Annotated in this window: 58 protein-coding genes, 2 tRNA genes, 1 rRNA gene and 5 pseudogenes (2 of these 66 only partly in view); all 66 read left to right on the forward strand. The window is 39.1% G+C overall.

Translation table 11 applies throughout. The annotated features are described in order from the left end of the window. Positions 1–1,174: the 3' portion of an acetate/propionate family kinase gene (locus HHK02_RS02705; protein WP_003671880.1), read on the forward strand. The gene continues 23 nt to the left of window position 1, outside the view; 1,174 of the gene's 1,197 nt are visible here — the last part of the coding sequence; the start codon falls outside the window, past its left edge; its stop codon occupies positions 1,172–1,174. After that, entirely contained in the window at positions 1,175–1,783 is a 609-nt protein-coding gene (locus tag HHK02_RS02710) for a metallophosphoesterase (RefSeq protein ID WP_003671879.1), read from the forward strand. Further along, positions 1,784–2,320: a YutD family protein gene (locus HHK02_RS02715; RefSeq protein ID WP_003671878.1), complete on the forward strand. Its 537-nt coding sequence runs from the start codon at positions 1,784–1,786 to the stop codon at positions 2,318–2,320. Then, positions 2,321–3,091: a TIGR01457 family HAD-type hydrolase gene (locus HHK02_RS02720; RefSeq protein ID WP_098047166.1), complete on the forward strand. Its 771-nt coding sequence runs from the start codon at positions 2,321–2,323 to the stop codon at positions 3,089–3,091. Further along, positions 3,092–3,745: a TIGR01906 family membrane protein gene (locus HHK02_RS02725; RefSeq protein ID WP_168240230.1), complete on the forward strand. Its 654-nt coding sequence runs from the start codon at positions 3,092–3,094 to the stop codon at positions 3,743–3,745. Beyond that, a complete protein-coding gene (locus HHK02_RS02730; RefSeq protein WP_016496977.1) occupies positions 3,746–4,393 on the forward strand; it encodes a VTT domain-containing protein in 648 nt (215 codons plus the stop codon). Between the two features lie 718 nt (positions 4,394–5,111). Continuing rightward, positions 5,112–6,687 (forward strand): 16S ribosomal RNA (locus HHK02_RS02735). After that, positions 6,687–7,655, forward strand: a pseudogene (locus HHK02_RS02740) (ISLre2-like element ISLre2 family transposase); the annotation flags it as partial. The gene HHK02_RS02735 and the pseudogene HHK02_RS02740, both read left to right, overlap by 1 nt. A 43-nt stretch (positions 7,656–7,698) precedes the next feature. Further along, a pseudogene (locus tag HHK02_RS02745) lies at positions 7,699–8,664 on the forward strand (ISLre2-like element ISLre2 family transposase); the annotation flags it as partial. A gap of 298 nt (positions 8,665–8,962) precedes the next feature. Next, on the forward strand, positions 8,963–9,094 hold the full coding sequence (locus HHK02_RS12855; protein ID WP_003666430.1) for a hypothetical protein: 132 nt from the start codon (positions 8,963–8,965) through the stop codon (positions 9,092–9,094). Further along, positions 9,095–10,315: pseudogene (locus HHK02_RS02750) on the forward strand (MFS transporter). After that, the gene (clpP, locus tag HHK02_RS02755; RefSeq protein ID WP_003666435.1) at positions 10,316–10,909 is read left to right on the forward strand and encodes an ATP-dependent Clp endopeptidase proteolytic subunit ClpP; all 594 of its coding nucleotides are present in this window, start codon (positions 10,316–10,318) and stop codon (positions 10,907–10,909) included. 72 nt (positions 10,910–10,981) lie between these two features. Next, complete coding sequence (gene gap / locus HHK02_RS02760; protein ID WP_003666436.1) at positions 10,982–11,989, forward strand: type I glyceraldehyde-3-phosphate dehydrogenase; 1,008 nt, start codon at positions 10,982–10,984, stop codon at positions 11,987–11,989. After that, positions 11,990–13,195 carry a phosphoglycerate kinase gene (locus HHK02_RS02765; protein WP_181462734.1) on the forward strand — a complete coding sequence of 402 codons (1,206 nt, stop codon included), beginning with the start codon at positions 11,990–11,992 and terminating at the stop codon, positions 13,193–13,195. It begins immediately after the preceding gene. Continuing rightward, positions 13,196–13,945: a triose-phosphate isomerase gene (gene tpiA / locus HHK02_RS02770; protein ID WP_003670435.1), complete on the forward strand. Its 750-nt coding sequence runs from the start codon at positions 13,196–13,198 to the stop codon at positions 13,943–13,945. After that, complete coding sequence (gene eno, locus HHK02_RS02775; protein ID WP_003666443.1) at positions 13,946–15,268, forward strand: phosphopyruvate hydratase; 1,323 nt, start codon at positions 13,946–13,948, stop codon at positions 15,266–15,268. Further along, on the forward strand, positions 15,269–16,651 hold the full coding sequence (locus HHK02_RS02780; RefSeq protein WP_035159750.1) for an amino acid permease: 1,383 nt from the start codon (positions 15,269–15,271) through the stop codon (positions 16,649–16,651). Next, complete coding sequence (locus HHK02_RS02785) at positions 16,652–18,202, forward strand: ClC family H(+)/Cl(-) exchange transporter (RefSeq protein WP_181462735.1); 1,551 nt, start codon at positions 16,652–16,654, stop codon at positions 18,200–18,202. Further along, on the forward strand, positions 18,203–18,442 hold the full coding sequence (gene secG, locus HHK02_RS02790; RefSeq protein ID WP_003667480.1) for a preprotein translocase subunit SecG: 240 nt from the start codon (positions 18,203–18,205) through the stop codon (positions 18,440–18,442). It abuts the gene before it with no gap. Continuing rightward, entirely contained in the window at positions 18,443–19,219 is a 777-nt protein-coding gene (locus tag HHK02_RS02795; RefSeq protein ID WP_181462736.1) for an alpha/beta hydrolase, read from the forward strand. It abuts the gene before it with no gap. Beyond that, on the forward strand, positions 19,220–21,625 hold the full coding sequence (rnr, locus tag HHK02_RS02800) for a ribonuclease R (protein WP_181462737.1): 2,406 nt from the start codon (positions 19,220–19,222) through the stop codon (positions 21,623–21,625). After that, entirely contained in the window at positions 21,626–22,099 is a 474-nt protein-coding gene (smpB, locus tag HHK02_RS02805; protein ID WP_003666449.1) for an SsrA-binding protein SmpB, read from the forward strand. It begins immediately after the preceding gene. Beyond that, positions 22,100–22,684 carry an LURP-one-related/scramblase family protein gene (locus tag HHK02_RS02810; RefSeq protein ID WP_003667483.1) on the forward strand — a complete coding sequence of 195 codons (585 nt, stop codon included), beginning with the start codon at positions 22,100–22,102 and terminating at the stop codon, positions 22,682–22,684. Next, the gene (locus HHK02_RS02815; protein ID WP_003676241.1) at positions 22,685–23,374 is read left to right on the forward strand and encodes a uracil-DNA glycosylase; all 690 of its coding nucleotides are present in this window, start codon (positions 22,685–22,687) and stop codon (positions 23,372–23,374) included. After that, the gene (pta, locus tag HHK02_RS02820; RefSeq protein WP_003666452.1) at positions 23,375–24,349 is read left to right on the forward strand and encodes a phosphate acetyltransferase; all 975 of its coding nucleotides are present in this window, start codon (positions 23,375–23,377) and stop codon (positions 24,347–24,349) included. It begins immediately after the preceding gene. Continuing rightward, a complete protein-coding gene (gene tsaE / locus HHK02_RS02825; protein ID WP_003667485.1) occupies positions 24,350–24,808 on the forward strand; it encodes a tRNA (adenosine(37)-N6)-threonylcarbamoyltransferase complex ATPase subunit type 1 TsaE in 459 nt (152 codons plus the stop codon). Beyond that, positions 24,809–25,318: a GNAT family N-acetyltransferase gene (locus HHK02_RS02830; protein ID WP_181462738.1), complete on the forward strand. Its 510-nt coding sequence runs from the start codon at positions 24,809–24,811 to the stop codon at positions 25,316–25,318. Further along, a complete protein-coding gene (locus tag HHK02_RS02835; RefSeq protein WP_181462739.1) occupies positions 25,319–25,741 on the forward strand; it encodes a PAS domain-containing protein in 423 nt (140 codons plus the stop codon). Then, positions 25,742–26,278, forward strand: coding sequence for a 3'-5' exonuclease (locus HHK02_RS02840; protein ID WP_003666457.1), 537 nt, complete (start codon positions 25,742–25,744; stop codon positions 26,276–26,278). Further along, positions 26,279–27,175, forward strand: a complete 897-nt coding sequence (gene murB / locus HHK02_RS02845; protein ID WP_019253910.1) for a UDP-N-acetylmuramate dehydrogenase — start codon at positions 26,279–26,281, stop codon at positions 27,173–27,175. It begins immediately after the preceding gene. After that, the gene (gene rbsK / locus HHK02_RS02850) at positions 27,176–28,099 is read left to right on the forward strand and encodes a ribokinase (protein WP_107690254.1); all 924 of its coding nucleotides are present in this window, start codon (positions 27,176–27,178) and stop codon (positions 28,097–28,099) included. It begins immediately after the preceding gene. Next, entirely contained in the window at positions 28,100–28,495 is a 396-nt protein-coding gene (gene rbsD / locus HHK02_RS02855) for a D-ribose pyranase (RefSeq protein ID WP_098046458.1), read from the forward strand. Then, positions 28,496–29,851, forward strand: a complete 1,356-nt coding sequence (gene fucP, locus HHK02_RS02860; RefSeq protein WP_078009116.1) for an L-fucose:H+ symporter permease — start codon at positions 28,496–28,498, stop codon at positions 29,849–29,851. Continuing rightward, positions 29,852–30,703, forward strand: coding sequence for a diadenylate cyclase CdaA (gene cdaA / locus HHK02_RS02865; protein WP_003666462.1), 852 nt, complete (start codon positions 29,852–29,854; stop codon positions 30,701–30,703). It begins immediately after the preceding gene. Further along, positions 30,704–31,603: a CdaR family protein gene (locus tag HHK02_RS02870; RefSeq protein ID WP_152738143.1), complete on the forward strand. Its 900-nt coding sequence runs from the start codon at positions 30,704–30,706 to the stop codon at positions 31,601–31,603. Continuing rightward, on the forward strand, positions 31,604–32,959 hold the full coding sequence (gene glmM / locus HHK02_RS02875) for a phosphoglucosamine mutase (protein WP_181462740.1): 1,356 nt from the start codon (positions 31,604–31,606) through the stop codon (positions 32,957–32,959). Continuing rightward, positions 32,960–34,780, forward strand: coding sequence for a glutamine--fructose-6-phosphate transaminase (isomerizing) (gene glmS, locus HHK02_RS02880; RefSeq protein ID WP_181462741.1), 1,821 nt, complete (start codon positions 32,960–32,962; stop codon positions 34,778–34,780). It abuts the gene before it with no gap. After that, positions 34,781–35,092 carry a hypothetical protein gene (locus tag HHK02_RS02885; RefSeq protein ID WP_003666468.1) on the forward strand — a complete coding sequence of 104 codons (312 nt, stop codon included), beginning with the start codon at positions 34,781–34,783 and terminating at the stop codon, positions 35,090–35,092. Beyond that, positions 35,093–36,958, forward strand: a complete 1,866-nt coding sequence (locus HHK02_RS02890) for an acyltransferase family protein (protein ID WP_181462742.1) — start codon at positions 35,093–35,095, stop codon at positions 36,956–36,958. Next, positions 36,959–37,414: a MarR family winged helix-turn-helix transcriptional regulator gene (locus HHK02_RS02895; RefSeq protein WP_035155139.1), complete on the forward strand. Its 456-nt coding sequence runs from the start codon at positions 36,959–36,961 to the stop codon at positions 37,412–37,414. It abuts the gene before it with no gap. Further along, entirely contained in the window at positions 37,415–38,221 is an 807-nt protein-coding gene (locus tag HHK02_RS02900) for a Cof-type HAD-IIB family hydrolase (protein WP_107690250.1), read from the forward strand. Next, positions 38,222–38,824 carry an aggregation-promoting factor gene (apf, locus tag HHK02_RS02905; RefSeq protein WP_085650021.1) on the forward strand — a complete coding sequence of 201 codons (603 nt, stop codon included), beginning with the start codon at positions 38,222–38,224 and terminating at the stop codon, positions 38,822–38,824. After that, positions 38,825–39,544, forward strand: a complete 720-nt coding sequence (locus HHK02_RS02910) for a response regulator transcription factor (RefSeq protein ID WP_003670412.1) — start codon at positions 38,825–38,827, stop codon at positions 39,542–39,544. It begins immediately after the preceding gene. Continuing rightward, complete coding sequence (locus tag HHK02_RS02915; protein WP_098046462.1) at positions 39,545–41,032, forward strand: sensor histidine kinase; 1,488 nt, start codon at positions 39,545–39,547, stop codon at positions 41,030–41,032. Beyond that, a complete protein-coding gene (locus tag HHK02_RS02920; RefSeq protein ID WP_013923962.1) occupies positions 41,033–41,893 on the forward strand; it encodes a GRP family sugar transporter in 861 nt (286 codons plus the stop codon). It begins immediately after the preceding gene. Next, positions 41,894–42,508, forward strand: coding sequence for a sugar O-acetyltransferase (locus HHK02_RS02925; RefSeq protein ID WP_181462743.1), 615 nt, complete (start codon positions 41,894–41,896; stop codon positions 42,506–42,508). Further along, a complete protein-coding gene (locus HHK02_RS02930; protein ID WP_098046464.1) occupies positions 42,509–43,867 on the forward strand; it encodes a glucose-6-phosphate isomerase in 1,359 nt (452 codons plus the stop codon). Further along, positions 43,868–44,074, forward strand: coding sequence for a hypothetical protein (locus HHK02_RS02935; protein ID WP_035151787.1), 207 nt, complete (start codon positions 43,868–43,870; stop codon positions 44,072–44,074). Beyond that, complete coding sequence (locus HHK02_RS02940; RefSeq protein ID WP_225433552.1) at positions 44,075–44,239, forward strand: hypothetical protein; 165 nt, start codon at positions 44,075–44,077, stop codon at positions 44,237–44,239. Next, positions 44,240–44,407, forward strand: a complete 168-nt coding sequence (locus HHK02_RS02945) for a hypothetical protein (protein WP_181462923.1) — start codon at positions 44,240–44,242, stop codon at positions 44,405–44,407. After that, positions 44,408–44,605, forward strand: a pseudogene (locus HHK02_RS02950) (FGGY family carbohydrate kinase); the annotation flags it as partial. A 9-nt stretch (positions 44,606–44,614) separates the two neighbouring features. Further along, positions 44,615–45,454, forward strand: a complete 840-nt coding sequence (locus tag HHK02_RS02955) for a DNA-binding domain-containing protein (RefSeq protein ID WP_181462745.1) — start codon at positions 44,615–44,617, stop codon at positions 45,452–45,454. Next, a complete protein-coding gene (gene argF / locus HHK02_RS02960) occupies positions 45,455–46,462 on the forward strand; it encodes an ornithine carbamoyltransferase (RefSeq protein WP_003670402.1) in 1,008 nt (335 codons plus the stop codon). It begins immediately after the preceding gene. After that, positions 46,463–47,395 (forward strand): carbamate kinase, encoded by a 933-nt coding sequence (arcC, locus tag HHK02_RS02965; RefSeq protein ID WP_181462746.1) that lies wholly within the window; start codon positions 46,463–46,465, stop codon positions 47,393–47,395. Continuing rightward, positions 47,396–48,310, forward strand: a complete 915-nt coding sequence (locus HHK02_RS02970; protein ID WP_181462747.1) for a DMT family transporter — start codon at positions 47,396–47,398, stop codon at positions 48,308–48,310. After that, positions 48,311–48,892 (forward strand): matrixin family metalloprotease, encoded by a 582-nt coding sequence (locus tag HHK02_RS02975; protein ID WP_181462748.1) that lies wholly within the window; start codon positions 48,311–48,313, stop codon positions 48,890–48,892. Continuing rightward, on the forward strand, positions 48,893–49,261 hold the full coding sequence (locus HHK02_RS02980; RefSeq protein WP_152703952.1) for a cupredoxin domain-containing protein: 369 nt from the start codon (positions 48,893–48,895) through the stop codon (positions 49,259–49,261). Next, a complete protein-coding gene (locus tag HHK02_RS02985; protein WP_181462749.1) occupies positions 49,262–49,549 on the forward strand; it encodes a cupredoxin domain-containing protein in 288 nt (95 codons plus the stop codon). Then, positions 49,550–51,487, forward strand: coding sequence for a copper-translocating P-type ATPase (locus tag HHK02_RS02990; protein WP_181462750.1), 1,938 nt, complete (start codon positions 49,550–49,552; stop codon positions 51,485–51,487). It abuts the gene before it with no gap. Beyond that, positions 51,488–51,964 carry a DUF7679 family protein gene (locus tag HHK02_RS02995; RefSeq protein WP_003670394.1) on the forward strand — a complete coding sequence of 159 codons (477 nt, stop codon included), beginning with the start codon at positions 51,488–51,490 and terminating at the stop codon, positions 51,962–51,964. It begins immediately after the preceding gene. Beyond that, positions 51,965–52,037, forward strand: a tRNA-Gln gene (locus HHK02_RS03000). Continuing rightward, the gene (locus tag HHK02_RS03005; protein WP_003670393.1) at positions 52,038–52,367 is read left to right on the forward strand and encodes a hypothetical protein; all 330 of its coding nucleotides are present in this window, start codon (positions 52,038–52,040) and stop codon (positions 52,365–52,367) included. After that, a pseudogene (locus tag HHK02_RS03010) lies at positions 52,368–53,909 on the forward strand (cation:proton antiporter). Continuing rightward, positions 53,910–53,982, forward strand: a tRNA-Glu gene (locus tag HHK02_RS03015). Next, entirely contained in the window at positions 53,983–54,849 is an 867-nt protein-coding gene (locus HHK02_RS03020) for a hypothetical protein (RefSeq protein ID WP_181462751.1), read from the forward strand. Next, positions 54,850–57,671: the 5' portion of a mucin-binding protein gene (locus tag HHK02_RS03025; RefSeq protein WP_231124897.1), read on the forward strand. The gene runs 211 nt beyond the window's last position; the window shows 2,822 of its 3,033 coding nt (coding positions 1–2,822); the start codon lies at positions 54,850–54,852; its stop codon lies beyond the right edge, outside the window.

A 57,671-nucleotide genomic window follows, 5' to 3' on the forward strand; every position in this document is an offset into this window, starting at 1 on the left:
CGCTGGTAGTTCAACACTTAAATTCAAATTATTTGATATGCCAAGTGAAGAGGTAGTAGCTGAAGGTACGATTGAACGTATTGGTGAAAAGATGGGCCATGCTAAGATTAAGTATGGTAATGGTCAAAAGCATGAAGAAGATAAGCCATTTGTTGATCATGCTGCCGCAGTTAATTATTTGTTAGATAAGTTAATTGAATTAAAGATTGTGGCAAGCTATGATGAAATCACAGCAGTAGGTCACCGAATTGTTGCCGGTGGAGAATTCTTTAAGGATTCAACAATTATTGATGATGATGTTATTAGCAAGATTGATGAATTGTCAGAATATGCTCCACTCCATGAGCCGGCAGAATTGGTTGGTATTAAAGCTTTCCGTAAAGTATTACCTAATGCATTTGCGGTTGCTGTTTTTGATACATCATTCCATGTTGATATGCCAGAAATGAATGCATTGTACAGTGTGCCTTATGATTGGTATGAGAAGTATGGTGCGCGTAAGTATGGTGCTCACGGTACCAGTCACCGTTACGTATCTGCACGTGCTGCGGAAATGTTAGGCAAGCCAGTTGAAGAACTTAAATTAATCACCATGCATATTGGAGCAGGTGCATCAATCACTGCCGTAAAGAATGGTAAGTCATTCGATACGTCAATGGGCTTTACGCCTGTTGCTGGAATAACAATGGCAACTCGGTCAGGGGATGTTGATCCATCCTTAATTGCTTTTATGCAGGGTAAACTAAACTTATCCTCAGATGAGATGATTGATATTTTGAACCATAAGTCTGGTTTACTTGGTATTTCTGGTATCTCCCCAGATATGCGTGATATTCTTGCAGCTGCTGAAAAGGGTGACGACCGAGCACAACTTGCATTAGATATTTATGTTAACCGCATTGTCCGTTACATTGGAGCATATATTGCTGAAATGGGTGGCGCAGATGCCATTGTCTTCACTGCCGGTGTTGGTGAAAACAGTGTTCCAGTACGAAAGATGATCACAGATAAGCTTGACTACTTTGGCATTAAGATTGATCAAGAAAAGAACGACTGCCATGGTGTTGAACGTGATCTTTCTGCTGATGATGCAAAGATTAAGACATTATTAATTCCAACTAACGAAGAATTAATGATTGTTCGTGATATTGAACGTTTAAAGAAAAATAACTAAATGAAGTTTTGCACGTCAGATACTCATTTTTTTCATGATAGTCTCCTTGGTACAAATAAATTTGCACCAAGGCCATTCAATAATGTCAATGAGATGAACCAAACGATTATTAATAATTGGAACGATAAGGTTGGTGAAAATGATATTGTTTATCATTTAGGAGACATTGCTCTGTACTTTACTAAACCTCAACGAAATGCCTATCAAGCAATCCTTGAGGTGTTATTACAATTACATGGACACTTAATACTGATAAAAGGCAATCATGATAATCGGGCCCTTTTTAAATATCTAGAAAGTAATAATTATGAGTTTAATGGACTTCCTAAATTTCAGTTTCATGATGTGGGAGTACTATTAAAATATAATCACCGTCAGTATTATTTAACTCATTATCCTCTTATGTTAGGAATAGCACCGCAAATTATTAACCTTCATGGCCATATTCACCACTATTCTGTTCCCATTAAAGAAAATATAAATGTAGGCGTGGATGCTCCTGAATTAGACTATCTTGAAAATAAGCCTAAATTTGGAGCTCCGCTGAATTTTCATGAAATAGAAGAAATCGTAGCGCAAAAAGCTATGAAGTATCCAGGACAAAAATAAATGAATAGAGCTAAGATTCAAGATTATATTGATCAGCGTGAAGAGCAACGATCTTTAATCTATCATATTGAAAAAAAAGACCAGACACATTTTACCGTTAATGGACATCCTTACGAATTAGTAAAGGACTACCGTGACGGTTTTAATTCAGAAAAATTCGCAGAACGATTTAGCAGTGTTCTGAGTAAATATGACTATATCGTTGGGGATTGGGGATATGACCAATTACGCTTAAAAGGTTTTTATAATGATGATAATCCCTTATTTGAACCAGAATTGGGTGCTGATACGATTGAGGATTATTTATTTGAGTATTGTAATTTTGGCTGTGCGTATTTTATCCTTCACAATGATGATGTTTGTATTCCACGGCACAGTTACCGTCAGCGTCGAAAGAAAACTACGCCAGTCATTCATGAACGGCGACGGCAGGTTAAACAACCGAACGTGCGTCAACGACATAATCAGCGTGCAGAACGTGTAAAAAACGGTCATCGGCAAAAATTTGTGATTCATCAACGAAAAAAGAGGAGCTAAATGAAAGATTATCAAGGATATTTTATTGATTTAGATGGGACGACTTATAAGGGCAAAAAGCAAATTCCAGCAGCCGGAAGATTTATCAAACGACTACAAGATGCCAAGAAAGAGGTCTTGTTTGTAACAAATAATAGTACCAGAACGCCAGATTTTGTCGCTGAAAACCTCCGTGAAAATCATAATATTAATGTTACGGCGGAAAATATATACACAACAGCAATCGCAACTGCTGACTATTTACGGTCAATGGCGCCGATAAAAAGTAAAATTTATGTTATTGGTGAGTCAGGATTAAAGTTGGCTTTAGAAAAGCGAGGGTTTATCTTGACTGATGATCAACCTGAATATGTTGTTGTAGGATTAGATACGAATGTTACTTATGAGAAGCTTGAAAAGGCAGTCTTGTTAATTCGAAATGGCGCTAAATTTATTGGGACCAATGCTGATAGTAATTTGCCTAATGAACGAGGGATGGTTCCTGGAGCAGGTTCGATTGTAAAGCTAGTAGAATATGCAACTCAAGTGAAACCTGTGATGATTGGTAAACCAGAAGCAATAATTATGAAAATGGCACTTGAAAGAGTTAAATTGCCTAAAGAAAGGGTAATTATGGTCGGCGATAACTATCATACTGATATTGAAGCAGCAATTAATGTTGGAATGGATAGTTTATTAGTTTATACTGGTTTATCGCGTCCAGAAGAAGTTATAAAAGAAAAAATCCAGCCAACATATAAGGTGAATAATCTTGATGAATGGGAAATTTGAATGAATGGGAAATTTGAATTTATTCAGTGGGGAAGAGCAATCTTATTGACACTACTTAGTTTAGTTGTTGCAATTAGTATTGCTCTTTTTATCGTTATTAATATCTCACCTTTTTTTATAACAATTCCTAAGCACCTCCTAGGATTATCTGCCTCTGAATTAATAGCTGATTATGGAAGTGTCATTAAATATATCCAGCTTCCGGCCCAGCGAGTCCTCGAACTAAGATATTTACCAATTGCCCCTTCTGCAGTTCACCATTTTGAAGACGTAAAACATTTGATTTTATTGAATGAAGCTGTGATGGTGGTTTCGCTCCCGTTGTTAGTGTTTGGATTGAAAAAACAAAAACGGCAAAATCAGCTCTGGCGCCTGATTTTACCGTTTCAGATGTTATTTATTTTATTGCTCTTTAGTGGGTTTATGGGGATAACAAATTTCGATGTCCTTTTTATTAAATTTCATTATCTTTTCTTTAGCAATATGGATTGGCTATTTGATCCACGAACAACGCCAATCATATTGTTGATGCCTGAAAATTTTTTTACAGTACTATTTGGATTATGGTTAGGATTTATATTGATAATCTTACTTTTGATCTGGGGATGGATAAAGCTTATGTTAAGCATCTTCTTTAACAAAACGCGAACGTAATTGGCAACTCTTATTGATTTTATATTACACATTGATGTTCATCTAATTCAGATTGTTAATCAATTCGGCGATGCAACTTATTTAATTTTATTCGCTATTATATTTATTGAAACTGGTGCAGTCATAATGCCATTTCTACCTGGAGATTCCCTTCTCTTTGCTGCAAGTGCACTAGCTGCTGACCCACGTTATCATCTTAATATTTGGATTTTTATTTTTATTTTCTTATGCGCCTGTTTGGGTGGAGACTCCCTTAACTTTTTAATTGGTCATAAGATTGGGAAGAGCCTTTCTAACCACTCACTTTTTGGTAAATTAATTGATAAAGATAGTCTAGAACGTGCCGAAGTCTTCTTTGAAAAGCATGGCGCGCCGGCTATTATTCTCGCCCGTTTTATTCCGATCATTAGAACATTTGCTCCATTTGCGGCAGCAGGTTCTGGTTTCCCCTACAAGCAATTTATTCGTTATAGTGTAATTGGCTGTGTTATCTGGGTAGCACTTTGTTGTGGATGTGGTTACTTCTTCGGTAATCTTCCGTTTGTTCAAGAACACTTCTCTGTCATCATTCTTGCAATTATTGTGGTTACGTTAATCCCAGCCGTTGTCGGAGCATTACGTTCGCGTTTTGTTAAAGAAGATGCTTAAAAAATCCATGTATAGTAATTACCGTTGTCAAAGCAGTTAAGTGCTGTTGAGATGTTTAACAAAAAAATTAAAAATAATTGTTGACATCAACTTGATGACATGATATATTAATGAAGTTGCTGATTGAGCTATCAATCAAAAGAAATTCAAAATTAATTAAATTTTCTTCTTGACAAACTGATCTGATATATGTTATAATAAACGTGTTGATTGGCTGCTTGATTAGCCAACGGGTAGACCTTTGAAAACTGAACAAAGTTTCGACGAATCAAATGTGTAGGGTCTTCAATCACGATGTGATTTGAAGTAAAACATTTGCGAAGTCAATTCGCTTAATAACAAAGATAATTGAGAGCTATTCAAGTTCTTGTATGTTTTATATGAGAGTTTGATCCTGGCTCAGGATGAACGCCGGCGGTGTGCCTAATACATGCAAGTCGTACGCACTGGCCCAACTGATTGATGGTGCTTGCACCGGATTGACGATGGATCACCAGTGAGTGGCGGACGGGTGAGTAACACGTAGGTAACCTGCCCCGGAGCGGGGGATAACATTTGGAAACAGATGCTAATACCGCATAACAACAAAAGTCGCATGGCTTTTGTTTGAAAGATGGCTTTGGCTATCACTCTGGGATGGACCTGCGGTGCATTAGCTAGTTGGTAAGGTAACGGCTTACCAAGGCGATGATGCATAGCCGAGTTGAGAGACTGATCGGCCTATGAGAGTTTGATCCTGGCTCAGGATGAACGCCGGCGGTGTGCCTAATACATGCAAGTCGTACGCACTGGCCCAACTGATTGATGGTGCTTGCACCGGATTGACGATGGATCACCAGTGAGTGGCGGACGGGTGAGTAACACGTAGGTAACCTGCCCCGGAGCGGGGGATAACATTTGGAAACAGATGCTAATACCGCATAACAACAAAAGTCGCATGGCTTTTGTTTGAAAGATGGCTTTGGCTATCACTCTGGGATGGACCTGCGGTGCATTAGCTAGTTGGTAAGGTAACGGCTTACCAAGGCGATGATGCATAGCCGAGTTGAGAGACTGATCGGCCACAATGGAACTGAGACACGGTCCATACTCCTACGGGAGGCAGCAGTAGGGAATCTTCCACAATGGGCGCAAGCCTGATGGAGCAACACCGCGTGAGTGAAGAAGGGTTTCGGCTCGTAAAGCTCTGTTGTTGGAGAAGAACGTGCGTGAGAGTAACTGTTCATGCAGTGACGGTATCCAACCAGAAAGTCACGGCTAACTACGTGCCAGCAGCCGCGGTAATACGTAGGTGGCAAGCGTTATCCGGATTTATTGGGCGTAAAGCGAGCGCAGGCGGTTGCTTAGGTCTGATGTGAAAGCCTTCGGCTTAACCGAAGAAGTGCATCGGAAACCGGGCGACTTGAGTGCAGAAGAGGACAGTGGAACTCCATGTGTAGCGGTGGAATGCGTAGATATATGGAAGAACACCAGTGGCGAAGGCGGCTGTCTGGTCTGCAACTGACGCTGAGGCTCGAAAGCATGGGTAGCGAACAGGATTAGATACCCTGGTAGTCCATGCCGTAAACGATGAGTGCTAGGTGTTGGAGGGTTTCCGCCCTTCAGTGCCGGAGCTAACGCATTAAGCACTCCGCCTGGGGAGTACGACCGCAAGGTTGAAACTCAAAGGAATTGACGGGGGCCCGCACAAGCGGTGGAGCATGTGGTTTAATTCGAAGCTACGCGAAGAACCTTACCAGGTCTTGACATCTTGCGCTAACCTTAGAGATAAGGCGTTCCCTTCGGGGACGCAATGACAGGTGGTGCATGGTCGTCGTCAGCTCGTGTCGTGAGATGTTGGGTTAAGTCCCGCAACGAGCGCAACCCTTGTTACTAGTTGCCAGCATTAAGTTGGGCACTCTAGTGAGACTGCCGGTGACAAACCGGAGGAAGGTGGGGACGACGTCAGATCATCATGCCCCTTATGACCTGGGCTACACACGTGCTACAATGGACGGTACAACGAGTCGCAAGCTCGCGAGAGTAAGCTAATCTCTTAAAGCCGTTCTCAGTTCGGACTGTAGGCTGCAACTCGCCTACACGAAGTCGGAATCGCTAGTAATCGCGGATCAGCATGCCGCGGTGAATACGTTCCCGGGCCTTGTACACACCGCCCGTCACACCATGGGAGTTTGTAACGCCCAAAGTCGGTGGCCTAACCTTTATGGAGGGAGCCGCCTAAGGCGGGACAGATGACTGGGGTGAAGTCGTAACAAGGTAGCCGTAGGAGAACCTGCGGCTGGATCACCTCCTTTTAATGCACGCCGTGCATGAGTTAGGAAATCAGGTAGCTAAACAAACTCAAGCAAAAGAACACCAAGCTACTCCTCGCCATATGCCTAAAAATTTAACTATTGAGGGTGATGCCTTTATGATTAAAGGCAAAAAAGAAGTAGGTCAGCTGACTCTTGTGCACCATTATCGGGTTTATGAGCGAGTAGCTAATCAAATCATTAATCGGCATGACTTTCTCAGTGTTGGGCACCAGGGACGGCTTGAAGCACGACTAAGTGATTATTTAGACCGCCATTATAAGCTTGCCGGTCAAACGATCTTTTTGGCCAGTGACGCTGGCCCAGGTTACGAACCAGCTAAGCTATTAAGTCTAGTTCCTCAAGGTGCACACGGTGAATACTTTCTCGACCGCTATCATTGTTTACAGAAAATTGAACATACTTTAGGCCGGCACAACGAATTAGCCATGCGAGCAATTAAAGCCGTTCGTCATCATGATCAAGCAGAGCTAACGATAATTTTAGATACTTATGAATCACAAAACTTAACAGAAAAACAAGCAGACGACCTAATGCGTTTAAGAAAGTATCTACAGCGAAATTGGCGGTATATCCTCTCGCCACAAATGCGTGGATTTAAGGATATTCATTTAATCGGTTCAGTCGAAAGTTCTCACCGGGCTTTTACTTACCGAATGAAGAAACAGGGCAAGTCATGGACTGAGCAGGGGGCTAAAGCCATGATTGGTTTAATTGAAGCCCGAATGAATGGTCAACTGCAAGCTAGTTTAAATACGATCCTAGAACAATTAACAGTTCTTCCTCGAGTGGCTCAAACCAGCCTATTACAGGAAATGCATATTCGAACTGGAGAGTTTCTAAGAAAAGCACCGACAAAGCCGTCAATTGGAGCAGTACAAGGAATAATTCCGATTAACACGGCCACAAGTAGACCAATGGGACAACTTTTTAAGGCACTAACCCACTAAAACTGTATATTTAAAGGCTACCTATGAAAACTTGACAGATACGATGCACGCCGTGCATGAGTTAGGAAATCAGGTAGCTAAACAAACTCAAGCAAAAGAACACCAAGCTACTCCTCGCCATATGCCTAAAAATTTAACTATTGAGGGTGATGCCTTTATGATTAAAGGCAAAAAAGAAGTAGGTCAGCTGACTCTTGTGCACCATTATCGGGTTTATGAGCGAGTAGCTAATCAAATCATTAATCGGCATGACTTTCTCAGTGTTGGGCACCAGGGACGGCTTGAAGCACGACTAAGTGATTATTTAGACCGCCATTATAAGCTTGCCGGTCAAACGATCTTTTTGGCCAGTGACGCTGGCCCAGGTTACGAACCAGCTAAGCTATTAAGTCTAGTTCCTCAAGGTGCACACGGTGAATACTTTCTCGACCGCTATCATTGTTTACAGAAAATTGAACATACTTTAGGCCGGCACAACGAATTAGCCATGCGAGCAATTAAAGCCGTTCGTCATCATGATCAAGCAGAGCTAACGATAATTTTAGATACTTATGAATCACAAAACTTAACAGAAAAACAAGCAGACGACCTAATGCGTTTAAGAAAGTATCTACAGCGAAATTGGCGGTATATCCTCTCGCCACAAATGCGTGGATTTAAGGATATTCATTTAATCGGTTCAGTCGAAAGTTCTCACCGGGCTTTTACTTACCGAATGAAGAAACAGGGCAAGTCATGGACTGAGCAGGGGGCTAAAGCCATGATTGGTTTAATTGAAGCCCGAATGAATGGTCAACTGCAAGCTAGTTTAAATACGATCCTAGAACAATTAACAGTTCTTCCTCGAGTGGCTCAAACCAGCCTATTACAGGAAATGCATATTCGAACTGGAGAGTTTCTAAGAAAAGCACCGACAAAGCCGTCAATTGGAGCAGTACAAGGAATAATTCCGATTAACACGGCCACAAGTAGACCAATGGGACAACTTTTTAAGGCACTAACCCACTAAGCATTCTTTTTATGAGTAGTCAATAAACTAGTAGACATGGTATCATTTAAGTGCGTCATTTGACGGACATCCTTTCATATAGGTTTGGTTCACTTAATATGATACCTGATGTCACGCCGAATGGCGTTTTTTATTTACCACCAACTGGGTGGCTAACTTCATTCTATAATCCACCAATTTATTTATGTCAGTAAATAAATTAAACGTTTTTAACGTTACCGCTAACTGGAACGAATTAGATCAAGAATGCGCAGCAGCTGAATTAGCACTAATTAGCGAAAGTATAAATAAGAAATAAATGCGTAAAGCACACCCATACGGCGTACAAGGCCGTCGCCCAATCGCTTCAAAGTACAAGCGAGCATTAAAAGAAAAGAAGATCGAAGCTATTCGTAAGTGGGCTAAGGAAAAGCCAGCTGAAGAAAAGTAAATGCTTGAGTTTTTAAAACCAGCTCCAGTGGCGAAGAAAAAGGTTCCTGCTGATAAGGTTGAAAGTTCGTATCATTGGCATCAGTTAGGAGTATTGCTTGCAATTTGTATCGGTTACATTGGCTATTATATTATTCGTTTAATTTTCATAACCGAACAAAATGAAATTATGAAGCAGTATGGTTTTACCACGGCTGATATCGGAATGGTACTTTCGTGTTTTGGGATTGGTTATGGGATTTCAAAATTATTTATGGGAGCATTAAGTGATAAAAGCAATACTAACCGTTATTTAGCAACTGGATTGGTTATTTCTGCACTGCTTAACTTTGACTTAGGCTCTACCCGTAGCCTATATATGATGATGTTTCTAATGTTAATTATGTCGATTGCTCAAGGGATGAGGGCAGCTGCATGCCAGCGTTCTGTTCAATTATGGTGAATGTTTTCAGGTTCCATTTCTACTGCCTTTTATACATCTTCAGTGGTTTCGCTGATTATTGCGGCCTTTGTATTATTAGTGGGTGCTGATCGGCCGGTGAGTGTTGGGCTGCCAAGTATTTCTGAATATACCGGAGATGAAGTTGTTTTAGAAAACGGAACTGAGTCTGATTCTGAAGAGACGAGTCTGACTTTACCGCAAATTTTTGTTAAATATATTTTGACGAATAAAGTTGTGTGGGCCATTACTCTAACATCAATGTCCTTGTATTTGGTTCGTTACGGGATAATGAGCTGGATTCCAAGCTATCTTGTAGAATCAAAAGGCTTTACGACTAACTTTGCAAAGTGGTTAGTGGGTATTTTTGAACTTGCGGCGGTTCCAGGAGTAATTATTATGGGAGCAATTTCCGATGCATTAAAGGGACGTCGAGCTATTGTTTGTATTTTATGTGTAATTGGTTTATTTATTTGTTTGACAACGTATTTCTTTAGTACCAGTCACATTTTGATCGTAAGTGTTCTTTTTATTATGGGAACTTTAATTTGCGCCCCATTAACATTAGTTGGATTAATGGTTAATGAAGCAGTTCCTAAATTTGCAGTAGGTTCATCAACTGGATTTATGGGCTATTTTTGGTGATTGGTAGCTAAATATGGCTGGCTTGCAAGTAATATGGTTTTATATACTGCTTCAGCGTTAGTATTTATCTTATTAGTTTATATTTTTATTGCTGAGCGTCGAGCTGAAAAGATAGTCGATGCTGATAAAAAAGATTAAATGAATTTAGTACCTACTGTCATTGAGCAATCATCTCGTGGTGAACGTGCTTATGACATCTACTCACGGCTTCTGAAGGACCGTATCATTATGCTCTCTGGTCCAATTGAAGACGAAATGGCAAATTCAATTGTTGCGCAACTTTTATTCCTTGATGCGCAAGATTCAACTAAAGATATTTATTTATACATTAATTCACCTGGTGGAGTTGTTACCTCAGGAATGGCAATTTATGACACCATGAACTTTATTAAGGCTGATGTTCAAACTATTGTAATCGGAATGGCTGCTTCGATGGCCAGTGTATTAGTATCATCTGGTGCTAAGGGTAAGCGTTTTGGATTACCACACTCACAAGTTTTGATTCATCAACCATCTGGTGGAGCTCAAGGTCAACAGACTGAAATCGAAATTGCTGCTACTGAAATTTTGAAGACACGGAAGATGCTTAACGGAATCCTTGCTAAGAATTCTGGTCAACCTATCGAGAAGATCCAGGCTGATACTGAACGTGATCATTACTTGACAGCACAAGAAGCAGTAGATTACGGCTTACTTGATGGTGTAATGGAAAATAATTCAAAATTAAAGTAAGCGCCCTTAGTGTAATGGATCGCACGTGAGATTCCGGTTCTCGAGATCCGAGTTCGACTCTCGGGGGGCGCAATGACTGTAAAAATTGGTATTAACGGTTTTGGCCGTATTGGTCGTTTAGCATTTCGTCGGATTCACGAACTTAACACAAATGATATTGAAGTTGTTGCAATCAACGATTTGACTACTCCTTCTATGTTGGCTTACTTACTTAAGTATGACTCAACTCATGGTAAGTTCCCAGGTGAAGTTACATCTACTGATACTGGTATTGTTGTTGATGGTAAGGAATACCCTGTATACGCTGAACGCGATGCTCGTAACATTCCTTGGGTAAAGAACGATGGTGTTGACTTTGTTCTTGAATGTACTGGTTTCTACACTTCTGCTGAAAAGTCACAAGCACACATTGACGCTGGTGCAAAGCGTGTATTGATTTCAGCACCTGCTGGTAACATCCCAACTGTTGTTCCTGGTGTTAACCTTGATACTTTGACTAAGGATGACATTATCGTATCAGCTGGTTCATGTACTACTAGCTGCTTGGCACCAATGGCTAAGGTCTTAAATGACGAATTTGGTGTTAAGGTTGGTACTATGACTACTATCCACGCATTTACTTCTACTCAAGCTATCCTTGATGGTCCTCGTGGTAAGAAGATGCGTAACAACCGTACTGCAAGTGTAAACACTATTCCTCACTCAAGTGGTGCTGCTAAGGCTATTGGTTTAGTTATTCCTGAATTAAACGGTAAGCTTTCAGGTCACGCACAACGTGTTGGTGTTGTTGATGGTTCATTAACTGAACTTGTTTCAATTTTGGACAAGAAGGTTACTGTTGACCAAATCAACGATGCTATGAAGAAGGCTACTAACCCAGCATTCGGTTACACTGAAGATGAAATTGTTTCAACTGATATTATCGGTTCAACATACGGTTCAGTATTCGATCCTTCCCAAACTGAAATTATGGAAGGTGACGATGGTTCACAATTAGTTAAGACTGTTGCTTGGTACGACAACGAATACGGTTTCACTAGCAACATGATCCGGACTTTACTTCACTTTGCTACTCTTTAAATGGCTAAATTAACTGTTGAAGACCTTCCTTTAGAAGGCAAGAAAGTATTAATGCGTGTTGACTTTAATGTTCCAATTAAAGACGGCGTTGTTGGTGACGACAATCGAATTGTTGCAGCTTTACCAACAATTAAATATGTTATTGACCATGGTGGTCGAGCAATCTTATTCTCACACCTTGGCCGAATTAAAAAAGAAGAAGATAAGCCTGGACTTTCACTTCGCCCAGTTGCAGAACGTCTTTCTAACTTACTAAACAAGCCAGTAACATTTGTTCCAGTTACTGAAGGTAAGCAATTAGAAGATGCTATCGACAACATGAAGAATGGTGATGTTTTACTTGTCCAAAACACCCGTTACGAAGACGTTAAGGATGGCGAATATGTAAAGCGTGAATCTGGTAATGATCCTGAATTAGGTAAGTACTGGGCTTCTCTTGGTGATGTATTTGTAAATGATGCTTTTGGTACAGCTCACCGTAAGCACGCTTCTAATGTTGGTATTGCTACTAACATGCCAGGCAAAGCAGCAGCTGGTTACTTGATGGAAAAGGAAATCAAGTTCTTAGGTGATGCAGTAGATAATCCTGAACGTCCATTTGTTGCCATTCTTGGTGGTGCAAAGGTTTCTGATAAGATTGGTGTTATTGATAACCTTCTTGACAAGGCAGACAAGATTATTATCGGTGGTGGAATGGCTTATACCTTCTACGCTGCTAAGGGAATCAAGGTTGGTAACTCACTTGTTGAAAAAGACAAGATTGACGTTGCTAAGCAAATCTTAGACAAAGCTGGCAATAAGCTTGTATTGCCAATTGATAATGTAGTAGCTGATAAGTTCAACAATGATGCTGATACAAAGGTTGTTGAAGGTGATATTGACGACGGTTGGATGGCTCTTGATATTGGTCCTAAGTCTGTTGAAGAGTTCAAGAACGTATTAAAAGATGCCAAGACTGTTGTTTGGAATGGACCAATGGGTGTATTTGAAATGCCAAACTTTGCTAAGGGTACGCTTGAAATTGGTAAATTCCTTGGTACATTAACAGAAGCTACAACAATTGTTGGTGGAGGAGACTCAACTGCTGCAGTTAAGGAATTGGGTGTTGCTGATAAGCTTACTCACATTTCAACTGGTGGTGGTGCATCATTAACTTACCTTGAAGGTAAAGAATTGCCTGGAATTGCCGCAATTTCTGACAAATAAATGAGAGTACCGATTATTGCTGGCAATTGGAAAATGCATAAGGATGTACAAGAAGCTGTCTCTTTTATCGAAAAAATAAAAAATCAGCTTCCACCTGCCGACCAACTTGAAACAGCAATTGCTGCTCCTACTCTTTGTTTGGTACCAATGGTTAAAGCGGCTAAAGAATCTCCATTAAAAATAATGGCAGAAAACTGCTATTATAAGAATGAAGGAGCCTATACTGGTGAAACAAGTCCATATGCTTTATACCAAGCAGGAATCCATCATGTAATTTTAGGCCATTCTGAACGCCGAACTTACTTTAATGAAACTGATGAATTAATTAATAAAAAAGTGAAGGCAGCATTAGTAAACGGGTTATGTCCGATTGTTTGTTGTGATGATACTATGCGTCGACGAGTTGCTGGAAAGAAAGTTCATTGGGTGGTGAGCCGAATTCTCGCTGATCTTCATGGATTGACCAATGACGAAATTTGTCATGTTACGGTTGCTTATGAACCTAGTTGGGCGATTGGAACAGGCGAGAGTGCTGATCCAGAACAAGCGGCGGAAGGTTGTTACCTTATTCGCCAGACGATTAGTGATATGTATGGCGATGAAGTTGCAAATAATGTTCGAATTCTCTATGGAGGAAGTGTGACAACATCTAATATCAATGCACTAATGGCAAAAAATGATATTGATGGTGTTTTAGTCGGAGCGGCGAGCCTAAATCCAGAAACATTTTTACAATTAGTTCACCATTAGATGTCACTCATTACAGATATTTATGCACGTGAAGTCCTTGATTCACGTGGTAACCCAACAGTTGAAGCAGAAGTTTACACAGAAGCCGGTGGTGTAGGCCGCGGTATCGTTCCTTCAGGTGCTTCAACTGGTGAACACGAAGCTGTTGAATTACGTGACGGCGACAAGAACCGTTTTGGCGGCAAGGGTGTTTTAAAGGCTGTTTCAAACGTAAACAACATTATTGCTAAGGAAATCGTAGGGATGGAAGTTACTGACCAAATCGCTATCGATAAGGCAATGATTAAGTTAGACGGTACTCCAAACAAGGGTAAGTTAGGTGCTAACGCTATTTTAGCTGTTTCATTAGCTGCTGCTCGGGCTGCTGCTGACGAATTACAAGTACCTCTTTACAACTACCTTGGTGGTTTCAACGCTCATGTATTGCCAACACCAATGATGAACGTTATTAACGGTGGTGCTCACTCAGATAACAAGGTTGACTTCCAAGAATTCATGATTATGCCAGTTGGTGCACCAACTGTACGTGAAGCTATTCGTTGGGGTTCAGAAACTTTCCACGCTTTGAAGAAGGAATTGGAAGCTGCTGGTAAAGTAACCTCTGTTGGTGACGAAGGTGGATTTGCTCCTGACTTTGCTAACAACGAAGAACCATTCGAATACTTAATCAAGGCTATTGAAGATGCTGGTTACAAGCCAGGTAAGGACATTGCCATTGCCTTTGACGTTGCCGCTTCAGAATTATGGAACGACGAAGACAAGAAGTACAAGCTTCGTTGGTCAACTGGTGAAGAATACACCACTGAAGAATGGATTAACTACTTATCCGGTATTATTGAAAAGTACCCAGTAGTATCTGTTGAAGACCCAATTGACGAAAACAACTGGGATGATTGGGTAACTATTACTGATAAGTTAGGCAAGAAGGTTCAACTTGTTGGTGATGACTTCTTTGTAACTAACACTGATTACTTGAAGAAGGGTATCCAAATGGGTGCTGCTAACTCAATCTTAATCAAGCTTAACCAAATTGGTACTTTAACTGAAACTGTTGAAGCTATCGAAATGGCTAAGGAAGCTGGTTACACTGCCATCGTTTCACACCGTTCTGGTGAAACTGAAGACACTACTATTGCTGACTTGGTTGTTGCTACAAACGCCGGACAAATCAAGACTGGTTCTATGAGCCGGACTGACCGTCTTGCTAAGTACAACCAATTAATGCGGATTGAAGATCAACTTGGTGATGTTGCTCAATACAAGGGTATCCACTCATTCTACAACTTGAGTCAACAAGCTCGTCAAGACATCGAAAATCGTTAAATGAAAAAATCGGCACCAGAACTTAATCGTTCGATGACTGCTGGTCAGATGGAAATGATTTCCCTTGGTGGAGCGATTGGTGTTGGACTGTTTATGGGATCAACATCTACAATCAAGTGGACCGGGCCATCTGTTATCCTCGCATATGCGTTTGTCGGCTTAATTCTATATATTGTTATGAGAGCGTTAGGAGAGATGATTTACATTAATCCTGGAACAGGTTCTTTTGCGGATTATGCAACTGAATATGTTCATCCAGTAGCTGGATACCTTGCTAAATGGGCTAACGTATTTGAGTATATTGTTGTAGGAATGTCTGAAGTAGTAGCAGCAACTGAATACCTTAAATATTGGTGGCCACACCTTCATACTTGGGTAGCTGGAATTGTTATTATTATTTTCTTGGTCCTCGCTAATTTAGCGAGTGCAAAAGCATATGGGTCGCTTGAATTTTGGTTTGCGATGATCAAAGTTATTACTATTATCTTTATGATCTTACTTGGATTTATGATTATCTTCTTTGGCTTTGGTAATGGCGGTCATCCAACCGGTTTCAGCAATCTTTGGTCTCATGGTGGATTTTTCACTGGTGGCTGGAGTGGTTTCTTCTTCTCAATGTCAATTATCGTTGGATCTTATGAAGGAATCGAATTGCTAGGAATTTCTGCCGGGGAAGTAGCAAATCCGCAAAAAGCAATTGTTAAATCTGTTAAGTCTGTTTTATTCCGGATTTTAATTTTCTACGTTGGCGCAATTTTTGTAATTGTAACAATTTATCCTTGGAATGAATTAAGCAGTGTTGGATCACCATTTGTATCTACTTTTGCTAAGGTCGGAATTACAGCTGCAGCATCAATCATTAACTTTGTGGTTTTAACCGCTGCATTATCAGGTGCTAATTCGGGTATTTACAGTTCAAGTCGGATGCTGTTTAAGCTATCTCATGAAGGGGATGCTCCTAAGATTTTTGGTCGTCTTTCAAAACGGATCGTTCCCGATGCTGCCATCCTTGGTATTTCCGGTGGTATTTTGATTGGCTTTATTATTGATATGATTTCGGCAACTTATAGCCATTCAACTGCTGATATGTTCGTGGTTGTCTTCAGTTCTTCTGTTTTACCCGGAATGATTCCATGGTTTGTAATTTTACTAGCAGAATTACGTTTCCGTCGTAATAATAAAGACTTGATGGTTGATCATCCATTCAAATTACCACTATATCCATTTTCAAATTATTTTGCATTTCTCATGTTGATTGTGATCGTTATCTTTATGTTTATTAATCCTGACACACGGATTTCGGTTATTGTTGGTGCTGCAGTATTGATTCTAGCAGTCACTGTATACCTTGTTCGGCATGGTTTTAAAAACGAAAAAGCATAAATGGAGAGTAGAAAAGAGGTATTTCATCGCTATAATCAGTTCAATCAACTAATTCGGGCGATCATTATTGGAATATTGACTGGTTTAGTAGTTAGTGTATTTAGACTCATAATTCAACACTTTTTACAATTAGTAACAGCAAGTTTTGCATATTTTCATTCTCATCCATTATGGCTAATACCATGGACAATTGGATCAATTATTTTAGCATTATTATTAGGATGGTTAGCTCAATCCTATCCTGAGATAAAAGGGTCGGGGATTCCACAGGTTGAGGGACAGTTGACTAACCAATTTGATGAAAAATGGTGGCCAGTGTTATGGCGAAAATTTCTTGGCGGAGTTTTCGCTATTGGATCTGGATTATATCTCGGACGTGAAGGACCATCAATTCAACTTGGGGCAACAATTGGGCAAGGAGTAGAGGAAAAGGCCAAAGTAGGGCACCTTAATCGCCAAATAGGGATCGCAAGTGGAGCAGCAGCAGGATTATCTGCAGCCTTTAATGCGCCAATCGCTGCGACTATCTTTATTTTGGAAGAAGTGTATCATAATTTTTCACCGGTAATTTGGTTGGCAACATTTGTGAGTTCGCTTTGTTCTAATATGGTTTCGATGCAGTTTTTTGGCTTACGACCGGTTTTGAATGTTCCTTATAATCATATGCTTCCTAATAATCTTTATTGGCATTTGATTGCGCTTGGTATTTTATTAGGTATCTTAGGGCGTCTTTACCAAATTGTTATTTTGCATTTGAATGGTTGGACGGCACGGATTCCTAAACTATCTCCTATTGCTTATCCAATTATTCCGTTTTTGCTGGTTATTCCTATCGCCTGGTATTTTCCAATCACGTTGGGCGGGGGAAATGAATTAATTATTATTTTACGTTCCTTGCCATTTTCTTTAGCGCTTTTTGTGGGGCTTTTTGTCCTTCGCTTTGTATTTTCAATGATTAGTTATGGTTCGCAATTACCGGGTGGGATATTTTTGCCAATTTTAACTCTTGGCGCTATTTTAGGCGCAGTCTATTGTGCGTTAATGGTCCGTTTGGGATTAATGCCAGTTCGATATTTACCTAATTTTATTATCTATGGAATGGCAGGTTATTTTGCATGTATTAGTAAGGCGCCATTTACTGCTATTTTATTAATTACTGAAATGGTTGGCTCACTTGCGCACTTAATGCCATTAGCCTTGGTAGCAGTAGTAGCTTATCTTGTTGTGGATGCGTTACACGGTGAACCAGTATATACAGCAATGTTTAACGCCTTTATTGGAAATAATCCGCAACCAGCACGCCATAAAGAGGATGTTACGATGTCGATTACCATTTATGCTGGCGCCCAGTTGGATGGTTGTAAAATTAAAGATTTTCCATGGCCAACTGATTGTATTGTGATGGTTGTCTATCGGGGAGAAGAAAAGATCATTCCGAATGGTCAAACAAAGCTGCAAGCTGGCGATACGTTAATTTTGCGGGCCAATTCAGCAACTACTAGACAAGTTTACCATGAGATAAGTCGGGCTGCGCATTATGCACAAGGATAGTTGTATAACACATTAATGACTTTATTCTTAATTGATTGCGTTGTATTAATTGCGTGTGTAATGATGCAACCAGCAAAAAACGATAATGATGCAATGTCAGCTTTGACAGGTGGTGCGGGTGACTTATTCTCACGTCGTAAAGCGCGGGGATTTGAAGCTGTTATGCAGATTGTTACAACAATTTGTGGAGCACTCTTCTTTATTCTGGCATTAGCGATGATTTACGTTTCGTCACATTAAGTGATAACGTATACTGGTGAGTCTTTTTTCTTTCCCCATAGTGGACGGCATGGAGTTATTTTGCTTCATGCATATACAGGAAATACGAATGATGTTCGAATGCTGGGACGTCAGCTTAACTGGCAAGGATATACGGTTTTCGCACCGCTTTTGAGTGGGCATGGTGGTGATCCACGAAAGGTACTAGAAAGCAATGGTCCAGATGATTGGTGGGATGATACCCGGATGGCAATCTTTCGTTTACGCGATGCGGGAATTGATCAAATTGCAATTTTTGGGTTATCGCTTGGTGGTTTACTTGCAACAAGAGCTCTTGAGAATGATCCGCAATTATTAGGTGGTGGTGTTTTTGCATCCCCAATTACCACCTGGGGACAATCGAATGTTCCGGAATACTTCCCTAAAATTGCGGCAAAGTATTATCGTCAGCAAAAAATCAACCCATTAATTACTAAGGAAAAGGTTGCTAAATTGACTGAACGACTCCCCCAACAACTAGCACAAATTCAAACAATGGCGCATCAAATTTGTGACCAATTAGATCAGATTCATCAGCCATTCTTTATTGCACAAGGAGGCACAGATGAAATGATTGATCCAGCGTCTGGACTGCAATTAAAAACAAAATTACAGGAGAATGGGGTTGCAGTTGATTACCATTACTACCCAACCGCTACTCACTTATTAACAGTTAATACCGCTCATCGTCAACTATTTGCCGATGTAGAAAAATATTTACAAAATTTATTCGAGGTGCCTTCTAATGACAACAAATAAATGACAACAAATAATTTAAAAGAAAAAATATTAACACATTTAACAGATAATGCAGGTGTGAGTTACTCAGCAGAAAAACTTGCTCATCAATTAGGGATGGATGATGCTGAGCAGTTTACACCGATCGTTCAATCTCTTGCTCAATTGGAAAGAGAGAAAAAGGTTCAAGTAACTGATCATGGTGAATTCGAAGCAGTTATTAAACAGCAACCACTTATTGGAACTTTCCACGGAAACGATAAGGGGTTCGGTTTTGTAGACTATGACCCTGATCTTCCAGACATGTATATTAATCCTGATCATACTTTGCATGCATTAAATGGGGACCAGGTAGAAGTTAAAGTATTACGTCCAGCAAAAGCAGGTAGTGATCAGGGTCCAGAAGGTCAAGTAACCCGGATTGTTGAACATAAATATGAAAATGTAGTTGGTGAATTTAAGCAAGCGACTATCGGCGATGATTACATTGGTGAAATTTTGCTTAAAGATAAGAAATTATCGCAGTATCATTTCTATGTAACGGACAAGGGATTAAAACCACTTGACGGCCAAGTAGTAACAGCTACTGTTGAGACTTATCCTAGTGATGAGGCACCGGAAGTAATGACGGGTGCCGTTACTGAAGTGATTGGTGATAAGGATGAGCCGGGTATTGATATTATGTCAGTAATCTATGCTCACGACGTCCCTCATGAATTCCCTAAAGAAGTGATGGAACAAGCTAATAAGATTCCGCTTCATGTTCTCCCAGAAGAAAAAAAGGGTCGGGTGGATATTACTGACCAACCGCTTGTTACCATTGATGCAATTGAATCAAAAGACTTGGATGATGCGGTGGTAGCTTGGAAGATGGACAATGGGCACTACCACCTTGGGGTTCATATTGCGGATGTTACTCACTATGTAAAGCCAGGTACACCGCTTGATCAAGAAGCATTTAAGCGTGGTACATCTGTTTATCTAACTGATCGGGTAGTTCCAATGCTTCCTAAGCGGCTTTCTAATGGAATTTGCTCTTTAAATCCTAATGAAGAACGCCTTGCTATGAGTTGCGAAATGGAAATTGATGAGCAAGGGAAAATTGTTAATCACCGAATCTTCCAAAGTGTTATGAAATCACATGCCCGAATGACTTATAAAGCAGTTAATAAGATTCTGGAGTCGCATGATGCTAAAACGATGAAGCAATATGAAGATCTTGTTCCAATGTTTGAAACAATGGGGGAGATTCACAAATTACTGCTTAAGAATCGGAAAAAACGTGGTGCTATTGACTTTGAAGCTCCTGAAGCAAAGATTATTGTGGATGAAAAGGGTCACCCAACTGATATTCAACTACGAGATCGGGGACTTTCTGAACGGATGATTGAATCCTTTATGTTAGCTGCTAATGAAACAGTTGCTGAACACTACTTTAAGGAACACGTTCCATTCCTTTACCGGATCCATGAAACACCAGATAGTGAACGTATTAAATCATTTGTGGACTTTTTAGCTGTGTTTGGAATTGAGGTTCATGGTGATATTAAGAATGTTAAACCAGGGATGCTTCAAAAAGTATTGAAGGATGTGGCTGGTACTCCTGAAGAGCAAATGGTTCAAGTGATGATGTTACGTAGTATGCAACAAGCTAAATACTCGGATAAAGAGCTAGGTCACTTTGGCTTAGGCGCTAAATACTACACTCACTTTACTTCACCAATTCGGCGATACCCTGATGATACGGTTCACCGTTTGATTAAGTGGTACGAAGAACATGGTAAAAACGAACCAGCTAAGGACCATTGGCGTGATAAGCTTCCAGAAATTGCTGAACATACTTCGGTTACCGAACGGCGGGGAATTGATACCGAACGTGATGTTGATAGTATGAAGAAAGCCGAATACATGGAAGACCATGTTGGCGAAACCTTTGATGCCGTCGTAAGTTCAGTGATGAAGTTTGGTTTGTTCGTCGAATTGCCAAATACAGTTGAAGGGTTAGTTCATATTAGCGTCATGAATGATGATTATTATGAATATTCAGAAAAACACATGGCCTTAATTGGACGAAACTCTCATCGAATTTTCCAAATGGGACAACCTATTAAGGTTAAGTTAGTTCGGGCAGATAAAGATCTTCGTGAAGTTGATTTTGAAATTGTTAACCCTGAAGAAGCACCAAAGACAAAGATTCGGGTCCCACGTAATGATGAATATCGGGGTCGAGGTCGTGGCCGCAAAGGACGTGCCAATAATAATTCCCGTCATGAGAACACTAGCGGTAATCATTACCGTAATACTCAAGGAAAATGGCGTCGAACTCACCAAGAAAATGGTCGTCAAAATAATCGTCAAATAAATCGGGGACAAACTCGTCACCACAATAATTCACGTGATCATGAAGGCGTTCGTCGCCACCATTAAATGGCAAAAAAATCCCATCAAGAAAATAATGACAATTTAATTGCACAAAATAAAAAGGCACGTCATGATTATTTTGTCACGGATACTGTTGAAGCAGGATTAGTTTTAACGGGGACGGAGATAAAATCTGTTCGTGCTCACCGGGTGAATTTGAAAGATGGATTTGCCCAAGTTCGTAACGGTGAAGCTTGGTTAATGAATGTGCATATTAGTGAGTATGATAATGGGACTTACTTCAATCAAGATCCATTAAGAAATCGCAAGTTGCTATTGCACAAAAAGGAAATCAATAAGCTTGTAGGAGCTTTACAGGATAAGGGAGTTACGCTTATTCCCTTGAAAATGTATATTAAACACGGCTATGCAAAAGTTTTATTAGGACTAGCCAAAGGTAAACACCAGTACGATAAACGTGAAGCAATTAAGCGTCGTGAACAAAACCGTGAAATTGAACGAGTTATGAAACATTATTAAGTGCGACAATTATATATTCGCGATCGTTCAAGTGATTTACATGGAACGACCGTCATTCGCGATAAGAATGGTAAATCGTGCTATCTTCTTGTCGGTAAGTGGGGAATGAGGTACGATGCCCTATCATTGTATGCAATTGATGGAGCCTTATTAGCTGAAGTAAAGCAATTAACTCTTGGACTGTTACCCAAATTCGCATTATATGTTAATCGACAACGCGTTGGAACAATTGGGAAAGGTCTTGGATTTGTTCAACAGGTTATTTATATTCGCGGTATTAACTGGATCGTTGTTGGTTCACCATTAACAAGCCGTTACCGTGTTTTTTCCGGTAGTCACTTAGTTTTTTCAATTCAACCCGTTAAACTATCAAGCGGATATTGTCATGAATTAAAGATAAATAAAAAAGAAGATGAACCTTTAGCAATTCTAATCGCTAGTATTCTTAACCATTGGGCTCGACGAAGTGAACAAGAACCTTTATTAGCACGATTAATGAAGCGTTCCCCTAATCTTAATACCAGCATGTCATTTTCAATTAGCAATCAGTTAAACTTAAACTGTAAAGAACGTAGAAACAAATAGGTGAAACAATTAATTCATAACGACTGGTGGGAAGTTTTAAAGCCCCAGTTTGAAAGTGCATATTATGCGCAATTGCATAATTTCCTAAAAGAAGAATATACCCATCAAACGATCTATCCAGAAATGCATCATATTTTTGAAGCATTTGAATGGACTCCTTTTAGTAAGGTTAAAGTTGTTATCCTTGGTCAAGATCCTTATCATGGACCAAACCAAGCTCATGGGTGTAGTTTTTCAGTACTGCCTGGGGTACCGGTCCCGCCTTCATTACAGAATATTTACAAAGAATTGCAAAGTGATTTAGGTTGTACACCGGTAAATCACGGCTATTTGAAGAAATGGGCTGATCAAGGTGTCCTGTTGTTAAATTCGGTTTTGACAGTACGAGCAGGGCAAGCATATTCTCACCGTGGACATGGCTGGGAGCAATTAACAGATGCGGCGATTCATGCTTTATCTGAACGTCCTAAACCAGTGGTGTTCATCTTGTGGGGACGAGCTGCTCGAAATAAGAAACAGTTAATTAATACGAAGACAAATATCGTTCTCGAATCAGCTCACCCGAGTCCATTATCTGCTAACCGTGGATTCTTTGGGTCTCGACCATTTTCTAAAACAAACGAAGCACTTCAGGCAATGGGAGAACAGCCAATTGATTGGCAACTGCCTGCCGAACCAAATTATCGTTAAATGGAATTATTTGATGAGATTGCTGCAAAGATTAAGGGACAAAACAAGACCATTGTTTTCCCTGAAGGTGAAGATAAGCGGATTTTAGGAGCTGCTGTCCGTTTAAAGAAAGATAATTTAGTAGAGCCAATTTTACTTGGTGATGAAGAAGCGATTAAAGAAGTTGCAAGTAAAAATGGTTTTGATCTTGCTGGCCTTCAAATTATCGATCCAGCAACTTATCCAGAAGACGATAAGCAAGCAATGTTTGACTCATTAATGGAACGGCGCAAAGGGAAGAATACTCCTGAAGAAATTCAAAAGATGCTTGAAGATGTGAGCTACTTTGGAACGATGCTTGTTTACATGGGAAAGGCTGATGGAATGGTTTCTGGTGCTGTTCATTCAACTGGGGCAACTGTTCGGCCTGCATTACAAATCATTAAGACTAAGCCTGGTGCCCATCGAATTAGTGGGGCTTTCCTCATGATTAAAGGCGATCAACGTTATATCTTTGCTGATTGTGCAATTAATATTGAATTGGATGCGCCAACAATGGCTGAAGTGGCAATTCAAAGTGCAGAAACAGCTCGCTTATTTGAAATTGATCCTAAGGTTGCGCTTCTTAGTTTTTCAACTAAGGGTTCTGCTAAGGGCGAAATGGTTACCAAGGTTGCGGATGCTGCTAAGCTAGTTCATGAATTGGATCCCGACTTACCAGCTGATGGTGAACTACAATTTGATGCTGCTGTTGTCCCATCAGTAGGTGAACTTAAAGCCCCTGATTCAAAAGTTGCTGGTCATGCCAATGTCTTTATTTTCCCAAGTCTGGAAGCAGGGAATATTGGTTACAAGATTGCGCAACGATTTGGCGGGTTTACAGCAGTTGGTCCTATTCTTCAAGGACTTAACGCACCGATTGCAGACCTTTCACGGGGATGTAGTGAAGATGATGCTTATAAGGTTGCAATGATTACCGCAGCACAAGCATTGTAAATGGAGAGCTTAACGTTAACGAATCGTGACGCAACAATTGCCCTTGGAAAGAAAATTGGTCAGCAATTAGTTGCCGGGGATGTGCTAGTCTTAGACGGTGATTTAGGAGCAGGCAAGACTACTTTTACCAAGGGATTGGCTGCAGGGTTAGAAATTCCTGATATCATTAAAAGTCCTACTTTTACAATTATTCATGAATATCAAGATGGACGTCTCCCCTTATACCATATGGATGCATATCGCTTAGAAAATGGGGGAGCAGAAGATCTCGGACTTGAAGAATACTTTGATGGTGATGGAGTTTCAGTTGTTGAATGGGCTGAATTTGTTGAAGATGAATTGCCAGCTGACTTTTTAGCTATCCACTTCAAGCGAACAGATGATGATAATACTCGTGTTCTGGAATTTGAACCCCATGGACAGCATTTTGACCAAATTGTAAAAAGCGTGGTGGGATAAATGGCAGATGACATTTCGATAAAGCTAGCAACGAGTGAGGATGCCGGGGCTGTTTTGCAATTTTTACGGGTAACTGCAACTGAAAGTGACGCGGTATTAGTTCCGCATTTAAATGAGATTAGTGAAAAGACAGAAGCAAAAAATATCGATTTAATAAATCAATTTGATGATTGTGTTATTTTACTTGCGATGCTCAGCGAAGAGATTGTGGGGATGGTTACTGTAATGGTATTAGATCATCAACCGACAACCGGTGAATTAGGAGTCGTGGTACGGAAAAAGTATTGGCGAAACGGAATCGGTCGCTTATTAGTCGATGAAGCAGAATATTGGTTTAATACTTATAGTAGTTTAGAAAATTTGGTCCTGACAGTTTTTGAGGATAATATTCCGGCAATTAATCTTTATCAGCAATTACACTTTGTTACAATAGGAAAAACAGTTGAGCAGGGTCGTAATGTCCTGCAAATGCAATACGATAATAAAAAAGAGGAAACAATGGAAAAGTAAATGACAGATATTAATCTTAAAGGTGGAAAACTAAGTATTGAACAACTTAATACTATTTTTGAAACCATCCCCGTAGAATTCGATTTCATTGATGAAAATGATATCATTCGCTGGTCATCAGCTAATCGGCATCGTTTATTCAAGCGAACGGATGCAGACTTAGATAAACATGTGCTTGAGGTTCATCCCGGGCATAGTCAAGGCCATGTTAAGCAAGTACTTCATGATATGCATAGCGGAGACCGTGATTCAATTAGCATTATGATCAAGCATCATGGTCAACCTGTAAATATTGCTTTTTATGCCTTACGTGATGATCAAAATAAATACCTTGGATGTGTAGAGGTAACGCAAGATGTTAGTAAACAGCAAACAAAGGGATCCTTCTGGCGAAACATTATGCAAGTCCTACATAAAAAATAAATGAATTTTATAGCAATGGACTTTGAAACTGCTAATGGTAAGCGTTACAGTGCATGTTCGCTCGCACTCACAATCGTTCGGAATGGACAAATTGCCGACGAATTTTACACCCTAATTAATCCTCATACTAAATTCTTTTGGCGTAATACACAGATCCACGGTATTCATGAACGTGACGTCCAAAATGCGCCTGATTTTCCAGAAGTATGGGAACATATCAACCAATTCTACACTCCTGATAAATTAGTTATTGCCCATAATAATCGATTTGATAATAGCGTTTTAAGGAATACGTTAGAACATTACAATATCGAAGTCCCCGCCTACCAGACGCTCGATACCGTTGCTTCAAGCCGCCAGTTGATTCCAGGATTAACAAATTATAAACTTAATACTGTTTGTGACGCGTTAAATATTGACCTTCATCACCACCATAATGCTCTTGATGATGCCCAGGCTTGCGCTAACATTCTGCTTTATCAAAGCAAGCATTTTACCCCACAACAGATTCAGCCCTTTATTAATTTAATCGGCTAAATGGCTAATTTGATGAACGAATTTCCTGATATTGAAATTAAACAAGATGAACCATTAATGAATTACACCTATACTAAAACAGGAGGTCCAGCTGACTGGTTGGCTTTTCCCGAAACGATTGACCAGGTAAAAGAATTGGTTGATTATGTTCGTGAGCATAAAATGGGCTTAACGGTTTTAGGAAACGCCAGTAATTTGATTGTTGGCGATGGCGGTATAGATGATTTAACAATTATTCTTACGCGGCTTAATAAAATTGAAGTTCATGATAATAAGGTAACGGCACAGGCAGGAGCATCTTATATTGCAACAACCGAGGCAGCCCGTGATAGTGAACTTACTGGATTAGAATTTGCTGCTGGTATTCCGGGCAGTATTGGTGGGGCTGTCTTCATGAATGCCGGTGCATATGGTGGTGAAACTAAAAATGTTGTTTCTGAGGCTACCGTAATGCTTCCCGATGGAACGATCAAACATCTTACGAATGAAGAATTAGACTTTGGCTATCGGCATAGCAGTATTCAAGATAATAATGGTGTCGTGTTGGATGCTACGTTTGCTTTGGAACCGGGTAAGTATGATGATATCAAAGCAAGGATGGACGACCTAAATGAACGGCGAGAGGCTAAGCAGCCATTAGATCTCCCATCTTGTGGAAGTGTCTTTAAACGGCCAGAAGGATATTATGCCGGAAAGTTGATTCATGATGCTGGATTGCAAGGATATACTTCAGGTGGAGCGCAGGTTTCGACTAAGCATGCCGGCTTTATCGTTAATATTGACCATGGAACCGCAGCAGACTACGTAAATGTTATCCATCATGTCCAAAAGACAGTTAAAGAAAAATTTGGTGTTGATCTTGAAACCGAAGTAAGGATTATCGGCCGGCAAGATTAAATGAGCAATAATGTAGTTGTTTTAGGAAGTATTAACGTTGATACTACTTATCACGTTGATCGCTTCCCTCAACCTGGTGAAACCATTTCAGCAGTAAGTAAGAGTTCTGCTCCTGGTGGTAAGGGTGCCAATCAAGCAGTTGCAGCAGCCCGCTCTGGTGCCAAGACGGCTTTTATTGGGGCAGTTGGTTCTGATAAAGAAGGAGCTTACATGCTTGAATCATTGGCTGATGATCATATTGATACACGCCATATCATGACTGATAAGTTACATGGCACTGGTAGTGCTGCGATTACTTTAGATGCTAATGGTCAAAATGACATTATGGTATATGGCGGTGCTAATCAAGCAATGACCACTGATGTTCTTGCAGGTATTGATGATGTTTTAGAAGATGCTGACTTTTTAATTAGTCAATTTGAAACACCACAAGAAGTGGCTTTAGATGCATTTAAGCAAGCTAAAAAATACGGTGTTACTACTCTTTTAAATCCAGCACCAGCTCATGAGATTTTACCAGAGTTATTAAAATATACAGATGTTATTACGCCTAATGAAAGTGAATGCGCCTTATTAACAGGTATTGAAATTACTGATGAAGAATCAATGTTAAAGAGTGCTGATTACTTCCGTGAACGGGGAGTTAAGCACCTTTTGATTACTTTAGGCTCAAAAGGAGTATTTTACTCTACACCTACAGCTCATGGATTAGTTCCAGCATTTAAGGTTAAGGCAGTTGATACTACAGCAGCTGGTGATACATTCCTTGGGGCATTAAGTTCACAATTAGAAAAGGACTTATCAAATGTTGACAAGGCACTTGTCTACGCACAACGAGCATCTAGTTTGACTGTCCAACAAATGGGAGCAATGCCTTCTATTCCAAACCATGATGCGGTTATAAAAGCATTAGCAGAAAATTAAATGAAGAAAACAGGGATTATTAATTCAGAAGTTTCAGCTGTCGTGGCTAATATGGGACATATGGATTGGTTATCAATTGGTGATGCCGGAATGCCCGTTCCATTTGGTACTAAGAAGATTGATTTGGCTGTTGATAAGGAATTGCCAAGCTTTATGGACGTATTGAATAATGTTCTTAAGGAAATGAAGGTTCAAAAGATTTACTTAGCTGAAGAAATCAAGGATCAAAATCCAGAACAACTTGAAAATATTAAGAAGGCATTACCAGATGTTGAGATTGCATTTATGCCTCATAGTGAGCTTAAGAAGAGTCTTGCTAAGACGCATGCCTTTATTCGGACAGGGGAAATGACGCCATACTCAAACATTATCCTTGAATCAGGCGTAACATTTTAAATGGAAAATGAAGTAAAAAAAGATAAGGGACAAAGTTGGGTTCAACTGTCAGACGGTTATTTAAGTCGGACACCAATGTTCCAATTTGTTATTTTATGTTTAATCTTCCCATTATGGGGAGCAGCGGCCAGTCTTAATGATATTTTGATTACACAATTTAAGACGGTTTTCACCTTAAATGATACTGCAACGGCCTTTGTTCAAAGTGCCTTTTACGGTGGTTATTTCTTAATGGCAATTCCGGCTTCAATTCTTATTAAGAAGACATCATATAAGTTAGCAATTCTTATTGGGCTATTATTTTATATTATTGGTTGTGGAATGTTTTTCCCAGCTTCACATGTTGCTACTTATAGTATGTTTTTAGTTGCTATTTTTGCTATTGCTATTGGTTTGAGTTTTCTTGAAACTAGTTGTGATACGTATGCAACGATGTTTGGACCAAAAGAAACTGCTAACAAACGGTTAAACGTTGCTAATGTTTTGATTCCTCTTGGTGATATCATGGGAATCGTTCTTGGTAAGTACCTTATTTTCGGTGAAGGTGGAAACATTGCCGACAAGGTTGCTAAGATGTCAAAATCTGAGGCAGAAGCTTACAATGAACACTTGCTTCAATTGACTTTGCAGCCTTATAAGTACATCTTGATTGTTTTAATCATCATCTTTATCGTTTTGGCAGTTACTAAGATGCCTCGCGCTAAGGCCTTCTCAACTGGTTCTGAAACTAAAGAAGACCAACCATCACTTGGCGAAACTTTCAACTACTTATTCCACAATAAGCGGTACATGAAAGGGGTTCTCTGTCAGTTTATTTATGCTGGTATGCAAACGACTGTATGGTCATTCACTATTCGGTTAGCATTACGCCTTGATTCTCATATTTCTGATGCAGCTGCTTCAACTTTCATGATCTATAGTTACATCGCTTGGTTCTTTGGTAAGTTAGTTGCAAACTGGTTCCTTGACCGTTACTCAATTACTAAGGTATTAACTTGGTTCTCATTACTTGGAACAATTTCATTAGTAATTACCTTTACTGTTCCTAACATCACAGCGGTAATTGCGGCAATCGCAACTAGTTTCTTCTTTGGACCAGAATGGCCAACGATCTATGCTCATACCCTTGATCAAATTCATGAAAAGAAGTACACCGAAACTGGTGGTGCATTTATCGTTATGTCCTTAATTGGTGGGGCAATTGTTCCAACAATTCAAGGACGGGTATCAGATTTAACTGGTTCAATGCAGTTATCATTCATTGTCCCAGCAATTTGTTTCGCACTTATCACTATTTACTTCTGGACTGAGCACCGTTGGGAAAAGGCTCATCCAAATGAAGTGCAAGAACACTAAATGCAATTTATAATTTCGCTTCTAACATGGCAGAATCTGATTCACTTAATTGATATCTTAGTAATTTGGTTTTTAATCTACGAGTTATTAATGTTGATTCGTGGTACAAGAGCTGTCCAACTATTTCGTGGTATTCTGATCATTATTTTGGTTAAGATTGTTAGTTGGTATGTTGGTTTAAGTACTGTTTCGTGGGTAATGGACCAGATTATCAACTGGGGTGTTATTGCAATTGTCATTATCTTCCAGCCAGAGATTCGGCGCGGACTGGAACACCTTGGTCGAGGAACTTTCTTTACTCATAATCAAACAGCAAATGAGAAAGAAGAAGATATGATTAAGCAATTAGACCAAGCGATTCAGTACATGTCAAAGCGAAGAATTGGTGCTTTAATGAGTATTCAAATGAAGACTGGTCTAGAAGAGTATATTGAAACAGGTATTCCACTCGATGCTGATATTTCAGGGGCATTACTTATTAATACTTTTATTCCTAATACGCCCTTACATGATGGAGCAGTGATTATAAAAAATAATCGGATTGCAGTAGCGGCTGCTTATCTTCCTTTGTCTGATAGTAAATTGATTCCTAAAGAATTAGGGACACGACATCGGGCTGCTGTCGGAATTAGTGAAGTGACAGATGCATTGACAATTGTTATTTCAGAAGAAACCGGCGAAGTTTCAATTACGAAAGATAATGAATTAATTCGAAACATGTCGCGAGATGAATACCTAAAGTTCTTACGTGCTCAGTTGTATACGCATGAGCCTCAACACGAAAACTTGGTAACAGAACTTTATGCTAAGTTTCAACGTAAAGGAGGTGGCCGTCATGGGCAAGGACACTAAATGGGCAAGGACACTAAAGGCTTCTTTCGCCGGAAATGGTTTTTGAGAATTATTTCGTTAATCCTAGCACTCTTTCTATTCATGTATGTAAATGGGAGCAAAAGCGGCTTCCTTCGTCAAAATACTCGGAATAATAACCAGAGTAGTGCTTTAATGTCGAATAAATCCGTTACCCTTCGAATGCCCCTTGATGTAACAATTGATAATAATAAGTATATTGTCAGCGGGTATCCTCAATATGTTAAGGTTAAGGTAACCGGTCCTTCCGCATTGGTTACAACTACCTCTAATACTCAAAATTTTAAGGTGTATGCGGATTTGTCTGACTTGACTCCTGGTAAACACCGAGTAAAGTTAAAAACGAGTGGGTTAAATTCAGAATTAACTTCTAAAATTGAGCCACAATATATTAATGTTAATATTCAACCACGCAAGACGATTACAATGAAAGTAACTATTCGTTTGAGTACTAGAGATTTGGATAATGGCTATAAGCTTGGACGTCCACATAGTGATATTCAGACTGTCCAAGTTACTGGTTCACGAGATGAAGTTAATAAAGTAAATCGAATTGTTGCTTTTGTAGCAATTCCGCACGATGCAAAGGATAGTATTGCACGACAGGTAACACTACAAGCAATTGATCGGAATGGTCAAACACTTAATGTTGTGATTTCACCAACTACTACTAATGTTTCTATTCCTATTTCTGCGGGTTCACAAAGCAGCAGTTCAAATGATAGTTCATCAAGTAGTAGTGGTAGTGAAGAGAGTGAAGAAGCAAAGAGTAATTCAAGAGCAACATCGCGAAATGACTCTTCAGATTCTTCATCTGAAACATCCCAATCTTCAAGCAGCATAAGTAATGAAGATTCAAGTTCAAGTAGTCGAAATCAATAAATGAAGTTAAAATATTTTGGAACTGATGGAGTTCGTGGAGTTGCAAATCAAGATTTAAGTCCAGAATTGGCGTTCCGTGTTGGTCGCGCAGGTGGATATGTCCTTACTCGGCACTCAGAACGAAAACAACCTCAAGTATTAGTTGCTCGTGATACACGAATTTCAGGTGAAATGCTAGAAAATGCATTGATTGCTGGATTATTATCCGTTGGTATTGAAGTTTTACGGCTAGGGGTTGTCACTACTCCCGGGGTTGCTTACCTTGTTCGGGCACAAGAAGCTGATGCTGGAGTTATGATTACTGCTAGTCATAACCCAATTAAATATAACGGGATTAAATATTTTGGTGGTAATGGATTTAAATTATCCGATGAATTGGAATATGAAATTGAACAATTACTAGATGCTGAAGAAGATACGTTGCCACGACCATCTGATGCAGGCTTAGGAACAGTTGCTGATTATCATGAGGGAGCATTAAAGTACACTTCATTCTTGGAACAAACTGTTTCAAGTGATCTTGAAGGATTAAAAGTGGTAGTTGATGCTGCTAATGGTGCAACAAGTGGCTTTATCTCTAATCTTTTTGCTGATATGAATGTGGACTTTATTCCAATTAATGATCAACCAGATGGCTTAAATACTAACCTAAATTGTGGATCAACTCACCCAGAGAGCCTCCAAAAAGCGGTTGTGGGAAATAATGCTGATCTTGGAGTAGCATTTGATGGTGATGGTGACCGTTGCATTGCTGTTGATAATGAGGGAAATATTGTTGACGGTGATAAGATTATGTATATCTGTGGTAAGTACATGGATAAGAAGGGATTACTTAAGAAAGATACAGTAGTTACAACTGTGATGAGTAATCTGGGAATGTACAAAGCTTTAGAAGCGCACAACTTAAAGAGTGTTAAGACTAAGGTGGGTGACCGGTATGTTGTTGAGGAAATGCTGAAAAATGGTTATAACCTTGGTGGTGAACAATCAGGACATATTATTTTCTTAGATCACAATACAACTGGGGATGGAATGCTTACCGCACTGCAACTCTTGTCTGTAGTTAAAGACTCTGGGAAGACACTCGCTGAATTGGCAAATGATGTAACAACTTATCCACAAGAGTTATTGAATATTAAGGTAGCAGATAAAACTACTGCAATGGAAAATCAAAAATTAAAGGAAATTATTGCGCAAGTCGAGAAGGAAATGAACGGGGACGGACGGGTTCTTGTTCGTCCTAGTGGAACTGAACCTCTTTTGCGCATTATGGCTGAAGCAGCTACGCCAGAATTAGTTCATGAATACGTTGAACGGATCGGTGATGTTGCCCGCGCGGAATTAGAAGTAGAATAAATGTGTGGAATTGTTGGAGTTACAGGAACTGACAAGAGTTTGTCAATTCTAATTGATGGATTAAAGCGTCTTGAATATCGTGGATATGACTCTGCAGGAGTTTATGTTAATGATCAACAAGGACATGATTACCTTGTAAAGCGGCCAGGTCGGATTGCTAATCTAGAAGCGGCTCTTGGAGAAGAAGTCCATGGTTTAGCCGGTATTGGCCATACCCGGTGGGCTACTCATGGTGAACCAAATGAAGCCAATGCTCACCCTCAATACTCTCAAGACGAACGGTTCTACTTAGTTCATAACGGTGTAATTGAAAATTATGCTGACTTAAAGAAAGAATACTTATCTGACGTTAAATTTGTTAGTCAAACTGATACAGAAGTAATTGTTCAATTAGTTGATAAATTTGTAGTTGAATCTGGAATGTCAACAGAAGCAGCCCTTCTTAAGGTTCTTCGTTTAATCAGCCCAGATTCTTCATATGCATTTGTATTGATGGATAAAGAACAACCAGATACATTATTTGTTGCTAAAAATAAGAGTCCATTATTAGTTGGGATTGCTGATGGTTACAACATGGTTGGTTCTGATGCAATGTCAATGATTAAGGAAACTAATACCTTTATGGAAATCGGTGACCACGAGTTGGTAATCGTTAAGCCAGATCACGTTACTGTTAAAGACTTTGATGGTAATGAGATTGATCGGCCAACATTTAAGGTTGATATGGATGCTAATGCCGCAGATAAAGGTGCTTACCCATACTACATGTTAAAGGAAATTGACGAGCAACCAGCTGTTATGCGGAAGTTAGTTCAAGAATACTTTGGTGACAATGATGTGGCACAGATTAATGAAGAGATGTTAAAAGATATGGCAGATGCTGACCACCTTTACATCGTTGGTGCCGGTACAAGTTATCATGCTGGCTTAGTAGGTGCGCGCATTTTTGAAAAACTTTGTGGAATTCCTACATCTGTTCACATTTCATCAGAATTTGCTTATGAGCAACCACTCCTTTCTAAGAAGCCGTTCTTTATCTTCTTAAGTCAAAGTGGTGAAACAGCTGATAGTCGGGAAGTACTGGTTAATGTTAATAAGCATAACTGGCCAAGCTTAACAATTACTAATGTTGACAAGTCAACGCTTTCTCGTGAAGCAACTTACACTGAATTACTTTACGCTGGTCCAGAAATTGCCGTGGCTTCAACAAAAGCCTATACTGCCCAAATTGCTGTCGAAGCTATTCTTGCTCAAGCATTAGGCGTTTACATGGATAAGCAAGCAGCTAAAGACTTTGATGTTAAGCACCAATTAGGATTAGTTGCTAATGGTATGCAATCAATCACTGATAGCGAGAAGAAAGTAGAAGAAATTGCTTCTCGTTATCTCTCTAAATCTCCAAGCGCCTTCTACATTGGCCGGGGAATGGATTGGTCAGTTTCACTTGAAGCTGCTTTGAAGTTAAAGGAAATTTCATATGTTCAAGCAGAAGGCTTTGCATCTGGTGAATTAAAGCATGGAACAATTGCTTTAATTGAAGATCAGACTCCAGTGATTGGAATCATTACCCAAGACCGGACTGCTGGTTTAACACGGAGCAATCTTGAAGAAACGCAGGCTCGTGGGGCCAATGCAATTACAATTGTTTCACGGCACCTTGCAAAAGAGGACGATACATTCGTTCTTCCCGATGTCGATGAACTGTTAACACCACTTCTTAGCGTAATTCCAGCACAATTGTTGGCTTACTACACTAGTCTTGGTAAGGGACTTGATGTTGATAAGCCACGTAACCTCGCAAAGTCTGTTACAGTTCAATAAGTGGAAGAACAACACGAAACGTTAACATTAATTGAGGAAATTACCCGTAATGACGGCTCAAAATATTATGAAATTGGTAATATGGTTCAAAATGGGCGTGCAGAATTAGCAGCTGAACGGGATTTTATTAAAGAGGTTCGTATTTTAGAACTAAATATCCCTCATTCTAAAAATGTTATTAAATATGAACACTTTATAAATACTCACTATAAGATGCAAACTGAAGCAATGGATCATTGGGAAGAATGGAAACGTCCCCCAGAGATTGAAGAGGTTGTTCAAACGATCTTAAAAGAAAATCATATTGGGTAAATGAAGCCAAATTTTAATCCATCACAGGGGATGAAGTCGCACTATTTCGTTACAGGGATAGACGGCTTACGAACATTAGCTGTCTTAGGAGTTATTATTTACCACCTATTGCCCAATGTTTTAATGGGTGGTTATTTAGGAGTGCCGCTTTTTCTATTAGTCTCTGGATATTTTGTAACCTATCAATTTAGTCGGCAGCTTAAATATGGTGGTCATATTAATTTAGGGCACTTTTATCTAAAAAGGTTTCGGAGACTATATCCGACATTAATTGCGATGTTAATTTTAACAACAGCGTACATTACATTATTTGCACGAGAGCTACTCCATAACATTCGGGCGGTAATTGTTACTAATTTAACTTGGATATATAATTGGTGGGAAATCAGTCATGGCCAGTCCTACTTTGATCAGTTTGGTGGCGTTTCACCTTTTACCCATCTTTGGACATTAGGGGTTGAAGCGCAATTTTACCTTTTGTGGCCTTTGATTATTACGTTGTTATTTGTGGTTTTTAAAAAGCTACAGAATGTGCGACGGGTAGTTTTCATATTAGCTGTATTGTCAGCAATAGAAATGGCTCTTCTTTACGATCCGGCAAATATCAACCGGGTTTATTATGGAACCGATACACGGGCCTTTTCACTTTTACTTGGCTCATGGTTAGGGCTTGCGTGGCCATTAAATCGACTTCGACCTAATTTACAGGCAAGTAGTCGCCGTTTACTTAATATTATAGGAATTATTGCAACAGTATTGACTATTGTTGGCTTTTTCTCATTGAATGGGCAGTCCACCTTTACCTACCGTGGGGGAATGTTTCTCTATAGTTTTATTGGAATGATATTAATGGCTACTATCATTCACCCAGGTGCGGGGATGAACAAGTGGTTTACAAATCCGATTTTTCATTGGGTTGGGCAGCGTTCTTATGGGATTTATGTTTATCAATATCCTGTTATGGTTTTTTATGAACGATTAATCAATGTCGGCAATCATCCACTTCTCAATGCATTCGTGGAAATTATTATTATTTTAGTAGTAAGTGAAGTTTCTTACCGGTTAATTGAACGACCATTTGCCCAGTATCAGTGGTCAAAATTACCGGCTGATCTTCAGCATGTGTTAGAAACGCATCACTTTAGTTGGCAAAGCGGGGCTAAAATGATGGTAAGTGCATTAGTTGTTGTTGTTGCATTTATTGGTTTTTGCCAGCCAAATCGTGCACCAAAGAAAACAGCGGTTCAGCAACGGATAGAGCAAAATCATCAGGCTGCTGAAGAACACAATAAGAAGATTGCAAGGGGTGATAATGTTGCAGAAGCTAGTGGTAATACTTCTAAGCTTCAGAAACAGTATGATTTAACTCCGGCGCAAATAAAAGCAGCGCAGAAGTTAAAGGTAACGGCCATCGGTGATTCGGTGATGGCTGATGCCGCAGATAGTATTCAGAAATTAATGCCAAATGCTTATGTTGATGCACAAGTTGGGCGTCAAGGTTCTGCGGCTCCTGATGTTATCAAACAATTAAAGGCAGATGGGCATTTAAACAAGATTGTTATCTTAAACTTGGGAACAAACGGCCCGATGACTCAAGATACGTTGGATGATATTTTAAGTGCAATTGGCTCTGGACACCAAATCTATTGGGTAACTGCCCATGTTCCAACAAAGCCATGGCAGCAAACAGTTAATAACGAAATTAAAGATTTAGCCAAGAAGCATAAGAATATCCATGTGGTCGATTGGAATAAGGCAAGTCAAGGGCACTCTGATTGGTTTGCAAGTGACAATGTACATATGGGACCAAGCGGAAATGATCATTTTGCACGGTTAATTGCAAAAACGATCTTGACAAAAAAATAGATGACACATGAAGATCAATTATTAGATAAAGCTATCAATATTTACTTAACGGGACTAAAGGGCATCGAAAGCTTTATTTCTGAACCGGCGAGTGAATATAATTTATCTTTTGAACAATTTTTGATTTTACGAAAAATCATTAACCATCCTAATATCAAGCTAATGGATATCGCCGAGCAACGGCAGGTAACAAGGAGTGCGGTTTCTCGCCAATTAAAAGTCCTTTTTCAACAAAAATATGTTGAACAAAAAGCTGATCCAGCCGACCGACGGCGAATGTTCTTAGTTGCAACTAAAAAAGGTAAGGATGTCGAAAGTGAGATTTGGCAGAGGATTAATCACCGGTTTGCTAATTGGGTTCAAATTTATGGTGAAGATCGTGCTGATCAGTTTTTAACACTTTTTGAAGACTTTAATCAACAAATAATTCAGGGGAATATCCGAAAGAAGGAATAAATGATTAAGATGGTTGCGCTAGACCTAGATAATACGCTTTTAAATAGTAATAAAGAAATTAGTCAACGTAATGAACATGTCCTAAAGCAATTACATCAAGAGGGAATTAAGGTAGTGCTTTGTACTGGCCGCCCAATCAATGCAATTTGGCCATATATTGAACAGCTTGGTTTAACTGATTCAGATGATTACACAGTTACGTTTAATGGCGGATTAGTTATTAATAATGAATCACGTGAACATCTTTTTGAATTAGGGATGAAAAAGAGTGATTTACTGCCGCTGTTTTCTTATGTTAAACGAAAAAAGATTCCCCTCAATGTTTTAGACTTTGAACGGGTATACGAATTAAATGATTATCCAGGATCTATTTATCGGACAGTGTTAAAGAATATTGAATTCCAATCTTTGCCAATGAGTGATGTGCCGGAAAAAACTTATAGTAAAGCTGTAATGGCAATCACCCCTGAAAAATTGTCTACTATTATAGGAGAACTTCCAGCTGATCTTAAAGAGCAGTATCATGCAGTTCAATCTCAACCAATGATAATGGAATTTTTACCTAAAAAATTAAATAAGGCGGTTGGACTGAAGGCGCTACTAGATCATTTTGGGGATGATTTTAGTAATTTGATGACATTTGGGGATGCTGATAATGATCTTGAAATGATTGAAGCAGCTGCCCAAGGAATCGTAATGGAAAACGGGCTTCCTAACGTTAAAGCAGTGGCAACAGCAATTACAGATACAAACGATAATGACGGGGTTGCAAAGTATTGTGAACGTTATTTTGCAACACTTTTGTAAATGATTTCTAAGAAAAACTTTGCTAAAGTATCTGCTACTCTTGGTGCAGTGGCCTTAGGTGTTAGTGCAACGGCTACTGCTGCTAACGCTGACACTATTTACACCGTACAAAGTGGTGACACACTTTCAGGTATTTCTTACAAATTCGCAAAAGACAACAGTATGGTTAATGATCTTGCTAAGAAGAACAATATTCAAGATATTAACAAGATTTATGTTGGCCAAAAGTTAATCATCAAGAGCGATGGTGAAATTCAAGAATACAACGCTCAAAACGCAGCTAATGCAAACGTCGCTAATAACAATACTCAAGCTGCACAAGCACAACCTCAACAAGCTCAAAGTCAAGCTAGCCAAAGCTATACTTCAAATGCTTCAGGTTCAGAAGCTGCTGCTAAGGCTTGGATTGCCGCTCGTGAATCTGGTGGTAACTACGGTGCTACTAACGGTCAATATATTGGTAAGTACCAATTATCAGCATCATACCTTAACGGTGACTACTCAGCAGCTAACCAAGAACGGGTTGCTGACCAATACGTTGCGAGTCGTTACGGTTCATGGCAAAATGCTCAGGCTCACTGGCAAGCTAACGGCTGGTACTAAATGGAAATATTAATGATTGAGGATAATCATTCTGTCTGTGAAATGATGGCAATGTTTTTTAAGAAAGAAAAATGGCACTATGAATTTGCTTATGATGGCGTGGAAGCAGAAGAAAAGTTTAACGCTGACCCTCATAAATGGGATATTATTTTGCTAGACCTTAATCTTCCCAAAAAGGATGGAATGCAGGTTGCAGCTGATATTCGACGGGTATCACCAACAGTTCCTTTAATTATGTTAACAGCTCGTGATACTGAAAGTGATCAGGTATTGGGATTGGAAATTGGTGCTGATGATTATGTAACCAAACCATTTAGTACGATTACTTTAATTGCGCGGATCAAGGCCCTTTATCGGCGAACACATTTAAACAAACTTGAGGATGTTCAAGATACTGATAGTGATGATACATTCGATATTCAAACAAAGAACTTTAAGATGAATACTAAGACAAGAGAAGTATTCTTATATGGAAAACCGGTCGGTGACTTGACACCTAAAGAATTTGACTTATTAAAGACGCTTGCCTCTAAACCACGTCAAGTATTCACCCGTTCACAACTTTTACAATTAGTATGGGATTATGAATATTATGGTGATGAGCGAACTGTTGATGCTCATATTAAAAAGTTACGGCAAAAGTTAGAAAATATTGGACCTCAAGTAATTAAGACTGTATGGGGGGTCGGCTATAAGTTTGATGACGAGGGTAACGACTAAATGAAATTAATGTATCGGTTGATGCTTTCATTTTTTGCGATTATTCTGACGCTAATGGTGATTGTTAGTATTTCGTTTATAAATGTAACTAATAACACTATGTATCATAATACGTGGCAACAATTGAAAAGTTATTCTGATAGTTTAATTCAGGATTCTATTCGTTACAATATGGCAACCCAAAGTTTTGAAGGGTTTGCTACAGAATCGTTAAATAGCAATGCCAATCTTTTAACACGGCAAAATGTTCACTTTGCAATTTATGATACAACTCACCGGAAAATTTTTGCCAGTAACGGCTTTGCTCCTAGTATGAGTAAAAATGATTGGAAAAAGTTAAAAAAGGGAGAAACTGTTTGTACTAAACTAATTACTCCTAAAATTAATTCACGAGTATCAAAAGGTGTTTCTCCACGAATGACCGAAGTTTCACGACCATACTTCTATAAAGGAAAGATGATTGCGGTAGTTTCGATTGCAACTTTCGTCTCGACAATTGAGCAAAATATGCACCAAATAAAGATTAACTTAATAATGGCACTACTGACTGCTAGTCTTGTAACGCTTGCAGTTAGTTACTTCTTGGCACGGTCAATTACCAAACGAATTGATCGATTGCGGATGGCTACTCACCAAATTGCGCAAGGAAATTACAATGTTGAAGTGGACGATAATGGGCGTGATGAAGTGGCAGACCTCGGTCGGAGTTTTAACCAAATGACCGCTTCGTTACGTGAATCGCAACAAGAAATTCGCCGGCAAGAGGAGCGAAGACGCCAATTTATGGCCAATGCAGCCCATGAAATGCGGACGCCATTAACAACCATTAATGGAATTCTTGAAGGGTTACAGTATGATGCGATTCCAGAAGAGGATAAAAAGCATAGTATCCAGTTAATGCAAAATGATACGCGGCGTTTAATTCGCTTGGTCAATGATAATTTGGATTATGAAAAGATTCGCACTAACCAAATTGCGATGGAACGGAAAGTATTTGATTCATCGGCAGTACTCGAAAATTTACGAGAGCAGTTAGCGAAAAAGGCAAAAGAGAAAAAGGATACTCTGCACTTGGATGTAGAAAAGAATTTACGGGTATATGCAGACTATGATCGGTTTGTACAGATTATGTTCAATATCATTCAAAACGCAATCCAATTCACTGATAACGGAATTATTGACATTCGGGGAAAACGTGTGGAAAAGGGAAGTCAATTTGTAGTTCAAGATAATGGAATTGGGATGACTCCTGAACAACTTGAAAATATCTGGGAACGATACTATAAAGCTGATCGTTCACGGATGAATACTAAGTACGGAGAATCTGGCTTGGGACTTGCAATTGTGCGGCAGTTAGTTCTTCTTCATGGCGGAAAAATTGATGTAAAAAGTCAGTATGGTAAAGGGACGACATTTACAATCTTTTTCCCTGATCGTGAATACGCTCCTCATAATATTCAACCTACAAATAATAAAGACAAAAAGTAAATGAACTACTTACTTGCTTTAATCCCTGCGATTGGTTGGGGAATTATGCCACTGATCACTGGTAAGATCGGTGGTTCAACGATTAACCAAATGTTTGGTATTGGTGCCGGTGCTACGATTGTTGGGTTGGTTGCATTTATTATCGGTCATCCAACTGTTACAACGACTGGATTCTGGTTCTCAGTACTGTGTGGTGCTTTATGGACAATTGGTCAAATTGGACAATTCGTTTCATTTAAGCGGATGGGTGTTTCAAACACGATTCCCCTATCAACAGTACTTCAATTAGTTGGTAACTCTTTGATTGGGGTTATTATCTTTGGAGAATGGCGTGGAGCACGTACCCTTACTATTGGTTTTATCGCTTTAGCAATTGTTATTGTTGGTGCTTTGATGACCTCTGTTACTGATCAGAGCAGCGGAAAGAAAATTACTGTTCAGAATTTCCTTTTTCTATTAATTACTTCTATTGGTTACTGGGTTTACTCAGCATTCCCCAAGATGCCAATGATTGCTAATGATAGTTCTTTAGGAATCTTCCTTCCAGAAATGCTTGGGATTTTACTTGGATCTGTTATTTATGCTATTTGTTCAGGTAATATTGACTCCTTTAAGCAAAAGAAGCAATATCTCAATATCTGGGGTGGTATTTCTTGGGGAATTGCTGCCTTAGCTTATATCTTTGCTGGACGGGCATTAGGAATTAATACAGCCTTTGTCTTTACACAAATGAACGTTATTATTGCAACAATTGGTGGTATCTTAGTTCTTCATGAACACAAGACTCGGCGGGAAATGTCATTTACAATTGCCGGAATCATCTTTATTGTTGCCGGAAGTATTTTAACTATTTTTGCTTAAATGGATAAAAACACTGAAAATATGTTAGCTGGGAAGCCTTATCGTCCTGGAACACCGGAACTCAATAAGTTTTCTCACCTTGCTCATCGTCTTTGTCGTGACTATAATTTAACAACTGATGAAGATACTGTTGAACGAGGAATGATTATTGATCGCCTATTTCCTCAGCATGCTGACGGAATATATCTTCAAGGACCAATTCATATCGATTACGGTCGGTTTACTAAAATAGGTAAGAATTTCTATGCTAATTTTAACTTTACTATTTTAGATACATGTCCTGTTACTATTGGAAATAATGTAATGTGCGGTCCAAACGTCTCGATCATTACAGCCATGCATCCTCTCATGTATCAGCAGCGTAATATTCGTCAACAAGCTGACGGTCAGTTCGATGACGTTGAATATGGCAAACCAGTTACAATTGGCGATAACTGTTGGCTTGCAAGCAATGTAACAGTCTGTCCGGGTGTAACAATCGGCAATGGTTGCGTTATCGGGGCAGGTACTGTCGTTACTAAAGATATTCCTGATAACTCCCTTTTCCTTGGTGTCCCAGGCAAAGTAATTCGTCCCATTACTGAAAAAGATCGCTTAGGAAATTTCCCTTATTAAATGACACACATTAAATTTGACAGTAGCGCATTAAAGCAATTTGTTCATGAAAACGAACTTGGCGAAATGCAAGCAATGGTTAACGCCGCTAATGATGAATTACGGAATGGAACTGGTGCTGGCGCCGACTTCCGTGATTGGCTCCATTTACCAACCGAATATGACAAAGAAGAATTTGCCCGTATAAAAAAGGCCGCTGACAAGATTCAACGTGATTCAGACGTCTTAGTTGTTATTGGAATTGGTGGTTCTTACCTTGGGGCTCAAATGGCAATCGACTTCTTACATAATACCTTCTACCAAGCTCAAAAGGCAAAAGACCGGAAAGCTCCATTGGTAGTCTTTGCTGGTAACTCCTTGAGTTCAACCTATGTTCACGACTTAATCCAATTAATTGGTGATAAAGACTTTTCCATCAATGTTGTTTCAAAGTCAGGAACAACCACTGAACCATCAATTGCCTTCCGAATCTTTAAGGACCTTTTAATTAAGAAGTATGGTGAAAATGAAGCTAATAAGCGGATTTATGCTACTACTGATAAGGCTAAGGGTGCCTTAAAGACTGAAGCAGATGCTCATGGCTATGAAACCTTTGTTATTCCTGATGGGGTTGGAGGACGTTACTCAGTTCTTTCTGCGGTAGGCCTTTTGCCAATCGCTGCTTCTGGTGCGGACATTGATAAGTTGATGGAAGGGGCTGCACAAGCGGAAAAGGATTATGTTGATCCTGATCTAACCAAGAACGAAGCCTACCAATACGCTGCTTACCGGAACATTCTTTATCGTAAGGGCTATGAAACAGAATTACTCGAAAACTACGAGCCTAACATGCGGATGTTTGCGGAATGGTGGAAACAATTAGCTGGGGAATCAGAAGGAAAAGATCAAAAGGGAATTTATCCTTCTTCAGCTAACTTCACAACCGACCTTCACTCACTTGGTCAATACATCCAAGAAGGTCGCCGTTTCTTAATGGAAACCGTTGTTAAGCTCGATAAGCCAAATTATGACATGGAAATTCCAACAGAACCAGATAATCTTGATGGTTTAGGCTACTTGGAAGGTAAGACAATGGATTACGTTAACACCAAGGCTTATGAAGCGGTGGTTGCTGCTCATACTGATGGTGGAGTACCAGTGATGACTGTTCATATCCCACAAGAAGATGAATATACTTTAGGTTACCTTATTTACTTCTTTGAGGTTGCGATGGGAATTTCAGGTTACTTAAACGGTATTAATCCATTTAACCAACCGGGTGTTGAAGCTTATAAGTCTAACATGTTCGGATTACTTGGGAAGCCAGGATATGAAGAGATCGGCAAAGAATTACGAGCTAAGATGGATAAAAACGATTAGATGAAAAAAGAAGAATTAATTGAACATCGGGATCGGGTAAAAGATCATTTAGTAGTGTGGATTGTTTTAACAATTTGTCTGCAAATATTAACTGTTTTTCATATCTTAGCGTTCTTAAAATATGTAGTATGGCTTTCTGCTGCCTATAGTATTTTACTAATTATCTTGTGGTGTTATTTAGAATTTAAGCTCCTACATTTAAAATAAATGGATATTAAAATATTTTCTGTTCCTAAACATGTAATGGCTTCAATCATAATTAATGCCTATCTTAAAAATGATACCGATAATTTAGATATAAATAAAAAGGTTAAAGAGAAATTAGCAAACTGTATTAATACAGCTGCAAGAAATCGTTTTGGTCTTATTTAAATGACTGCATATAAAAATTGTACCCCTAACGAACTTGACTACACAGTTATGAAGGGCGGGAAAACAACAATTAGTGTTAATGGTAAGGATATTGTTCTCACTTTTGAAGATATTCCCGCCCCCCTAAATACATGGATATTAAAATATTTTCTGTTCCTAAACATGTAAATGAACGAATATGTAATTGGGGTTGACCTAGGCACAAGTGCAGTCAAGGTTTCAGCGATGGACCGTGATGGCAAGATTGTTGCGCAACAAAGCTATGGCTATGATCTCCATCAGCCTCATCCTGGCTACAGCGAACAAGATTCGCGAGATTGGCTTTATGAAACAACGATTGTAATTGATCAATTAATTTTAAAAGAACTTAGATAAATGAATTTTTATATTTTAGATAATGATAGTAAAATTATTCATTTATTATCCAATATTATTGAAAATGATTTCAATAATACTGTCGTCGGAACAACTTCTAACCCGCAACAGGCCTATGACGATGCAATGCGCCTAGGAATTGATATCATGTTTATCGATTATGCAATGCCAGCAATGGATGGAGTTCAACTTATTCAAAAAATTCAGGACAGTCATCATTATCCACACTTCATTATGACTGCTCAAGCAATTCTGCCTTCTGTTAAAACAAGTGCATATCAACATGGAATTGATTTTTTTATTGAAAAACCACTAAACATTGCAGAAGTTAAGTCAGTGATTAAACTAGCAGCGCAAAATATTAATATGTCTAACCGTCTCCTTCAAGTTTTGGACCTTGTAAGTGGTGCTGCAACGAATAATAATACAGTTACGATCAGTGGGAAAAATAAGAAAAAAGAAAACGCTCAGTCCATCTTACGTTTTCTCGGTATTACAGCTGGAAATGGCGCTCCTGCAATTAACAAACTTATTAATACGATGATTGAACGGGAAATTAGTTTTGATGAGGTTAACTTTGAAGAATTTTTCCAATGTAATGAGCATGGCAAAAAGATAATTTTCCAACGAATTCGACGCGATATAAAAACTGGTCTTAATAATCTCGCACATATGTGTATGGATTATCCAGAAAACGACATTATTTTGGAATATGCGAATAACTTATATGAATATAAAAATGTCCACAATGAAATTTCATTTCTCAAAGGAGAGCGTACTAATGGTGGGCAAGTGTCACTAAAACACTTCTTTAATGGATTGATTCAAGAAATAAATTAAATGGCTTTTAATTTACGTAATCGTAGTTTCTTAACTCTTGCAGATTTTAACACTCGGGAAATGGAATACATGCTTGATCTTGCTGAAGATTTAAAGAAGGCAAAATATGCTGGTTATGAAGGCAAGAATCTTGAAGGTAAGAACATTGCTTTAATTTTTGAAAAGAGTTCTACTCGTACTCGTTGTTCTTTTGAAGTTGGTGCTAAGGATGAAGGTGCTCATGTAACTTACCTTGGCCCATCAGGTTCGCACATCGGTCACAAGGAATCTGTTAAGGATACTGCACGAGTTCTTGGTGGAATGTTTGATGGTATCGAATACCGTGGATTCTCACAACGCAATGTTGAAATTTTAGCTAAGTACTCTGGTGTACCAGTTTGGAATGGTTTAACCGACGAAGACCACCCAACACAAGTACTTGCTGACTTCTTAACCGCTCACGAAGTATTGAAGAAGCCTTACAAGGACATCAAGTTTGCCTTTGTAGGTGACGGTCAAGACAATGTTTCAAATGCATTGATGCTTGGTGCCGCTGTAATGGGGATGGAATACCACGTTGTTACTCCTAAGGAATTGGAACCAACTAAGGAAACTCTAGATAAGGCTAATGAAATTGCTGCCAAGACTGGTGCTAAGATTGTTGTTACTAATGACATCAAAGAAGGTGTCAAAGGTATGGACGTAATCTATGCTGATGTTTGGGTATCAATGGGTGAATCTGATGATATGTGGGAAAAGCGGATCAACCTTCTTAAGCCTTACCAAGTAACAATGGATGTTATGAAGGCTACTGAAAACCCTAATGTTCTCTTTGAACACTGTCTTCCTGCATTCCACAACCTCGACACTGAAGTTGGTAAGGAAATTGAAAAGAAGTTTGGCTTAAAGGAAATGGAAGTTACTGACGAAGTATTCGAAAGTGAACATTCAGTTGTCTTCCGTGAAGCCGAAAACCGGATGCACACTATCAAGGCTGTAATGGTTGCAACTTTGGGTGAACAAAACTAAATGGCTAAAGTAGTCGTTGCTTTAGGGGGAAATGCATTAGGCAAATCACCTGAAGAACAATTAAAGTTAGTAAAGAATACTGCTTCCTCATTAATTGGGCTCATTGCTGCAGGGAATCAAGTAGTTATTAGCCACGGTAATGGTCCACAAGTGGGTGCCATTAATTTAGGGATGAATTTTGCTGCTGAACACGGTAAAACTGCTGCTTTTCCTTTCCCAGAATGTGGCGCAATGAGTCAAGGTTATATTGGCTACCATTTGCAACAAAGTTTAGAAAATGAATTACACCGTCGTTGGATGAATAAGAGTGTGGCAACGATTGTAACGCAAATTGCAGTTGACCCTAATGATCCTGCTTTTGAAAATCCATCAAAGCCGGTTGGCGACTTCTACACTAAAAAACAAGCTGATGAAATTGCCAAAGAAAAGGGCTACACTTTTAAAGAAGATGCGGGCCGTGGATACCGTCAAGTTGTTCCCTCTCCACTACCGATGAAGATTATGGAACTTGATAGCATCAAAACATTGATTGACGCTGACAAGCTTGTTATTGCCGGTGGTGGTGGTGGTGTACCTGTAATCATCACTGATAAAGGACTTGAAGGAGTTCCAGCGGTTATTGATAAGGACCGTTCAAGTGCCTTGCTAGCTGACAAGATCGATGCTGATAAGTTAATTATTTTAACTGCCGTTGATCATGTTTATGTTAACTATGGAAAGCCGGATGAAAAAGCTCTTAAGACGTTAAACGTTGCAGAAGCTCAGAAATACATGAAGGAAGGACAGTTTGCTGCTGGTAGTATGCTACCTAAGATTGAAGCATGTCTTTCATTTGTTGAAGGTCATCCAGAACGAGAAGCATTAATTACTTCATTAGATGGTCTTGATGATGCTCTTACCGGTAAAGTCGGGACAGTTATTCGTGATAACTAAATGTCAAATAAAAAAGTTTTAGGTACAGCGATGATTATTACTGCCTGTACCTTTTGGGGTATTTCAGGGCTTTTTGCGAAGGCCCTTTTTAATGTTAGTAGTTCAATTACATCAATGTGGTTAACGCAGGTTCGAATGGTTTCAGCTGGAATTATTTTAGTCTTATTAAGCCAAATTCGTGGGGAGCATCCCTTTCAAATTTTTAAGGATCTTCACTCTGCATGGATTATCTTTGCATATGGTGTTTTTGGGTTAGTCCCGGTTCAATATGCTTATTTTATGGCTGTCCAATATGGGAATGCTTCGATCGCAACCATCCTTCAATTTATCGGGCCCTTTTTTATCATTGCTTATCAAGCTGTGTTTCGACACCTGCCACCGCGACGAATTGAAATTATTAGTGCAATTATCGCCTTTTTAGGTGTTTTTATTATCGCAACTCATGGTCAATTTAACCATTTAGCAATGACGCTTAGTGTTTTAATATGGGGATTAATTTCTGCAATTGGTGTTGCAACAAACACCTTAATTCCACAAAACATGCTTCGCGAAGGTCGAGTTCCCTCATTAATTATTACGGGGTGGGGGCTATTATTTGCCGGATTAACCTTAGTGCTTATTCACCCTAGTCAACCACATATTCCTAACGTTCCTTCAGTTTGGTTATATGTGTTAGGCATTCTAGTAATTGGGACCTTAATTCCCTTTCAGCTAGCTAATAATTCATTAAAATATATCGATGCAACTACATTTAGTTTAATGGATGCATTTGAACCTTTATCAGCAACAATTGGTTCAGTCCTGATTTTTCATTTACAAATGACGGGAGCAGATATTCTTGGTTCGATTTTAGTTATCGTTGCAGTACTTGCGATTAACATTCGCATTCCACAGAAAAAATTAAAGAGTAGCTAAGTGCTTACTCAATCGTGGCTACACCGAATAACCGGCAAAGAAGTTGCAACCCCAACTAAACAAAACGCTGACCAACAAACTGGGGTACAAGATACACCCGCTGATGCACGCTGGGAACAAAACTCTGCAACGATCTATGTTAATATCAGTAATCCAGTATTAAAGAATGCAACAGACACCGCAATTGCCCAATGGAATAACACGAAGTCATTCACATTTAAAATCGTTAATGATAAGAATGCAAATATTAGTGTTTCCGCTGTTAATGATCCAAATAATGGGGCAGCGGGGCTTACCAATACAAGCATGAATTCCGCAACTGGATATTATCTGCACGCAACAGTAGAGCTAAATTCTTACTACCTATTAAATCCTGCCTTTGGCTACTCACAAGAACGAATCGTAAATACTGCTGAGCATGAATTAGGGCATGCAATTGGTCTACATCACACGAACAAGATTTCTGTGATGCAGCCAGCTGGATCATATTATCCCATTCAATCACGAGACATAGAGGCTGTGAAGGCTTTATATTCACGAACTCCACAACCAATCATCGCCGAAAACAATTCCAACAGATAGTTGAGAATTGCCGTTATAATTATTGCCCTACTTTTGATTGCATTTATTGTTTGGTGGTTCTTCGGAAAGCATACAGAGTCGGCGGGAAAATCAACTATTGTTAATGATGAACAAACTGCAACGATTGTCGTTAATGGTGGTTATTCTCCATCAACCGTTACCTTGAAAAAGGGAATTCCGGCTCAAGTTAACTTTGATATGCATGACTCGACGGCTTGTTTATCACATGTAGTATTTGAACAGCTAGGAGTTAATAAGGACTTAACAAAGCAAAAGATTACGACGATTAATATTCCAACAGATAAAGCCCAGACTTTTAATTTTGCTTGTGGAATGGATATGTTTCATGGAAAGGTGATTGTTAAATAAATGAGTATTTTTTCAAAAAATCAAACTAAAAAAGTTGTTGTTAATGCAGAAAACCATGGTTACAAGCCAGAAACGGTTATTTTCAAGCAGGGCAAACCAGCTCGATTAAAGTTTATCCCGTCTGATAATATGGGATGTATGAACGAAGTCGTCTTTAAGGAACTTGGGATTGATGAAAAGTTAGACGGTAAAAAAGAAGTTACTGTTGATATTCCAACTGACAAGCCAAGAACTTATAACTATGCTTGCGGAATGGATATGTTTCATGGAAAGGTTATTGTAAAGTAAATGAAGCTCACAAACATTCAGCGATTTTGGATTTCATTTGTATTATCAATTCCAATGTTAATACAAATGCTTGCGATGCCTTTTCACTGGATGATGCCTGCCTATGATTGGATAGCATTAATTACTACTACTATTATTATGGCAATTTCAGCATTTCCATATTGGAAAAGTGCGATCGCTGCATTTAAGAAACATAGTGCAAATATGAATACCCTAGTTGCCACAGGAACAGCTGTCGCTTATTTTTATAGTATTTTTGCAATGATAACTGATAGGGCAGTTTATTTTGAAAGTGCTGCTTTTGTTACTGTCTTTGTTTTACTGGGGGATGCGATGGAAGAGAAAATGCATAATAATGCTTCCAATGCTCTTGGTAAGTTGATGGGCCTTCAAGCAAACGATGCTGAAGTCTTAAAAGATGGCAAATTTGTCAAAGTACCACTCGATCAAGTTCAAGTTGGCGACCTTATTCGGGTCAAGCCAGGTGAAAAAGTACCCGTAGACGGAACAATTCTGGAAGGGGTAACTTCTCTGGATGAGTCGATGGTTACTGGTGAAAGTATGCCGGTAATTAAAAAAGTTGGCGATACTGTTGTTGGTTCAACAATTAATAATAATGGGACGATTACTTTTAAAGCCACAAAGGTTGGAGCGGATACAATGCTTGCCCAAATTGTTGACCTAGTAAAAAAAGCGCAAACCAGTCATGCTCCTATCCAGAACTTAACAGATAAGATTTCAAATGTGTTTGTCCCAGCAGTAATGATTATTGCTATTTTGACATTTATGATTTGGTATTCCTTTGTTGGCGCAACATTTGTTCAAGCATTATTATTTGCTGTTTCAGTAATTGTCATTACCTGTCCGTGCGCATTAGGTTTAGCAACTCCAACAGCATTAATGGTTGGTACTGCAAGAAGTGCTAAGATGGGTGTCCTTATTAAGAATGGTGAAGTTCTTCAAGAAGTAAGTAATATTGATACTGTTGTGTTTGATAAAACAGGGACAATTACGGTCGGCAAACCAGTTGTAACTGATATTGTTGGCGATGCTAAAAAAGTATTAACAATAGCTGCTAGTCTTGAGGAATCGTCTGAGCACCCGTTGGCATCTGCAATTCTTCAAAAGGCAAAAAATAAAGAGATCTCACCAGCAAAGGTAGATAAATTTGAAGCAATTGAAGGTAAGGGTGTGCGTGCAGATTATAATGGGCAAGTAGCATTTGTTGGTAGCAATCGGCTTTTGGTTGATGTAAATATTTCCCGGGAAATGGCATCACGTGCAGAAAAATTACAGAACGAAGCTAAAACAGTTGTTTATGTTGGTCTTGATGGGAAAATAATCGGCTTAGTTGCCATTCAAGATGTTCCGAAGTCGAGTTCAAAAGATGCAATTGCGGAGCTAAAAGCACGTGGATTAATGACTGTGATGTTAACTGGTGATAATAAACGGGTAGCTCAAGCAATAGCTGATGAAGTTGGTATCGATAGGGTAATTGCTGAAGTAATGCCGAATGACAAAGCTCAACAAATTAAGGAACTTCAGGACAAGGGTAAAAAAGTTGCTTTTGTTGGTGATGGAATTAATGATGCCCCTGCTTTGTCGACAGCTGATGTTGGAATTGCAATGGGATCTGGAACTGATATCGCAATTGACTCTGGTGGAATCGTTCTCGTTCAAAACGATTTGCGAGGAGTTGTCCGGGCACTTGATATTTCTAAGAAGACCTTTAACCGGATTAAATTAAATCTCTTCTGGGCGCTCATTTACAATGTCATTGGTATTCCAATCGCTGCAGGGCTATTTGCATTTGTGGGCTTTACGCTTAGTCCGGAGCTTGCCGGCCTAGCAATGGCCTTTAGTTCTGTTTCTGTTGTTAGTTCTTCTCTGCTGTTAAATAAAACTAAGATTGCGGGAGACCATGTTGTTCAGGCTTAAATGGCAGCTGCATTTTTAGTTCATACTCGATTAAGCTGGGGAAAAACGTGCGATTATTTAATTGCTAATGATGTTGAGCCGGGGTTAATGCATCGTTATGAGACACGAGAAGATTGGCAAGGAGTTATTCTTGATGCATTGATCAATGTTCCTTTAGCACCGTATTTGCCAAGTGGTCAGCCTATTCCGCCAATTGGAACGGCAAAAGTAATAGGGGTGGAAGCAGTTGATCCGTCACAGGTTAAAAAAAATGTGCAACGGACACGAAGTCAATTTATAATGGCAACCATTTGGAAAAAGCAATCGGCCTTAAAAAACTATAATTTCTTACATCATGATTATGACAAATGGACGCAAAAGCAAATTTGGGCCGATATTGATTACTGGTGTAATTCTAAAAAACATCCCATTATCGATTTAATTACAAAATGGCGTTGCACCCGTCAACACCAACGATTACGTGCTGAAGAGAAATGATGGGCATTCGCCAAACTGGTAAGGCAGTGGACTCTGAATCCATAATTTACTGGTTCGAGACCAGTATGCCCAAATGGCTAGTAATTCTGATTCAATTTATTATGTTTTAACAAAACTAAAGCATCATCCAGAGTTAATTAAAAGCATTAGACCACGTTATACTAATACGGTTATGGTTCTTTTTGATGATTCCTTAAAGATAGCGGATGCTTCATTTTATTTTCCCGTTGATCGTTTCATGGTCAATCGTTTGTCAAATGATTTTGTGGCAAAGAATGGTGACCTTCTTGATAGCTATTTTTCGATGACCAATGGAACGAAGAAAAATTACCATGATGTTTGGGCGACCACCTGTCATATTCCAGAAGAGAAAGTATATTTATTAGAATTATCATTTGAATAAGTGCTTGTTTCAACGATTGTTTTAACGGTAGCGGCAGTTTTAAGTAGTATTATTTCCAGCTTTTTTCCGCACTTTTCAATTAATTATATTAGTATTTTCGTCGGCTTAATTATTGGCTTAGTTCCCTTTTTTAATAGTCGTGTTGCTCCTTTCCACACAGAAGTATTCATGTATATAGTAGCTCCATTGATTTATTTTAAGGGGCAATCAACGAGAATAAATTTAATTGGAAAAAGGTTGCGACAAATCTTTGAAACGGCTGTCCTCTTAGTGATTGTAGGAACAATATTTGCAGGTTTTACTGTATCGCTTTTAGAAATTCCACTGGCACTAGCATTTCTGATGGGTGCCTTAAGTACTCCGACCGATGCTACTGCAACTGAATCAGTTTCAGAAGGTTTAATTGTTCCTGAAAGATAAATGGAGTCATTATTTAATGATGCTTCTGGGATTATCTTAGTAGCTGCAATGGCACTGTGGGTGAAAAACGGTCAGTTCAACTATCAACAAACATTTTTTGACTTTTTGCGTTCAGCTGGTGGCGGGATAATTATTGGTATTTTGGCAGCCCTTGTAATGATCAGTTTTCGTCAATTTTTAGGGCGAATTAACCATGATGCTTATAATGCGCAAATATTATTATTTGTTAGTGCGCCATTCTTTACTTACTTTATAGCTGAAGAATTAGAAGTATCTGGGATTATTGCCGTAGTTTGCGCTGGTTTAATGCAGAATAGCGAAAGTGTCCGAAGTCGTTTTATAACACCCCGCCAATTTTATAATGGGCTAGTACTTTTAAAATTGATTCGGGAGCTCTTAAATAATACCGTCTTCGTTATTTTAGGAGTATTGGTTGTCAGAATCATTCGTGATGACTTAATTATTGGGAATACAAATTCACAATGGATTGTGATTGGAATTTTACTCTATCTTACTAATCTCCTTGTTCGTTATTTCTATGGACTATTATCAAAGATGGGTAATAAGGAAAGTATAATTTTTGCTCTGGGGGGGGTCCATGGAGCAGTAACACTAGCCTTAGTATATATGATTATTGACAATGTTAGCTCAGCACAATTTGACATGATTGTGTTAGCAGAAATGCTTGTTATTATTTTGAGTATGGTGATGCCCTCAATCGTATTTCGCTTTATTCTTGATCATGATATGTCAAGTAAGGAGACGGGAAAACAGATTCAGCGTTTACGGCAAGAAATGGTTAAAGAAGGCTTGAGGGCCGTGGAAAAGATATACCTTCCAGAAAACATTCGAGAAAGTGTCGTTTATGATTCACGGGATCAAAAGAGTGCTAATTCATTCACAGACTTTTGGCACCAATGGGCTAAAGCAAGTCGCTATCCAGAGTTCAATGAGCAGGAAAAGGAACTGGAACAACGAGCATTATTATGGACATTCCTGGCTGAAAGACAATATCTTGATATGGTATCTCAAAAGGAAAATCGTCGCGACTATCTTTTTGAGTTTTACAATGAAATTCTATTAGCAGAATCGATTTTGCTTGACACTGAAAATGAATATTAATGCCCGCTGGTCAAATTGGTTAAGACGTCGCCCTCTCAAGGCGGAGTTACGGGTTCGATCCCCGTGCGGGTGAATGCGAGTAATGAATTTAATGATAGTATTAGCAGTTATTGCGATTATTATTTTAGCTGCTCAATATTTTTCTCAGTTACGGAAGAACCGCAACGGTAATAATTTCGTAAGTGGGGGCCGTGTCTTTTTTAACTGGACGCTGGTCGCTGTCTTGGTAATTTGTGTTGGGGGAATAATTTTTGGTAGCATTCATTCACATCGTCAAGAAGCAAAGCCAGCTCAAACTGATAAGACCGAGAATGTTGAATATGCTGCTTCCGACAGTGATGATTTGGGTAAGGTTTCGATTCAGTTTGATCGGAAAGTTACTTTAAATGATAATGGAGAAGCAAAAGTTAAGTTTAAGGTTTCTCCACAAACTACTTTGACAATCCGGGGACATAAGAGCAAAGAGATAGTTAAGACATTTAAAGCAAGTAAGGGCGAATCATTGGTTAACCATACTTATACATTTGATGTAGCTGGCACCTATGATATTATTGCTGAACGTGGTGATCAAAAGGTAACCAAGCAGTTAAAGGTTAAGGAAAATGATAATGCCCAAGAAAGTTCATCAAGTAGTAGTTCAGTAAGTTCTAGCTCTTCTTCAGTTGCTTCCTCAGTAAGTAGCACAGTTTCCTCGTCTTCAAGCTCGACTGCTTCCACTGCGCAAAGTAATAGTGAAAGTTCAAGCAGCACGACAGCAGCTTCATCGAATAACGGAGGAACTTCAAGAAGCTACAATACTTCTCGTCCACGATATAGTGGCAATGGCGGTGGAAATAGGACCTCTGGTAGCAGTACACCGACTGCTCCTGCGCAAGAACCAAGTACTCCTGCCTATAGTCAAGAAAACAATGGCTATGTTAGCGATAGTCCGCAATATTAAGTGAAATTAGGGAATAAATCTGCTTCAAGTGTTGCTTCACTCAATAGAACTCCATTATTGGAAAAAATGCTTAAAGCAGCACCGAATTTTGCGGCTCAACAACAAAAATTGAACGGCCAAGAACCAGTAATAAAAAATAATCCTGCATTAGGGGAATATAAACTAATTGATGATTTAGGCGGCCTAATTCATGGGACTTACTTACAGGCAACTAATAGTGAAAGCCAAGATAAAGATCGATCGCTTGTAAGTCGTAATTCAATGAGTGAAACGGCATCATTAGTTAACTATCGCGCAGCTACTGATTTTAGTGGATATGGTCATTTAAAGAATAATACAGAAACTACGAAATCAGTTGAAGTTGTCCATACGCTGCCTACATTTGAAGGGAAACAAGGAACGGCACAAATTGTACTTGATGGGGCGCGGATTAATGAATTTGACGGTCTTGAATATAAGGATGAAAAGGGAAATGTAATTCCTAGATTTGATATTACCTATAGTTACCAAGGACACGAAGGAGAGTATTCAACGATTGATACTCTTAAGCAGCGTGATGATTTTAGCTGGGAAAAAGTAACAGCGGTTATGGTATTTGGTTCTTTATTGCCAAACAGTTCTTACCGTGTTGAATTTCCTTTTAAGATTACAAATCTAGAGAATATTAATACTCAAGAGCAATTTAATTTAAATGAATATGCCTTTTATGATTTAACAGTTAATAAGCATACAACGTCACAATTAAACTTCCGCTTAAGCACGCCTGTTTTTGCCCATGATGCCTATCAAAATATCCCATTCATGGCACTCAGCCGAACTGAAGATGGTGATGAGGTATTTCCAGAAGATGTTCAAGCAATGATGCCAACTTTGGGTGAAGTACCATATGCGATCAGTAACTTTAACGATGAAATTTCATTTGAGACTGATGGAGATAATGTAATGTGGCAAGGCGGTCAATACTTCTTTAAGCTGGCCGCTATTCAAGGTGCGATTCAAGAAAAGGGATTTTCAGTCAATGTTGATAAGACAGGAAGAAAGTTAATGGAGGCCTCTGCCTTTATGGTTCAACCTACTTATCTTGATTTTGAAAGTTTTGACTTCATTCCTTATGTTGTCATTCACCAACTTTTTATTACTAAATCATTTACGCTTAAGGCAGAGGCAAAAGATGATTGGAATTCATTTGGCGGGATTGAAAAAGTTTGTGGTCTCTCCGCAACTAATGAGGAACTTCCGGTTAGTCCTGAGCAAACATTTATTGTGGATGATTCTGAATTAGTCGATGCAACTCCTAGTGATTATAATGTCATTATTGGTTATTTCCTTAACGGGAGTGAGGACAATGATATGTTAATCACTTCACTGGCAAAGGTAAGGATGGTTGAAAATAAACAGACAATTAATGTTTACTATGTTGACTTGGTTAATATCCCTGATAAAACCAAAGATGATTTACAACCAAGTGGCGGAAAGATTCTCGAAAATCAAACCCAAACTTTTACCGGCCAAGGTGATGAAGATTATCATAATGAACTCTGGGGTGAAGAAAACGGCTTTGAGATTTATGAATATGACCAAGGTGCTAAATTAAGGACCTATGTCGGTAGACAACCAGCTAAAGATTATTATGTTTATCTTATTCATAAAATTGAAAAAATCAATGAAGATCATCAAGTAACACGAACAATTACTTTTAATATGCCAGATGGATCCAAGCAGATCATTAAGCAAACTGGAAAAATTCAGCGTTTTGGAATTACTGATAAAACGACTAATGAAAAAACATGGAGTGATTGGAGTAAAGCTACTCTCCCCGCAGTTACCGCACCCCATGTTCCTGGATATACGGGTAAAAACGTTGATGCTGAACCAATTTCATTAATGTCAAAAGATAGCAATATTAATATTATCTACCATCCAAAGCAAGTTAGTGTCAAGATTAAATATGTTGATGAAGCTGGGAATGTAATTGATGAGCAAATAGTTTCTGGACTTGCTGACGACTTGATCAGTCATAAGCCAACAGTTGAAACTGACCGTCTTGCTGATGAAGGTTACGTGATTGTTAATAATGAATTGCCACAAAATGCTCGCTTAATAGCCGAAGACAGTGATCAAGAAAAAGAATATAAGGTTATTATTAGTAAACAAGATTTACAGACACAACAAATTACCGTCTTTTATGTTGATGTCCCTGATAATCGATTACCAATTGTCAAGCCTTCTTCTGGGCGGATTATTGATAATCGGACCCAAAGATTAAATGTTACAGAAGGACAAACATATAGTAATGAACTACGGAATTTTGAAGATGACGGGTATGAATTGTTTAAGGCTGACAAAGGGGCATTAAAGGGTAAGTGCTTTGCTGGTAGTCTGGAACAACAATATTATGTTTACCTCACTCACCAAACTACTCCCCTAAAAAAGGAACATCACGTAACGCGAACGATTCAGATTACAATGCCTGATAAAACACAACAAGTTGTAACTCAGGAAGCAATTGCTACTCGTTTTGGCGTTCATGATGAAGTGCTTGGTAGTGACATTTGGCAAGAGTGGAGCAAAGGAGTGATCCCTGAATATATTCCAGCACCAATCGCGGGGTATGATGCATCTGCTATTCCAGCTGAACAGGTTGATGACAATGCGAGCGATCGAAATAAAAAGATCAGTTACACTCCACAACCAGCTAAAATTTTGGTTAAATTTATTGACCAAACTGGTGCAGAATTAACATCCGAGGAACTTACTGGGGTAACCGGTGAAGAATTTAACTACGATCCAACTCCGCAAATTAAGTTATTTGAAGATGAAGG

It is taken from the genome of Limosilactobacillus reuteri (assembly GCF_013694365.1).
Taxonomy (GTDB): Bacteria; Bacillota; Bacilli; order Lactobacillales; family Lactobacillaceae; genus Limosilactobacillus; species Limosilactobacillus reuteri_E.

Bases quoted from the DNA above. Each gene is read 5' to 3' on its own strand.
- cdaA (WP_003666462.1), top strand. From the start codon at position 29,852: ATGCAATTTATAATTTCGCTTCTAACATGGCAGAATCTGATTCACTTA.
- HHK02_RS02785 (WP_181462735.1), top strand. From the start codon at position 16,652: ATGGAGAGTAGAAAAGAGGTATTTCATCGCTATAATCAGTTCAATCAA.
- rnr (WP_181462737.1), top strand. From the start codon at position 19,220: ATGACAACAAATAATTTAAAAGAAAAAATATTAACACATTTAACAGAT.
- HHK02_RS12855 (WP_003666430.1), top strand. From the start codon at position 8,963: ATGCGTAAAGCACACCCATACGGCGTACAAGGCCGTCGCCCAATCGCT.
- HHK02_RS02895 (WP_035155139.1), top strand. From the start codon at position 36,959: ATGACACATGAAGATCAATTATTAGATAAAGCTATCAATATTTACTTA.
- HHK02_RS03020 (WP_181462751.1), top strand. From the start codon at position 53,983: ATGCGAGTAATGAATTTAATGATAGTATTAGCAGTTATTGCGATTATT.
- eno (WP_003666443.1), top strand. From the start codon at position 13,946: ATGTCACTCATTACAGATATTTATGCACGTGAAGTCCTTGATTCACGT.
- HHK02_RS02955 (WP_181462745.1), top strand. From the start codon at position 44,615: ATGAATTTTTATATTTTAGATAATGATAGTAAAATTATTCATTTATTA.
- HHK02_RS02990 (WP_181462750.1), top strand. From the start codon at position 49,550: ATGAAGCTCACAAACATTCAGCGATTTTGGATTTCATTTGTATTATCA.
- HHK02_RS02840 (WP_003666457.1), top strand. From the start codon at position 25,742: ATGAATTTTATAGCAATGGACTTTGAAACTGCTAATGGTAAGCGTTAC.
- HHK02_RS02925 (WP_181462743.1), top strand. From the start codon at position 41,894: ATGGATAAAAACACTGAAAATATGTTAGCTGGGAAGCCTTATCGTCCT.
- clpP (WP_003666435.1), top strand. From the start codon at position 10,316: ATGAATTTAGTACCTACTGTCATTGAGCAATCATCTCGTGGTGAACGT.
- HHK02_RS02870 (WP_152738143.1), top strand. From the start codon at position 30,704: ATGGGCAAGGACACTAAAGGCTTCTTTCGCCGGAAATGGTTTTTGAGA.
- glmM (WP_181462740.1), top strand. From the start codon at position 31,604: ATGAAGTTAAAATATTTTGGAACTGATGGAGTTCGTGGAGTTGCAAAT.
- smpB (WP_003666449.1), top strand. From the start codon at position 21,626: ATGGCAAAAAAATCCCATCAAGAAAATAATGACAATTTAATTGCACAA.
- HHK02_RS02765 (WP_181462734.1), top strand. From the start codon at position 11,990: ATGGCTAAATTAACTGTTGAAGACCTTCCTTTAGAAGGCAAGAAAGTA.
- murB (WP_019253910.1), top strand. From the start codon at position 26,279: ATGGCTAATTTGATGAACGAATTTCCTGATATTGAAATTAAACAAGAT.
- HHK02_RS02930 (WP_098046464.1), top strand. From the start codon at position 42,509: ATGACACACATTAAATTTGACAGTAGCGCATTAAAGCAATTTGTTCAT.
- HHK02_RS02970 (WP_181462747.1), top strand. From the start codon at position 47,396: ATGTCAAATAAAAAAGTTTTAGGTACAGCGATGATTATTACTGCCTGT.
- HHK02_RS02725 (WP_168240230.1), top strand. From the start codon at position 3,092: ATGAATGGGAAATTTGAATTTATTCAGTGGGGAAGAGCAATCTTATTG.
- HHK02_RS02900 (WP_107690250.1), top strand. From the start codon at position 37,415: ATGATTAAGATGGTTGCGCTAGACCTAGATAATACGCTTTTAAATAGT.
- glmS (WP_181462741.1), top strand. From the start codon at position 32,960: ATGTGTGGAATTGTTGGAGTTACAGGAACTGACAAGAGTTTGTCAATT.
- HHK02_RS02995 (WP_003670394.1), top strand. From the start codon at position 51,488: ATGGCAGCTGCATTTTTAGTTCATACTCGATTAAGCTGGGGAAAAACG.
- HHK02_RS02910 (WP_003670412.1), top strand. From the start codon at position 38,825: ATGGAAATATTAATGATTGAGGATAATCATTCTGTCTGTGAAATGATG.
- apf (WP_085650021.1), top strand. From the start codon at position 38,222: ATGATTTCTAAGAAAAACTTTGCTAAAGTATCTGCTACTCTTGGTGCA.
- HHK02_RS02985 (WP_181462749.1), top strand. From the start codon at position 49,262: ATGAGTATTTTTTCAAAAAATCAAACTAAAAAAGTTGTTGTTAATGCA.
- HHK02_RS02890 (WP_181462742.1), top strand. From the start codon at position 35,093: ATGAAGCCAAATTTTAATCCATCACAGGGGATGAAGTCGCACTATTTC.
- HHK02_RS02940 (WP_225433552.1), top strand. From the start codon at position 44,075: ATGGATATTAAAATATTTTCTGTTCCTAAACATGTAATGGCTTCAATC.
- HHK02_RS02720 (WP_098047166.1), top strand. From the start codon at position 2,321: ATGAAAGATTATCAAGGATATTTTATTGATTTAGATGGGACGACTTAT.
- tpiA (WP_003670435.1), top strand. From the start codon at position 13,196: ATGAGAGTACCGATTATTGCTGGCAATTGGAAAATGCATAAGGATGTA.
- HHK02_RS03005 (WP_003670393.1), top strand. From the start codon at position 52,038: ATGGCTAGTAATTCTGATTCAATTTATTATGTTTTAACAAAACTAAAG.
- HHK02_RS02915 (WP_098046462.1), top strand. From the start codon at position 39,545: ATGAAATTAATGTATCGGTTGATGCTTTCATTTTTTGCGATTATTCTG.
- HHK02_RS02710 (WP_003671879.1), top strand. From the start codon at position 1,175: ATGAAGTTTTGCACGTCAGATACTCATTTTTTTCATGATAGTCTCCTT.
- tsaE (WP_003667485.1), top strand. From the start codon at position 24,350: ATGGAGAGCTTAACGTTAACGAATCGTGACGCAACAATTGCCCTTGGA.
- HHK02_RS02715 (WP_003671878.1), top strand. From the start codon at position 1,784: ATGAATAGAGCTAAGATTCAAGATTATATTGATCAGCGTGAAGAGCAA.
- HHK02_RS02945 (WP_181462923.1), top strand. From the start codon at position 44,240: ATGACTGCATATAAAAATTGTACCCCTAACGAACTTGACTACACAGTT.
- HHK02_RS02920 (WP_013923962.1), top strand. From the start codon at position 41,033: ATGAACTACTTACTTGCTTTAATCCCTGCGATTGGTTGGGGAATTATG.
- fucP (WP_078009116.1), top strand. From the start codon at position 28,496: ATGGAAAATGAAGTAAAAAAAGATAAGGGACAAAGTTGGGTTCAACTG.
- HHK02_RS02780 (WP_035159750.1), top strand. From the start codon at position 15,269: ATGAAAAAATCGGCACCAGAACTTAATCGTTCGATGACTGCTGGTCAG.
- HHK02_RS02935 (WP_035151787.1), top strand. From the start codon at position 43,868: ATGAAAAAAGAAGAATTAATTGAACATCGGGATCGGGTAAAAGATCAT.
- argF (WP_003670402.1), top strand. From the start codon at position 45,455: ATGGCTTTTAATTTACGTAATCGTAGTTTCTTAACTCTTGCAGATTTT.
- rbsK (WP_107690254.1), top strand. From the start codon at position 27,176: ATGAGCAATAATGTAGTTGTTTTAGGAAGTATTAACGTTGATACTACT.
- arcC (WP_181462746.1), top strand. From the start codon at position 46,463: ATGGCTAAAGTAGTCGTTGCTTTAGGGGGAAATGCATTAGGCAAATCA.
- pta (WP_003666452.1), top strand. From the start codon at position 23,375: ATGGAATTATTTGATGAGATTGCTGCAAAGATTAAGGGACAAAACAAG.
- gap (WP_003666436.1), top strand. From the start codon at position 10,982: ATGACTGTAAAAATTGGTATTAACGGTTTTGGCCGTATTGGTCGTTTA.
- HHK02_RS02835 (WP_181462739.1), top strand. From the start codon at position 25,319: ATGACAGATATTAATCTTAAAGGTGGAAAACTAAGTATTGAACAACTT.
- HHK02_RS02830 (WP_181462738.1), top strand. From the start codon at position 24,809: ATGGCAGATGACATTTCGATAAAGCTAGCAACGAGTGAGGATGCCGGG.
- rbsD (WP_098046458.1), top strand. From the start codon at position 28,100: ATGAAGAAAACAGGGATTATTAATTCAGAAGTTTCAGCTGTCGTGGCT.